A 57,487-nucleotide genomic window follows, 5' to 3' on the forward strand; every position below is an offset into this window, starting at 1 on the left:
TCCTTTACGGGTGCAAACCTTTTTAAAGTGGAGGAGGGTGAAAAATTATCTTCCCCCGCGAAATGCCGCCCTTTTACGATTTTGGTCAAAAAACAGACAGCTCGGTGTGCTATAGTGGTCAGGTTTTCACCACGAAAGAGGATGCTATGGAGACTGAATTAGACCCAACCCAACTGGCAATTGAATATCTGCGTCGCGACAAAACCACGCTGACACCGGCGGAATACTTAAAAAAACTCAAACAATTGCGCCTGGAGTTTGCGGATTTGCTGACGCTTTCGCATAGCGAGCTGAAAGAAGAGATTGATTTTGCCTGGCGTCTGGGTATTCACTAACTCAGCAACATCACTGCAATGCGCCCGTCAGACGGGCGCTTTTTTTTGCTTGTTATCATGCGGCCAGCACCCGGTTTCGCCCGTTATTTTTCGCCAGATATAAGGCTTCATCCACGCGTTTAAAAAGCGCATCCAGGCTCTCATCCGGCAGATGGTGTGCCACACCAATACTTACCGTAAAGCCCGGAAGATCGGCTATGTTGATACTGGCGACGGCCAGACGTACCCGTTCCGCTACGTTTAGCGCCATATCCGTGGTGGTATGCGGCAAGAGTAGCAGGAACTCTTCGCCACCCCAGCGGAAAACATAATCACCTGAGCGGCAGTTCGCCTCAAGCATTCGCGCCAGTTCAACCAGCACCTGATCCCCTTTCTGATGACCAAACTGATCATTGATACCTTTGAAATGATCGGCGTCGACTAACAGTAAACTGAAATCAAGCCCCGTTGGCAGAATGTGTTCCGTCAGATGATAAAACTGGCGGCGGTTGAGCAGGCCGGTGAGCGCATCGCGATGCGCGGCGTATTCCAGTTCCTGCTCAAGCCGTTTTTGTTCGGTGATGTCGTGAATAATGCACAACATTAAACGCTTGCCATAGATCTCAATCGGTCCGGCGTAAGTTTGTACATGGCGGGTGGAACCGTCAGCGAGTTGATGAATAAAATTTAATGGCTTATGCCCGCCAGGTAGATGAGATACCTCCTGCATTACCGGTAATACGCTGCGCCCAAGCGTATTGATCTCCCAGGTGTGTTTCTGGCGCATCTCTTCATGGTCATAACCATAAAAACGCAGCGCCGCGAGGTTGGCATCGACAATCAACCCATCACGAATAGGATCGATAAGCAGCATTGGCGCGGACGTTGTGTAAAAGAAGCGGGCGTAAAAACCTTGCTTATGCGGGCGATAAGTTGGCGAGTGGTGCGCTTTTAGCGCCGCCGCAGCGGCACCTGAAACGCCTTCAAACAGCAGCACTTCACCGGCGTTTTCTAACGTGCGCAACACGACACGGCAACTGATGGTGGTCTCTTCACCATCCGGGCAAACACTCCAGATTTCGACCACATCTTCATGATTTTGCAAGCTGGGCAGGTACATGGCCAGGCTGAGTTGCGCATAAGCAGAGTATTTTCCGTTTCGCATCTCATTGAGTGAGCGTCCCGCCGCGATTTTCAGCGCTTGCGCATTCGCGAACAGTAACGCTTCTGTGTCAGGAGCAACCACCCAAACCGGGGTGGAGAGCACATTCAACGCATCCAGGTGATGTTTAAGCATGGCGACTCCCCCTTAATCACGTCTGTTGCAACGCGGTCACAAATGACACATCAGCGGCAATTTAATGACTTTCTTGCAACATACCTGAAAATTAGGGGGTTATGCGGGCTTTTTTTGTGACGAATCTGAACATTCCAGCGATAAAGTGAATCTTTTTTGCTGAAGCAGCACAGCCACTTTCTCGGCGGGTAAAGGGCGGGCAAAAAGAAACCCTTGCAGATAAGCACAGCCCATATTGGTCAGCAATGCCTGCTGTTCGGCCGTTTCGATACCTTCCGCCACAACATGCATGTTCATCGAGTGTGCAATATCAATGATCGTTGAAACAATTTTAACGTTGCGGCTGTTATCGCGAATATCCTTCACAAAACTTCTGTCGATTTTAAGCTCTGTTGCCGGTAACCGTTTCAGCATCAGCATATTGGAGTAACCGGTGCCAAAGTCATCAATGGCGACCGTGATACCCATTTGGGCGAACTGGTTAAGCAGTTGCACGCTACGCTCAATGTTTTTCAGCGCGGTGTTCTCCGTGATTTCAAGCGTCAACTGCATGGGATCGATATGGTAGCGGTGCAGTGAATCGGTGATTTGGTCGTAAATATCGTGCTGCTCAAACTGGCTGGGGGAAAGGTTGATAGCAAGCGTCAGATGTTTAAACCCGTGGTTGTTCCAGTGATGCAGTTGTCTGCATGCGGCATCAATCACCCAGCGCCCGACGGAGATGATTAACCCTGTTTTTTCCAGCATCGGTAAAAACGTTGCGGGCAGCAAAACCCCTCGTGTCGGGTGACGCCAGCGCAGCAATGCTTCGAAACCTGCCAGGGCGTGCTCCGGTGCGTGGTACTGCGGTTGGTACCAGAGTTCAAACTGGTCGCGTGACAGCGCCTGCGATAAATCCTGCAAAAACAGCGGATCGTCGACGGTTTTCTGCGCCATACCAGCATGAAACACAGCCCAACTGTTACGGCCTTCCTGTTTTACGCTGTACATTGCCGTGTCGGCTTTCAGTTTCAGCTCATGGGCGGTATCGCCATGCTGCGGGTAGTAACTGATCCCGGCGCTGAGTGAAACATTAATGACATGGTTCAGCTCGCAAAAGGGCTGTTGAATGGTGGCGACAAGGTGTTTTACCAGCGCCACAACCTCGTCTTCGTGGGTATCCGGTACCAGCAGGGTAAACTCATCGCCGCCCAGGCGCGCCAGCGACATTTTTTCGCTGATACAGGCAGATAATCGCCCGGCAACCGCCACCAGCAGTTGGTCTCCAATGTGATGTCCCCAGGCATCATTAACCAGTTTAAAGCGATCTAAATCCATATAAATCAGTGCGAAAGTGCTGCGTGTCGCCGAGGCCTTGCCAAGGCAAGCATCAAGAAGATTGTCGAGCTGGGATCGGTTTGCCAGCCCCGTTAGCGGGTCATAATAGGCTTGTTTTTCAAGTTGCTGATTAAGCTGGCGCAGGCTGTCCGTCAAACGTGATGTCCGCAGTTGCGAATCAATCATCGAAATGAACAGCATGATGCCGAAAATCACCAGCGTCGTCGTGGCAACCCATAATGAAAGCCCCAATTCCCCGACGTCATGGCTCATCAGCGTCGTTGCATGGCCGCGGATCACAATGCCAGTGCCATCGCTACTGAACGTGGCGGCACTCATTGCAGTGTAATGCATAGCACTGATAGAACCGCCCATCACCAGTGCTGCAAAGACGCGGTTAATAAAGACACCGTGGGTATTTTGCCGCAGGCTAAAGGCCAGCCAAAGGGCAACCCAGGCACTGAGAAAGGCAATGGCTACCGAAAGTGCAATCAGCGCAGCGTTCCAGTAAATGGTGATGAACCCCATCATCGACGCCATACCAAGATAATGCATGGAGACCACGCCGGTACCGAGCAGTAAGGAAGCGAACAGCAGACGTTTTGTCGGCAGTGTTTTGCCCGCCACGGCAATATTGATAGCGAGTATTGACGTCAACATCGCGATAATAAATGAGAGCAGGGTCAGCTCTAAATCGTAATGCATCATCACTGGCATTTTCATCGCCAGCATGCCGACATAATGCATCGACCAGATACCGATGCCCAGGGTGGCGCCACCCGAAAAACGCCAGAATATTGCACTGCGCGGTTCAGACGTCGCAACTTTGCCTGCGCTATCCAGTGCGACAAATGAAGCAATGAAAGCGACCAGAAAAGAGATGCCGATCAAAATGGGGTCCCACGAAACGTAGAGCATCATGCAATCCACACAGGCAAAAAAGGTGATATGTAATCCTGGCACTAATTTTAGCCGCTAACCTAATGAATTTAATGGCTACGCTAATTTTATTAATGCAGGGGCGAATAAACTAATAATAACTTTTCTTTTATTTATCGGTTGGGATGGCAATAACTTAAATAAAGTGAATGATTTAACATATGATAAAATTATCTTAGTACTGGAGTATTATTTTCAGTAGTAAGGAATGCATTATTTCTTATATGATATATGTTGACGGGCGATTCTGCTTTTTCCGTTTGTTGTTATATCAGTATCTGCTGATTAGCATATAAACTTCGCATTTAAGTCAACTTAAGTGAAATTGAAATTATTTAAAGGTGAACATTATTTGGCGGCAATTTCGCCGTGTAAAAGTACATCCCGAATGCTATAAGGATCTTACCGTCCCAGGTGTTCAGGTGGGTTTTCCTATGTTAAGAAATATTAGTGTAAGAACATTTATTATTTTATATCTTCTGGTCTCTTTTATTATCCTCGATGTATTAGTGATCGTTGTCTCAAAAAATATCGCTTTATTTGCCATGGCAAGTGTTGTTTCTCTCACATCAATGACGCTGCTCTGGTTTTATATGACACAATATTTGGTGACGCCGATAAACACAGTTAAAAAAAGCATAGAAGAAGTCACATCGGGAAACCTTTCTATCGTTATTCCTGAGTTTGGTAATAATTGCGCGGGTCGGTTAATTCCGGGCATTAACAGCCTTTCTGCCAGTATCGCGAGCCTGGTGAAAGAAATTCGCGCCTCTTCTGATACCGCGCTGGAGCTGTCGGCGCAACTGGCCTTACGCAGCGCCGATCTGTCCGTTAAAACGGAAGAGCAATCTGCTGCGCTGGTGCAAACGGCGTCCAGCATGGAGCAGATGGCTTCCAGCACGAAAAACAATGCCGACAATACCCGCCTCGCAAGTACCCGGGCGAAAGACGCCACAACCTGCGCGCAAAAAGGGGGCGGTCTAATGGGGCAGGTGGCGAAAAATATGCAATCGATAACCGAGTGTGCCGGTCAGATGACCGAAATTATCTCCATCATTGATGGTATTGCTTTCCAGACAAATATTCTGGCACTGAATGCGGCAGTCGAAGCGGCGCGCGCCGGGGATCATGGCAAAGGTTTTTCTGTCGTGGCGGGTGAAGTGCGTAGTCTGGCGCATCGCAGTGCAGAGGCGGCGAAAAACATTAAATCGCTGATTGCTGTCACCACTGATAACGTCAATCAGGGCGCGACCGTCGTCGGCGAAGCCGAGCAAAATATGCACGAGATTGTTTCGGGTGCGAGTGTGGTGAGTAAATTAATGGATGAAATCGCCGTCACGACGCTGCAGCAGGAAAAGGGGATCTCGCAGATCACGCTTGCGCTAGCAGAGCTGGAAAAAGTGACGCAAAGCAACGTCACCATGGTGGATGAACTGGCAGGATCGTCGGATGTTTTACAACACCAGGTGGAAGGCTTGCTGCAACGGATTGGCAAATTCCGCCTGGCAGCCGTAAAAACGCAGGATGAGGCATTGCCAGCAAAAGTTTCCCCTGTGCGTGTCAATGCTCCGCTGCTGGGTAAGCAGGAAAATTACTGGCACTCGTTCTGATTCTGATAATTGACGCACAGGCCCGGAGATCCGGGCCTTATTTTTTGCATTGTTTGTTAATTTGTTAATAAATTCAGCGTGATGATTGCTTAACGTTGCCATATGGCTAGACTTGCCAAAACACCATGCGGATTGTGGAGGTCCTGTGGAAGCAATTAAAGGAACTGATGTGAACGTTCCGGATGCGGTATTTGCCTGGCTGTTAGACGGTAAAGGCGGTGTGAAACCGCTGGAAGATAACGACGTTATTACCGCAAGCACCCCGTGTTGGGTGCATCTGAATTATACCAACCCGGAGAGCGCCCAGTGGCTGGAAACCACGCCAGTGTTGCCGAACAGCGCGCGCACGGCGCTTTCCGGGGAGAGCACGCGCCCCCGGGTAAGCCGCATGGGCGAGGGGACGTTAATTACCTTGCGCTGCATTAATGGCAGCACGGACGAGCGGCCCGATCAACTGGTGGCGGTACGCGTTTATATGGACGAGCGCATGATTGTCTCAACACGCCAGCGCAAGGTGCTGGCGCTGGACGATGTGGTCAGCGATCTGGAGGAGGGAACCGGTCCGGCGGATTGTGGCGGCTGGCTGGTGGATGTGTGCGATGCGCTGACCGATCACGCCAGCGAGTTTATCGAATCGCTGCACGACCGGATTATCGACCTTGAAGATAACCTGCTCGATCAGCAAATTCCGCCGCGCGGCATCCTGGCGCTGCTGCGTAAACAGTTGATTGTGATGCGCCGTTATATGGCGCCGCAACGGGATGTTTTTGCCCGGCTGGCCAGCGAGCGCTTACCGTGGATGAGTGATGATCAGCGCCGACGTATGCAGGATATTGCCGATCGCCTTGGTCGTGGGCTCGATGAGATTGATGCCTGTATTGCCCGTACCGGAGTGATGACAGATGAAATCACCCAGGTGATGCAGGAGTCGCTGGCGCGGCGAACTTATACGATGTCTTTGATGGCAATGGTGTTTCTGCCGAGCACGTTTTTAACCGGGTTGTTCGGCGTCAACCTTGGCGGTATTCCCGGTGGCGGTTGGCATTTTGGCTTTGCACTGTTTTGCATGATGTTGGTTGTGCTGATCGGTGGTGTTACCTGGTGGTTGCATCGTAGTAACTGGCTGTAAAATTTCACTTTTTTAACAAAAATTGAACATAAAAACGCCGCATTAATTGAGCGAGGTCAATAAACGAAACACCTGTTCAGGGCAATATTCATCTCGCAGGTGAATGCAACGTCAAGCGATGGGCGTTGCGCTCCATATTGTCTTACTTCCTTTTTTGAATTACTGCATAGCACAATTGATTCGTACGACGCCGACTTAATAGTCGGCTTTTTTTTGCCTCTGCGTTCTAGCCGTCTACCCTTAACGGGAAGCCCACAAAAAGGAGGCAATGATGAACGCACTCTATTTTTTCTCCCCACAGTTGAGCGATCCGGTGCCTACGGACCCGGTTCCTGTTCCTGACCCGATTCCTCGCCCGCAACCGATGCCGGATCCGCCGCCGGATGAAGAACCGATTAAAATGTCGCGTTATAAAGGCAGATCTGAGAGGATACGCGCCTGCTAAACGTATGCCTTTTTATCGCGAGAAAACATTGTGACCGCTTTTTCAACCCTGAATACTTTGCCCGCAGCCCAGATCGAAAACCTCAACGAACTGGGCTATCTCACCATGACGCCCGTCCAGGCGGCGGCGCTGCCCGCTATTCTTGCTGGTAAAGATGTCCGGGTACAGGCGAAAACCGGCAGCGGTAAAACAGCGGCGTTTGGCTTAGGGCTGTTGCAGCACATCGATGCCAGCCGTTTTCAAACGCAATCCCTTATTTTATGTCCCACTCGCGAGCTGGCGGATCAGGTGGCAAACGAGCTGCGTCGCCTGGCGCGTTATATGCCGAACATTAAAATATTGACCCTGTGCGGCGGGCAGCCATTCGGTGCGCAGCGCGACTCGTTACAGCACGCGCCACATATTATTGTCGCCACGCCGGGCCGCCTGCTGGATCACCTGCAAAAAAGCACCGTTTCTCTCGATAGCCTGCAAACGCTGGTGATGGATGAAGCGGATCGCATGCTGGATATGGGTTTCAGCGACGCCATTAATGAAGTTATCGCTTTTGCCCCGGCTTCGCGCCAGACGCTGCTGTTTTCTGCGACCTGGCCGGAAGCCATTGCTGCGATTAGCGGTCGCGTGCAGCGCAATCCCGAAACGATTGAAATCGACACGGTTGACGCCCTGCCGGCAGTAGAACAGCAATTTTTCGAAGTTTCCCGCAATGGCAAAGCCAGCTTGCTGCAAAAGCTGCTCAGCGAACACCGCCCGGCATCCTGTGTGGTGTTCTGCAACACCAAAAAAGATTGCCAGGAAGTGTGCGATGCACTGAACGCCGCCGGGCAGGACGCGCTGGCGCTGCATGGCGATCTGGAGCAGCGCGATCGCGATCAGACGCTGGTGCGTTTCGCCAACGGCAGCGCCCGCGTACTGGTGGCTACCGATGTTGCTGCGCGTGGGCTGGATATCAAATCACTTGAACTGGTCGTTAACTACGAGCTGGCGTGGGACCCTGAGGTTCACGTACACCGTATCGGGCGCACCGCGCGTGCGGGTAACAGCGGTCTGGCCATCAGTTTCTGTGCGCCGGAAGAAGCGCAGCGCGCGAATATTCTGGCCGAAATGCTGCAACTGAAGCTGAACTGGCTGAATCCACCGGCTAACGTCAAGGTTGTACCGCTGGAAGCCGAAATGGCAACGTTGTGCATTGATGGTGGCAAGAAAGCCAAAATGCGTGCCGGGGATGTGCTCGGGGCGTTAACGGGAGAAATGGGGCTGGATGGCGCGGATATCGGCAAAATTACCCTCCACCCGGCGCACGTTTATGTGGCTGTGCGTCAAAGCGTGGCGCGTCAGGCGTGGAAGCAGTTGCAGAACGGGAAAATCAAGGGCAAGACCTGTCGTGTACGGTTGCTGAAATAAAGTAAAAAGCCTCTCTGGCGCACCAGAGAGGCACAACGTTATTTCACTTCAATCACATTCAGGCGCAGCTCATCCAGTTGCGCATCATCTTCTTCCGGCTGCCAGCCCGCCGGTTGCAGCGGGATCTCTTCCCGATCAAAGGCCAGATCGCCGCCGTTCACCACTTCTGAACCGTGGGTGATGCCTTTAAAGTCGAACAAATTAATATCGCTCAGGTGCGAAGGCACTACGTTTTGCATCGCGCTGAACATGGTTTCGATACGTCCAGGATAGCGTTTGTCCCAGTCACGCAGCATATCGGCAATAACCTGGCGTTGCAGGTTCGGCTGGGAGCCACACAGATTGCACGGAATGATAGGGAACCCTTTGGCTTCTGAAAAACGCTCAATATCTTTTTCGCGGCAGTAAGCCAGCGGGCGAATCACGATATGTTTACCATCATCGCTCATCAGTTTTGGCGGCATCCCTTTCATTTTCCCGCCGTAAAACATATTCAGAAACAGCGTTTGCAGGATGTCGTCGCGATGGTGACCAAGGGCGATTTTTGTCGCACCCAGCTCCGTCGCCGTGCGGTAAAGAATGCCACGACGCAAGCGTGAGCAGAGCGAGCAGGTGGTTTTGCCTTCCGGGATCTTCTCTTTAACGATACCGTACGTGTTTTCTTCCACGATTTTGTATTCCACACCCAGCGTATCCAGATACTGCGGCAGAATATGTTCCGGGAAACCCGGTTGTTTCTGGTCGAGGTTAACAGCCACCAGCGAAAAGTTTACCGGCGCGCTCTGTTGCAGGTTGCGCAAAATTTCCAGCATGGTGTAACTGTCTTTGCCGCCGGAAAGGCAAACCATAATGCGATCGCCTTCTTCAATCATGTTGAAGTCGGCAATAGCCTCGCCCACGTTACGACGCAGACGCTTTTGCAGCTTGTTAAGGTTGTACTGTTCTTTCTTTGTAATCTCTTGCTTTTCAATCATTATTTTGTCTCTGGAAGCGTCAGGGGCACCGCAGGGGCAAACCACATCATCAAGTGGCAGCTAGTGATTAGCACGCCTCTCTGATCCTGGTTCATTTCCGCTCACCATGCACCGTAAATGTCGTAAACCCTTTGCCGTTTTCACGCACATTACCTCGCGATGAAAACGGGCTTGTGCCGGTAATCAAAAACCAGCAGGCAAAAGTATGTCGCGTATGGTACGGATTCCGGCGGCGAATACCAGCACGTTTTATGGCGTTGCCAGGCGCAGGCAAGAAATGAAATGGTCATCGCTCACCTTTTTTCAGGTGCGGTATAAAACCTATTCATCAATACAGGAGTAAGATCATTCTCGCCAGGATGTGTAATCAGTTTGTAAAGAAACGAACTGTTATCTAATCATCGAAGGGAGGTAAACGTGATAAGAGCAATGATTGTTCGCTTAGGAGTGTTAATACTTTTCTTTTTTTCATTTCAATTACAGGCAAAAGCAGACATCGGAATGAAGCTGGAGCGCGTCGTGATCGTCAGCCGTCACGGCGTGCGCGCGCCAACCAAGTTCACGCCACAAATGCGCGAAGTGACACCTTTTCAGTGGCCCCAGTGGGATGTGCCGCTGGGGTGGCTCACGCCGCGAGGAGCGCAACTTATTACGGCTCTGGGACATTATCAGCGTCTGCGGCTGGCCGATACGGGGTTACTGACCAATAAAACGTGCCCGGATGAAGGTCGTGTGGCGGTGATTGCCGATACCGATCAGCGAACCCGCAAAACAGGCGAAGCATTCCTGGCGGGGCTGGCGCCTGCATGTCATATTCCTGTGCATTATCAACAAGAAAAGTCGAAGACCGACCCGCTTTTTAACCCGATAAAGACGGGTAAATGTTCGTTTAACACATCGGCGGTGAAAGAGGCGATTTTAACGAAAGCGGGAGGAAATATTGAGCAATACACCAGGACATATCAGCCTGCTTTTCAGACCCTGGAGCGAGTTTTAAATTTCCCTGACTCAGAGAAATGCAAAACCGCCGGGAAAAACGCTGTCTGTTCATTCACCAAAGATATCCCCACCAAACTCAACATCAAGCCTGACAATGTCTCCTTGCCTGGCGCGTGGGGGCTTTCTTCAACGCTCACTGAAATATTCCTCCTACAGCAAGCACAAGGGATGAAGGAGGTGGCATGGGGAAGGATCGCAGGAGACAAAGTGTGGCAATCGTTGTTAAGCCTGCATAATGCCCAGTTTGATCTTTTGCAAAGAACACCTGAAGTGGCGCGCAGCAGGGCGACGCCCTTACTTGATTTAATACGCACGGCATTAACCACCAACGGCGCTGATCCGAATCACTACGGCATCACATTTCCTGTTTCTGTATTGTTTATTGCCGGACACGATACCAATCTCGCCAATCTCAGCGGCGCGTTAGATCTTAACTGGTCACTGCCATCACAACCCGATAATACCCCGCCAGGCGGAGAGTTGGTTTTCGAACGCTGGACGCGGGTGAGCGACAATACGACCTGGGTTCAGGTCTCGTTCGTGTATCAAACCCTGCAGGAGATGAGAGAGATGCAGTCTTTCTCGCTGGATAACCCGCCGGGTCGGGTGGATCTTGCGCTTAAAGCCTGTAGCGAAAAGAATGCGCAGGGAATGTGCTCCTTAAGCAGTTTTGCCAGGCTGATGGAATCGGTACGCGTCGCGGATTGCGGCTTATGAAACATAGCTTTTCGCCAGCAAAGTGCCTCTTGCGAGCCGCTTCCAAATTCTGTGCCCCGAACATTGATAAAGAAACGGGGCACCGGCGATTGGCGCTTACTGTGCCATTGCATCGGTTTGTCTTTAGCGAAAAACGGAAGGCTCGGTGCCGTAGCGTTTACTGAACTGACGGCTGAAACTGGCGACCGACGCATAGCCAACACGCGCGGCGACCGATTTTATGGGGATGCGGGTGGTCATCAGTAACTGAAGAGCATCGGCAATCCTCGCATCGGTGATCACCGCGCTGAGCGTGGTGTTTTCTGCCGCAAGACGGCGACGCAGTGTGGCGCCGCTAATATTGAGCCGCTCCTCAATCTCACCGGTAGACCAGTGATGTGCCGGGTCATGGCTTACCATTTTGCGTATCGTCATGGCGATGCCCGGCGGCTGAAGACGCAACAAACCGTGATGTCCCATCTCAAATAACCTGAGCACAACCTCAAGCATCGCATGTATTGCGAGTGCCCGGTTCCCGGCCCGCAGCGCCGCAACCCAGCGGGTCATCGGGGCGATAAATTTTGCCAGCGGTTCAGCGGCGATGCTCCCCGGATTTGCCGGGGGTAAGACGCGCAGTAAGAGCCGCGCGGCCTCCAGTTGCTCCTCGGCCAGTAACACCGTCAGCGCGAGAAACTCGCCGCTGCCGGGGTCGGGCGTACACTCAATATCAATGCTTCGGGCGTTGGGGAATACCAGCATCTCGCCGGGTGCTACGCAGACCCATTTGTCCTGCTCGCGGTAACGAAACGTGCCGCGCAGGGGAAAAGAGAACGTTGCCCCTTCGACCTGAAACTTGTTCACCTGCCAGCTTTGCATGGCGCGCAGGCAACAGCAGGGAAAGGCTTGTCCGGAACAGACCAGATCCAGCAGCGCATTGAGCAGGGTTTCTGTTTCGTGCGCATCGGCATGTAAAACGGGGTTTATCATTCGATCTTCTCTGCAATACGGGTTCCGGCAGGAATACACGCGCGTGTGCCTGCCGGAGAAATTCACATAGCGTAATGCAACGCGTAGCTTTTACCGCTACGGCTGAGTTTGGCCGTGGTCGGCAGGTTGAAGTGCATACCGCAAACAGAAATATCATCTGTTGCAACGCGATCCAACAGCGTATTGCGCGTTTTTGCCGCCAGCGCCGGGTCGCGGTCAAAGGCAATCGAGACCTCAGGGCGGGCTATCTGGATATGTGGAAAATGGACAATATCCCCCCAGATAAGCAGAGAACCTTTCTCGTTGCCAAGCAGAAAACCACTGTGACCTGGGGTATGACCAAAAAGCGGCACCGCCTGAATACCGGGCAGAAGATCCTCGTGTGTAAAGGGCACCAGCCTGTCGTCGTAAGCGCTGAAGGCATTCTTCGCGATGTCAAAGGAACGCTTGAGTCCCTCCGGTGCGCTGGCATACAGCGTTTCATCACGCCAGAAGGCCAGCTCTTTCTCATGCACAAACAGACGTTGCACGTTACTGAATAGCGGGGTCTGCAGCGGGCCGGCAAGACCGCCAATATGATCGCGATGGCCGTGGGTCAACAGGATAGTGTCGATACTGAGTGGGTCAATGCCCGCTGCGGCAAGGGCGGCGGGTAACTCGCCGCTTGCACCGTCGGGCGTACCGGTTCCGCTATCGATAAGAATGGTGTGTCCGGTGGTTTCGACCACGCAGGCGTTAATGTTCATACGCGGCAGGGGCGAAACGCCGTTCGCGCGCAGTAACGCTTCGGCATGGTCGGTTTCAATGCCGTTCAACAGCGCAACAGTGCCTTCAAGGTAACCGTCACTGAGTATCGTGACAGTGATGTCCTGCAATTGCTGGCGTGTTATTCCGGGCGTTTGCTCAAGCATTCTGGACGTCATCATAATCCTCGCTTCCTTTTCATCACATTCCGTTGAATGTCGAATACAGCGTAATGAAAAAGCGTGCGCGTATTTGTTCAATGCAGTGCGTTTCGCGCTCATTGTGCATCACGCGCGCGTCGTTATTCGTCCAGTGTCTGAAAAGAATAGGCTTTTTCCACCCGGCAAATACGGGTTGTAAACGAGTGGTACCACTTTTCACGCCCGGTTTTCTGCGCAATGAGATGTTCGGCATTCATCTTCCAGCTCTTAATGGCCTCAAGCGAGGTCCAGTAAGAGACGGTAATGCCAACCTCTTCACGGGCGGAATCCACGCCCAGAAAACCAGGTTGGTTTACCGCCAGTGCCATCATGCGCTCGGACATTGCCCCGTAGCCATCATCAATAGCGGTGCGCACGGAGGTGAAAATCACTGCGTAATACGGGGTGGGGTGGCTAAATGCTGACATTGCGGCTCCTGACTCGGGTTGTCTGATCTCTATCCTGACAGGAATTTCACGCAGCGGTAGCTACCTGTTCAGGCGACTTTTTTTTCCGGATATTTGCCTTTTACCACGCCATCATAAAAACGGCCTTTGGAGACAACAGTAAGAAACAGGGAAAAGATACGTTCCGGCACGCCCTGATACTGGTAGACGCTTTTATCATGAAAACAGATTTCCAGCGTGCGGGTGCGTTCGTCATAACCGACAGAAGCGATGCGTGATGAGGTAACTGAGTGATGCTGCATAAATTCGCTCCTTGCCGTGCGGGCTGAAACCGTGATTATCAGCGAGCTTCCCGCGGGTGTCATGCAAAATCGGTGCATAAAAAAGCCACCGGCGCTAACCGGTGGCTTTTTCGACGACAGGCTTATTCCGCCGCGTTTTTCTCCGCTTTCCCTGCCAGTTGGGCGAGGAAGTCGTAGCGTTTTTGCAGGTCGGCTGCGGCATCTTTCCAGAGCTGTTCCGCTACCTCCGGCTGCTGCGCGTTCAGACGACGGAAGCGCTGCTCATTAAGCAGGGTTTCCGCCAGCGCATCTGACGGCGGCCGCGAGTCCAGCGCCAGTGGCACTTTCCCTTCCTCTTCGCGGCGCGGATCGTAGCGGTACAGCGGCCAGAAGCCGGTCGCGGTGAGCTGGCGCATCTGATCGTGGCTCAGCGCCAAATCATAGCCGTGCTCTTCACAGGGGCTGTAAGCAATTATAAGCGACGGGCCGGGGTAGGCTTCTGCTTCCTGAATGGCTTTTACCGTCTGGTTGAGCTGCGCGCCCAGCGAAATCTGCGCGACGTAAACGTGACCGTACATCATCATGCTGACGCCCAGATCTTTGCGTGCCTTGCGTTTGCCATGCTCGCCAAATTTGGTCACCGCACCGAGCGGTGTCGCTTTGGAGGCCTGGCCGCCCGTGTTGGAGTAACACTGGGTATCAAGCACCAGAATATTGACGTTCTCAGTCAGACTCAGCACATGATCGAGACCGCCAAAGCCGATATCGTACGCCCAGCCATCACCGCCAATCAGCCAAATCGATTTTTCGACCAGCGCATCGGCATCAGTTAACAGTTGTTGTGCGCCTTCGACCGATGCCAGCGCAGTACGCAGCTCAGCCACTTGCGCGCGGCGTTCTTCCGGCGTCGCTTGCGCATGCAATGCCGCGTTCAGTTCCGGCGGAATATGCTCAGCGAAGTGATCCACCAGCCGCAGTACACGCTGGCGGTGTTGATCCACGCTTAAGCGGAACCCAAGCCCGAACTCGGCGTTATCTTCAAACAGCGAGTTCGCCCACGCTGGCCCGCGCCCGTTTTCATCGGTGGTGTAGGGCGTCGAGGGCAGGTTACCGCCATAAATTGATGAACAACCGGTGGCATTGGCGATCATCATCCGGTCGCCATACAGTTGCGTCAGCAGTTTGATATACGGCGTTTCGCCACAGCCTGAGCACGCCCCGGAATACTCAAACAGCGGGGTAATTAGCTGCGAGGTACGAATGTCGATACGTTCCAGTTTGCTGCGGTCGATCTCCGGCAGGTCGAGGAAGAAGTCGTAATTCACTTTCTCTTCTTCAACGTGTTCAAGGCGCGACATCATATTGATGGCTTTGATGTCCGGGTTCTGGCGATCTTTTGCCGGGCAAACTTCCACGCACAGGTTACAGCCGGTGCAATCTTCCGGCGCGACTTGCAGCACATATTTCTGCCCGCGCATATCGCGGGATTTCACATCCAGTGAATGCAGGCTTGACGGGGCGTTTTCCATCGCCTGCGGTGAGACCACTTTGGCGCGGATCGCCGAGTGCGGGCAGGCGGCAACGCAGTGGTTACACTGGGTACAGAGCTCTTCTTTCCAGACAGGGATCGCTTCGGCGATATTGCGTTTCTCCCAGCGCGTGGTACCCACCGGCCAGGTACCGTCCGGCGGCAGCGCGGAGACGGGCAATGCATCGCCAAGACCGGCCAGCATGGCCGCCGTCACGGTTTTCACGAAATCTGGCGCTGAATCAGAGACCACCGGCGGGCGATGGGCGCTTTGCGGATTAATCGCTTGCAGCGGTACGCTGAACAGCGACTCGCGGGCCATTGCCAGCGCCTGCCAGTTTCGTTCCACCAGTTCCTGACCTTTACTGCTGTAACTTTTGGCAATCGCACCCTGCAATTCCATCAGCGCGCTGTCGCCAGGCAGAATATTGGTGAGATGGAAGAACGCCATCTGCATGACGGTGTTAATGCGGGCGGCAAGCCCGCATTCACGGGCGATTTTCGCGGCGTTAATCACATAGAGACGGGCTTTTTTCTGGTTTAGCACCGCCTGCACTTCCTGCGGCAAACGTGACCAGACTTCGTCGGCGCTATAGGGCGTGTTAAGCAGGAAAATACCGCCCGGTTTCAGGCGCTCGGCCATCTGGTATTTGTCGATAAACTGCAACTGGTGGCAACCGACGAAATCCGCCTGCGACACCAGATAAGCCGAGTTGATCGGCTTTTCACTGACGCGCAGGTGCGAGACCGTCAGGCCGCCTGCCTTTTTCGAATCATAAACAAAATAACCCTGCGCATACCACGGTGTGGAGTTACCGATAATTTTGATGTTGTTTTTCGTTGCCGAGACGCTACCGTCGCTGCCAAGCCCGTAGAACAGCGCTTCTAATTTGGCATGCGATGGCAGGGTGTTTTCCGGTAGCGGCAGAGAAAGGTGGGTCACATCGTCGTAAATGCCGACGGTAAAACGCGGTTTGGGTTTCGTCGCGCGCAGCTCGTTAAAAATGGCCAGCACGCATTCGGGGCCAAACTCTTTTGAGGAGAGACCGTAACGCCCGCCGATGACGCGCGGCAGGGTTTCCCGCTCGCCGTTATTAAATGCTTCAGCCAGCGCGGTTATCACATCGAGATAAAGCGGTTCGGCCTGGGCGCCGGGTTCTTTAGTGCGATCCAGCACGGCAACAGTTTTCGCGCTTTCCGGTAACACGGACAACAGATGCGCGGCGCTGAACGGGCGATAGAGACGCACTTTCAGCACGCCGACTTTTTCACCGCGCGTCAGCAGTTCATCGACCACTTCTTCGCAGGTACCGATCGCTGAGCCCATCAGCACGATCACGCGATCGGCCTGCGGGTGACCATAATACTCAAAAGGTTTGTACTGCCGCCCGGTGGCGGTGGCGAAATCGTCCATCGCCTGCTCAACGTGATCGTAGACCGCGTTGTACCATGGGTTGGTGGCTTCGCGAGACTGGAAATAGGTGTCCGGATTGGCAGAAGTACCACGGATCACCGGATGTTCAGGGTTGAGCGCGCGAGCACGATGCGCATCAATTTCCGGCTGAGGAAGCAGGTTGCGAAGGGTGTCATCCGCCAGCGGCACGATTTTATTGATTTCGTGCGAGGTGCGAAAACCATCAAAGAAATGAATGAATGGCACACGGCTTTTCAGGGTCGCTATCTGCGAAATAAGCGCGAAATCTTGTGCTTCCTGCACGCTGCTGGCAGCGAGCATCGCACAACCGGTCTGGCGAACCGCCATCACATCGGAGTGATCGCCAAAGATAGAGAGCGCGTGGGTGGCGACGGTGCGTGCGGCTACATGCAGAACAAACGGCGTTAATTGGCCCGCCAGTTTGTAAAGTGTGGGGATCATCAGCAGCAAACCCTGCGATGACGTAAATGAGGTTGAAAGCGCACCGGTTTGCAAAGCGCCGTGCACAGCGGCAATCGCGCCCGCTTCCGACTGCATTTCCACGACGCGCGGCGTGTCGCCCCAGATGTTTTTCAGACCGTTTCCGGCCCATGCATCCGCCTGTTCAGCCATCGTCGAGCTGGGGGTAATGGGGTATATGGCGATAACTTCACTGGTGCGGTAAGCGACTGAGGCGACCGCGCCATTACCGTCAATAGTAATCATATGGCACCCTTGCATTGCTCAATAGAAAGGGGCTTGTGAAACGGCGACAAGCCCTGTAGTTATCTTTTTATTTTAGCAAAGCACTGTGCGAGCAATTTTCGCTTTTGTGTCCTGAGGTATAACTGGAATCAATGAATTGCCATTTAAACCGCGCCAGGAAAGCGGCATTATTGCGCGGGGGCGAACGTTTCCTGTTACGCTGCTGAATGAAGCAGGCTCAGCAACCGAGACGATGGACATGAGCGGTCAGGCCGCTGCCCCTGTTGTGGATGTGCAACGCTTGCCAAAAAGGCCAGTGGGAGATTTGCCCCGTTTGCCACCGGGAAGATGATCCTGCTCAGGAGAATGATCCCGACTTACCGGCGGCGCGAACGTGCGCAATCTTAATGAGGCAACAAAAGCGTACCAAGGCAAAATTACCGAATAAGGGTGTGATGGGCCGCTCAATAATAGAGCCAGGGTGTTATCTGAATGGTATTTATACTCAACTCATGCTGCCTGAGCGGCTTCTGAACAGGTTATAAAACAAAAGACAGGTAGACGCCTGAACGTGGGTTTTTAACGGTTGGAATTTACCGCCGCAGCCGATCTGAAGGTGGAGTCGTTACGGGAAATATGTCATGAAAAAAGAGCGCCTTGCTGCGGCAATTTTTATCACTGTGGTTTTCTTTGCGATATCTATTACGCTAGTTGCTCAAATAATAAGTACAAGAACGCATACGCTTAACGATCTGAATACCAATATCTCCAACTTAAGCCATACCCTGGATACCTATTCCGAGGGGATTATTCGCCAAAGTGAGATGTTGATAAAAAACATTTCTGACATAACCGAAATTTACGGCATGGGCGCTGATCAAAAAAATAATCTTAAACGGATATTGTCAGAACAGGATCAGCTGCTTATACAGCTCAATAATATCGTCATTTATGATGCCAGAGGCGACAAAGTCATCTCCTTGCGGGATGGTAATTCTATCAACAGTAATGGGGCTGACCGATCTTTCTTTATCTATCATCGCAACAACCCATCAAGAAACGTTTTTATTGGCCCGCCGGTAGTGAGCAGGACCAATGGGCAATGGGTATTAACAGTGAGCCGCAGGCTGGAAGATAAAGAGGGAGTATTTAATGGCGTTGCGGTATTGACGCTCAATATTGCCAATTTCCTGCAAACCTACGGCAAGCTCGATACAGGAAAAGAGGGCACCATTGCGTTAACAAGCGGCACGGGCACCTTATTAATTCGCTACCCTTTTGATGCGAAATTTATTGGCCGCGAACTCTCAGATTCGCCGCTCTTTACGGTTTACCTGAAAAAGAGCAGCGCAGGGATTGCAACGTCCGTTTCGCGTTTTGATAAAATCGAACGCATCTATTCCTTTCAGAAAAATAAACGCTATGGATTGGTGACCACCGTGGCTGTCAGCATGGATGAAGCCATGGCTTCGTGGCGCCGTCAGGCGGAAATACTTGCCATTGTTATTCTCTTCCTTATGGGCTGCGTTGTGTTTTCCAGCTTTTTCATTATCAAAGAGGTTCGCCGCCGTATCCGTATCAGTAAAGAGATCTCGGAGGCGAAAGCGTCTCTGGCGTCCGAGAACGCAGAATTGCAAGTTATCGCCACGGAAGATGCGTTAACCGGTCTTGCGAATCGGCGTAAATTCGATGAGGCTTTAGTAGCCGAAGTAGCGAAAGGTGCCAGCAACAAACAGCAGATTGCACTGCTATTAATTGATGTCGATTACTTTAAAAAATATAACGACAATTACGGGCATATCGCCGGTGACGGCTGTTTACAAGCTGTCGCTGAAAATTTGAAAAAGACCATCAGCGAAACTCCTTATCTGGCCGCCAGATATGGCGGAGAGGAGTTTGTGGTTATTCTGCCTGAAACGGATGCGGACTCCGCTAAGCATATTGCCAGCAAGATAGGCCGTAATATTAAGCTTGCGAATATTCCCCACCAGCAAAGCCCGCTTGGCGTCGTGAGTGTGAGTATTGGTGTCGCCGCCGGGTCTGCCGCCTCATTGACGGGCAATGAGGCGATGCTTATCGAATTAGCGGATGAGGCGCTTTACGAGGCGAAATCTTCAGGACGCGACCGTGTTGTTATCTCACAACGTGAAATAACATAAGGTGAGACAATATTGCCGCACTTGCCAGTGTCGCCTGTTGAGCCCCCTGGGAATCCGCCACGGGTTCTGAGTTGGCATACCCGATGAATCCCCGTTTGCTATGAATTGTGTTCACCCGCCCAAAAAACCGCAAAAAAGTGTTTCGAATTCACATAAAGATGCTTTTCAGCTCTCGACGTATTGCGCCTGGCTGCCTATGATGCTTGGGTTTCGCTTTTTTAATTATCCTGAGGACACAGGGCAGGGGGAGAGATGCGCGCAGCGTTTTTAGTAGGATGTGCCGCTTTATTATTATCGGCATGCAGCAGTGAACCCGTTCAGCAAGCGACCGCAGCACACGTTGCGCCGGGGCTTAAAGCCGCGATGTCAAATGGTGGTCAGGCGAATTGCGCGATGATTGGCGGTTCGTTGTCAGTTGCCCGGCAACTCGATGGTTCAATGGTGGGAATGTGTGCGTTGCCAAATGGCAAGCGCTGCAGTGAACAGTCGCTTGCCACCGGAAGCTGCGGCAGTTACTGAGCGTTCGCCGCGCGTGTGTAGATCAGGGTTTGCGTCGCCGTCGCCAGCGTCAGCTGTTTGTCAGTAAGATCAACCTGCGCCCCTTCGCTGAGCATCGCATTAATGGTGTGATCCAGTTCGTTACGCTGCTGGTCAGGGCAGAGCATCATGGTCATGCCCATCTGTTTGACGGTCAATTTGCCTTCAGAGAGTTTTCCCTGGCCCATAAAGCCGTTGCACATTTTGCCGGACACGCGCAGGTCTTTATCAAAACGGATTTCCGGCGCCGGGCCATTACCCTGCACGGCCTGGCCGTTTACGGTGGTCAGCACAAAACGCTGATCTGCCAGTTGCTGCGGCTTCAATGTGTCGGTGCGGGAACTCACGCAGCCAGAAAGCACTACGCTCAACGCAACCAAAGTCATAATTTTCTTCATCTCGTCCTCTAAGGGGTTATCCATTACGTGGGGAATTCTAACAGGCTTAGCCTGGGCGTCATCGGGGTTTGTCCGAAAGGGTTCCCGAGCAGGCAGGGGAACCCCGGACAATCAGGCCAGCGCGTTCGGGCAGGCTTCGCCGTCGCGTAACTGGCGCAGGTTTTCCAGCGTCGTTTCGGAAATGCTAATCAACGCCTCGGCCGTCAGGAATGCCTGGTGACCGGTAAACAAAACATTATGGCAGGCAGATAAACGACGGAACACGTCGTCCTGAATAACATCGTTGGATTTATCTTCAAAGAACAGATCGCGTTCGTTTTCATAGACATCCATTCCCAGCGCGCCGATCTTTTGCGTTTTCAGCGCTTCTATCGCGGCTTGCGAATCCACCAATCCGCCGCGGCTGGTATTGATGATCATCACGCCATCTTTCATCTGAGCAAAGGCGTCGCGGTTAAGCAGGTGGAAGTTTTCTGGCGTGAGCGGGCAGTGCAGGGAGATAACATCCGCCTTTGAAAACAGCGTCGGTAGATCAACATACTCCACGCCAAGCTCCAGTGCTGCTGCGCTCGGGTAGGGGTCGAACGCCAGCAGACGCATACCGAATCCTTTCAGAATACGCAGGGCGGCAACACCAATTTTACCGGTGCCGATAACGCCCGCTGTTTTACCGTACATGGTGAAGCCGGTCAGCCCTTCCAGGGAAAAGTTAGCATCGCGGGTACGCTGATATGCGCGGTGAATGCGACGGTTCAGGGTCATCATCATGCCAATGGCATGCTCTGCCACCGCTTCCGGTGAGTAGGCCGGCACGCGCACCACCTGCAAACCCAGCTCTTTTGCCGCGTCGAGATCAACGTTGTTGAACCCGGCACAGCGCAGGGCGATAAATTTCACGCCGAGCTTTTTCAGCTCTTCCAGCACCGGGCGGCTGCCATCGTCGTTAACAAAAATACAGACCCCATCACAGCCGTTCGCGGTTTTGGCAGTCTTTTCGGTTAACAGAAAGTCGAAAAATTCAAGATCGTAGCCATATTTCTCGTTTACCTGCTGCAAATACTTTTTATCGTATTGCTTTGTGCTGTATATCGCGAGTTTCATAAGACTTTCTCCAATGGTTTTCTACCCACATTATCACGTTTTAAAATTATTATGTAAACGTTCAAATTTTATTGACAACCATGGGCACGGTGAATGTGTTCAGTTCAGTATATCCGCTGTGACACACCTGTTAGCGCAATTGTTTTAATGCGCTGCGCGTGCTCCAGCAGATAGCTGTCGCCGCAACAACCCCGATAAGCCATGGAATTTTGGAGTCGTGAAAGTAGTTAGCACTGAGATAATCGCTGAAGGTAAAGCAGGTGAAAACGGTGGTGCCGGTAAACCAGCCGCGAATTAAAGAGCCTTTCGTGAACATGCGCTGAATCCATAAATTAATGATATTAAAACACTATTCTCTGTAACTACTGAAAATGCAATCGCCAGACTATGATTAAAACGACCTGCGCCTTCAAAGGGGCGGCCAAACATGCCACAATAACCACCAGAATCGGCTTAATCACATGCAAAATCAGGATATTAGCTACCCATGAAGGGTAAATACAAAGCCGCCATCGCACTGGTGTTACTGGTCATTCCGCTGCCGCTTACGCTGCTGCTGACGCTTGCGCAATGGGTGCCGACGCTGGCCGGGCTCTGGTTGCCGGCGGGCACGCGTATCGCCATGGAAGAGAGCCCGCGCTTTTCCCGACACGCGTTAAAAATTCCCGATCTGCGCTATCTGGTCGCTGATTGTCAACTGGCGTCATTACAGAACGCCGAACTCACCCATCCCAGCCGCTGGCAGCTTCATATTGGCGCGCTGGATATTAACACCGCCTGCCTGAATAAACTGCCACAAAGTGAAACGGTTTCTGACGCGCCGCGCACGCTGGCCGAATGGCAAGCCATGCTCCCTTACAGCTGGCTGACGGTGGAGCGTTTTACCGTTTCGCCGTGGAAAACATGGGCAGGCAAATTATCCGTGTCGTTGACACCGGATGAGCAGCAACTCACCTATTCTGGCGAGCGCATCGATCTCAGCGCCCGTTTGCGCGGGCAGGCGCTGACAATTAGCCGCATGGCGCTGCGTCTTGTCGATGACCAGCCGCCGTTTACGCTCGGTGGCGAATTTACCCTGCCGGACGTTCCAGGCAGCGTTCCGGTTAACGGACATATGGAAAGCACCTTAACTCTGTCGCAGCAGCCGGGCGTGGTGGATGTGGATGTCGACTGGCGCGATAACGAGGGGCAACTGGTGGTCATGGCGCGCGATCAGGGCGATCCGCTGCTCGATCTGCCGTGGCAACTTACGCCCGACCAATTGACCATCAGCGATGGGCGCTGGAGCTGGCCCTATCAGGGCTTTCCACTTAGCGGTCGGGTCGGCTTAAAAGTGGATAACTGGCAACAGGGACTGGAAAAGGCGCAGTTCAGTGGCCGGTTAAACGTGCTGACGCAGGGCGACGCCGGGAAGGGCAATGCGGTGCTGACAATTGGCCCCGGCCGTCTTGGTATCGACAATAACGATATGCCGCTGCAGCTGACCGGAGAAGCAAAGCAGGGCGATCTGGTGTTTTATGCGGTGCTTCCCGCCCATCTGAGCGGTAGTGTTGACGATCCGCAACTGGCCTTCACGCCAGGTGCGCTGCTGCGCTCGCGCGGACGGGTGATTGATTCGTTAAATATTGATGAAGTGCGCTGGCCGCTGGCGGGCGTCAAGCTCACTCAGCATGGTATTGACGGGCGTTTGCAGGCCATCCTTCGCGCGCATGAAAATGCGATGGGGGATTTCCGTCTGCATCTTGATGGCCAGGCGCAGGATTTTCTGCTGGACAACGGCCTGTGGCGCTGGCGTTACTGGGGTGAGGGCAATTTCACGCCGATGAACGCGCGCTGGGATGTTGCCGGTCGCGGCGAATGGAATAACAACACGATTACGCTTAACGATCTCTCGACCGGCTTTGACCAGTTGCAATATGGCGCGATGCATATGGCTACGCCCCGGTTAGTGCTGGATGCGCCAGTAAAGTGGGTGCGTGATGCGGCAAATCCGCAGTTCACTGGCTCACTGACGCTGGATGCCGGGCAAACCCGCTTCAGCGCGGGAAGCGTCTTACCGCCATCGACATTGACATTCAGCGTGACCGGCGACGACCCAACCATGTTCCAGTTTAAGGGCGCGTTGCAGGCCGACACGATTGGCCCGGTGCAGGTTAATGGCCGCTGGGACGGTGAGCGTTTACGTGGGCAGGCATGGTGGCCGCGCCAGGCGCTCTCGGTATTCCAGCCGCTTATTCCGCCGGACTGGAAAATGAAGCTGCTGGATGGCGCACTGTATGCGCAGGTCGCATTTTCTGCCGCCGCGGATCAAGGTTTTGAAGCCGGTGGTCACGGCGTGCTAAAAAGCGGCAGTGTCTGGACGCCGGACAACCAAATTCGCGGCGTCGATTTTGTGCTGCCATTCCGTTACCGCGAAGGGGGCTGGCAGTTGGGCACCCGCAGGCCGGTTTCGCTGCGCATTGGTGAGATAACGAACCAGGTGACGGCGAAAAATATCACCGCCGATTTGCAGGGCGCGTGGCCATGGAGCGAGGAAAATCCGCTCATATTAAGCGATGTCAGCGTAGATGTGCTGGGCGGAAAAGTGACTATGCAGCAGCTACGTATGCCGCAGCACGACCCGGCGCTGTTGCGTCTGAAGCACATTTCCGCCAGTGAGTTAATCAGCGCGGTGAATCCGAAGCAGTTTGCGCTTTCCGGGCCATTTGACGGCGCGCTGCCGCTGTGGCTGGATAACCCGCAATGGATCATTAAAGATGGCTGGTTGCACAACCCCGGCCCGATGACGCTGCGGATCGATAAAGATACCGCCGATGCGGTGGTGAAAGACAACATGGCGGCGGGCGCGGCGATTAACTGGTTGCGCTATATGGAAATTTCCCGTTCATGGACGAAGATCAATCTGGATAATTTGGGGCTGTTGACGCTGCAGGCCACTCTGCGCGGCACCAGTTTTGTTGATGGCAAAAGCAGTACCGTGAATTTGAACTATACCCATGAGGAGAATGTATTCACCTTATGGCGCAGTTTACGTTTTGGCGACAATCTGCAGTCATGGCTTGAGCAACACGCGGCGCTACCGCAAGCCCGCTGCGCGAAGGGCGAAGAGTGTGAGGATAAAAAATGAGTACCCTGAAAGCCGTGCCCGTATTGATGGCGATAATGTTGCTGGCCGCTTGCACGCCGCGCATCGAGGTGGCGGCGCCGAAGGAGCCGATCACCATCAATATGAATGTGAAGATCGAGCATGAAATTCACATCAAAGTGGATAAGGACGTAGAAACCCTGCTGAAAACCCGTAGCGACTTGTTCTGAGGCGATGATGAAAAAACGTGTCATAAGCGCGCTGCTGGCCGTTGGCCTTTTCAGCGCAACCGCGCAGGCGCTGACGCTTGATGAGGCCCGCAGCCAGGGGCGCGTCGGTGAAACGCTCAGTGGCTATGTCGCGCCGATAAGCCAGGATAAAGAGACGCTGGCACTGGTGGAACGCATTAACAAAGCGCGCACAGAAAGCTACCAGCAACTGGCCGATCGCAACAACATCGCCGTTGATGACGTAGCCAGAATGGCCGGGCAGAAACTGGTGGAACGCGCGAAGCCCGGCGACTATGTACAGGGTATTAACGGTAAATGGCTGAAGAAACCGTAAGCGGCGCGTGACCTTTCAGAGCAGCCTGCCAGCGTTTTCGCGGCCCGGTGAATCCGTCGTAAGGTATCAAGCCTGTAAAGCTGTATTTGATAAAAAAGCGGGATTTGTCGCAACCACAAGGGGCTGCTAAGCATGCCGGGAGCGGCAAATAATGATGACATTGCGCAAGGGGTATAGCCGTACAAGCGGGGAAAGGCCCCTCCCACCGGGCGGTGAGAGGGGAGAAATCTCAGGCAGCCACCAGGCTGTCGATTGCGGCTTTTGCGTCAGTCTGCGCTTTGGTCGCCACTTCCGGACCGTAAGCAATGCCTTCAGCAAAGACAAAGTTCACATCGGTAATGCCGATAAAGCCGAGGAACAATTTCAGGTACGGCGCAACCAGATCGGACGGGGTATCTTTATGGATACCGCCACGGCTGGAAACCACGACGACGCGTTTCCCTTTCACCAGACCTTCCGGCCCTGCTTCGGTATAACGGAACGTCACGCCAGCACGCGCCACCAGGTCGAAGTAGTTTTTCAACTGCGTCGGGATGTTGAAGTTGTACATCGGGGCGTTAATGACAATCACGTCATGTGCTTGCAGCTCAGCGATCAGCTCGTCGGAGAGCGCCAGTGCTTCCTGCTGACGCGGTGTCAGCGGTGCATCGCTCGGGCGCAGCGCGCCAACCAGTTCGCCATCCAGCACCGGGATCGGGTTAGCGGCCAGGTCACGCACGGTAATTTGATCCGCCGCGTGTTTTTCACGCCACTGTTCAACGAAATAATCGGCCAACTGACCAGACTGTGAGTACCCTGCCAGAATACTGGATTTAAGAACTAAAACTTTGCTCATTGGGTGTTTCCTTTATTGTATTTGCAATGGGTTGCCCCGTGACGTCATGACACTCTATTCACAAACTCTCTACATGAATAGCGCAATATATCGAATCCTATGTTCGAATTTCTTGAACAAGAAAAGGATTACGGCGATGTGCTATCCTACTGCGATTGCGAACTTAAGATGTTTCCCGGCAGTGCTCTGCCCAATAACGCTATGACAGAACAACAGAAATTGACGATTACCGATCTTAGCGCGCAGCTCAGCACTCTGATGCTACGCGACCAGCAGCGCTTCGCCCGCCGCCTGCATGGCAGCAAGAAAGTTAAAAATCCTGAATCTCAGCAGGCACTGCTCCGGACGCTGGCGCAGGAGATTAGTGACGCCGCTCGAAAAGTGGCGCAGCGCGAAGCCGCGCGCCCGACTATTGATTACCCGGACAACCTGCCGGTCAGCCAGAAAAAACAGGCGATCCTCGAGGCCATCCGCGATAACCAGGTGGTGATTGTGGCCGGCGAAACTGGCTCCGGTAAAACCACGCAGTTACCGAAAATTTGCATGGAACTGGGGCGCGGCATTAAAGGGCTGATTGGCCATACTCAACCGCGTCGTCTGGCGGCGCGCACCGTTGCCAACCGTATTGCCGAAGAGCTGAAAACGGAGCCGGGCGGTTGCATCGGTTATAAAGTGCGTTTCAGCGATCATGTCAGCGATAACACCATGGTCAAACTAATGACCGACGGTATTCTGCTGGCGGAAATCCAGCAGGATCGCCTGCTGATGCAATACGACACCATCATTATCGATGAAGCGCACGAACGCAGCCTGAACATCGATTTCCTGCTGGGTTATCTGCGGGAATTACTGCCGCGCCGCCCGGATCTGAAAATCATCATCACCTCCGCCACCATCGATCCGCAACGTTTCTCACGCCATTTCAATAACGCGCCGATTATCGAAGTGTCCGGGCGCACCTACCCGGTGGAAGTGCGCTACCGGCCGATTGTCGAAGAAGCGGATGATACGGAACGCGACCAGTTACAGGCGATTTTCGATGCGGTGGATGAGCTCGGGCGTGAAAGCGCAGGCGATATTCTGATCTTTATGAGCGGCGAGCGGGAAATCCGCGATACCGCCGATGCCCTGAGCAAGCGCGATCTGCGCCACACGGAGATCCTGCCGCTGTATGCGCGGTTATCGAACAGTGAACAGAACCGCGTCTTTCAGCCACACAGCGGGCGGCGCATCGTGCTGGCGACCAACGTAGCGGAAACCTCGCTGACCGTACCGGGCATCAAATATGTCATTGATCCGGGTACGGCGCGCATCAGCCGCTACAGCTATCGCACCAAAGTGCAGCGCCTGCCGATTGAGCCGGTTTCTCAGGCCTCCGCTAACCAGCGTAAAGGGCGCTGCGGCCGCGTGTCGGAAGGGATCTGTATTCGTCTCTATTCAGAAGATGATTTCCTGTCACGCCCGGAATTTACCGATCCGGAAATTCTGCGCACCAACCTGGCGTCGGTCATTCTGCAAATGACGGCGTTGGGGCTCGGCGATATCGCCGCCTTCCCGTTTGTTGAAGCGCCGGATAAACGCAATATTCAGGACGGCGTGCGCCTGCTGGAAGAGTTGGGCGCCATTACCACCGATGAGCAACAAACCGCCTATAAACTGACGCCGCTGGGGCGCCAGCTGTCGCAACTGCCGGTCGATCCGCGCTTAGCGCGTATGGTGCTGGAAGCGCAAAAACATGGCTGTGTGCGCGAAGCAATGATCATTACCTCGGCGTTGTCGATTCAGGATCCGCGCGAACGGCCGCTGGATAAAAAGCAGGCTTCAGACGAGAAGCATCAGCGCTTTCATGATAAAGAGTCCGACTTCCTCGCGTTTGTGAACCTGTGGAATTACCTGGGCGAGCAGCAAAAAGCGCTCTCGTCAAACCAGTTCCGCCGTCAGTGCCGGGTCGATTACCTGAACTATCTGCGCGTGCGCGAATGGCAGGATATCTACACCCAACTGCGCCAGGTGGTGAAAGAGTTGGGGATCCCGGTCAACAGCGAGCCTGCGGAATATCGCGAAATTCATATTGCCCTGTTAACCGGTTTGCTGTCGCACATTGGTATGAAAGATGCCGACAAACAGGAGTTTACCGGCGCGCGTAACGCCCGTTTTGCCATCTTCCCCGGCTCGGGGTTATTCAAAAAACCGCCGAAGTGGACCATGGTTGCAGAACTGGTGGAGACCAGCCGGTTGTGGGGGCGTATCGCCGCACGCATTGATCCGGAGTGGGTTGAACCGGTCGCGCAGCACCTGATTAAACGTTCGTACAGTGAACCGCACTGGGAGCGAGCGCAGGGCGCGGTAATGGCAACGGAAAAAGTGACCGTTTATGGTCTGCCGATCGTGGCGGCGCGCAAAGTGAACTACAGCCAGATCGACCCGATGCTTTGTCGTGAACTCTTTATTCGCCACGCGCTGGTCGAGGGTGACTGGCAAACCCGGCATGCTTTCTTTCGCGACAACCTGAAACTGCGCGCGGAAGTGGAAGAACTGGAACATAAATCCCGCCGCCGCGACATCCTGGTGGACGACGAAACGCTGTTTGAGTTTTATGACCAGCGCATCAGCCACGAGGTGATTTCCGCCCGCCATTTCGACAGCTGGTGGAAAAAAGCCAGCCGTGAAACTCCTGATCTGCTCAACTTCGAAAAGAGCATGCTGATCAAAGAGGGCGCAGAAGGGGTGAGTAAACTCGATTACCCCAACTTCTGGCATCAGGGCAACCTGAAGCTGCGCCTGAGTTACCAGTTTGAACCGGGCGCGGATGCCGACGGCGTCACGGTACATATCCCGCTGCCGTTATTAAACCAGGTCGAAGAGAGCGGGTTTGAGTGGCAAATTCCCGGCCTGCGCCGTGAGCTGGTGATTGCGCTGATCAAATCGCTGCCGAAACCGACGCGGCGCAACTTTGTTCCCGCGCCGAACTACGCCGAAGCGTTTCTCGGCCGCGTCACGCCGCTGGAACTGCCGTTGCTGGATGCGCTGGAGCGTGAACTGCGCCGGATGACCGGCGTTACCGTTGACCGCGATGACTGGCACTGGGATCAGGTGCCCGATCATCTGAAAATCAGCTTCCGTGTAGTCGATGACAAGAACAAGAAACTGCTCGAAGGCCGTTCGCTGGCTGAACTGAAAGAGCGTCTGAAAGGCAAAGTGCAGGAAACCCTTTCGGCGGTGGCCGATGACGGTATTGAGCAGAGCGGTTTACATATCTGGAGTTTTGGTCAGCTTCCGGAAAGCTACGAGCAAAAACGCGGCAACTACAAGGTAAAAGCCTGGCCTGCGCTGGTTGATGAACGTGACAGTGTCGCGATCAAGCTGTTCGATAACCCGCTGGAGCAGCAACAGGCGATGTGGCGCGGTATCCGCCGTTTGTTACTGCTAAACATTCCGTCGCCAATTAAATACCTGCATGAAAAATTGCCGAACAAAGCGAAACTGGGTCTCTATTTCAACCCGTACGGCAAAGTGCTGGAGTTGATCGATGACTGCATCTCCTGCGGCGTGGATAAACTTATCGACGAGGCAGGCGGCCCGGTGTGGAGCGAAGAGGGCTTCGCGGCGCTGCATGAGAAAGTGCGTGCGGAGCTGAACGAAACGGTAGTGGAGATCGCCAAACAGGTCGAACAGATCCTGACGGCGGTGTTCAATATCAACAAGCGACTGAAAGGGCGCGTTGATATGACCATGGCGCTTGGGCTGTCGGACATCAAAGCGCAGATGAACGGTCTGGTGTATCGCGGGTTTGTTACCGGCAACGGTTTCCGCCGCCTGGGCGACACGCTGCGTTACCTGCAAGCGATTGAGAAGCGGCTGGAGAAACTGGCTGTCGATCCGCACCGCGATCGCGCGCAGATGCTGAAAGTGGAGCAGGTACAGCAAGCGTGGCAGCAGTGGTTAAATAAGCTGCCGCCGGCACGCCGGGAAGATGAGGATGTTAAAGCGATCCGCTGGATGATCGAAGAGCTGCGCGTCAGCTACTTTGCGCAGCAGCTGGGTACACCGTATCCCATCTCCGATAAGCGCATTTTGCAGGCGATGGAGCAGATTAGCGCCTGATGAGCGCTGCTTGCCCGGTGATGCGACGCTTACCGGGCAAACACTATCACTGCAATTCCTTGCCGGATAAGCGAGTTTGCCATCCGGCAAGAACCTGCACCAGCGACCTTACGCATTCACCCACGCCAGCGTAAAGCCATCCCAGCCTTTAACGCCGACCGTTTGCACGGCGGTGGCCGTCAGGCGCGGATCGGCACCTGTCATCTCAATAAATTTCCGCACACCCTGCACGCTGGCATCGGTGGTCGTCGGGTTCGTCACTTCACCCTCGCGCACCACATTATCGCCAATAATCAGTGTGCCAGGCCGGGCATAGTGCATTGCCCATTTCAGGTAGTTCGGGTTATTGGGTTTGTCGGCATCGATAAAAATCAGATCGAAGGGCGGGCGGTCGCCCAGGTTTTCCAGCGTCTGCAGCGCCGGGCCTTCGGCGACGGTGACCTGATGCGCCACCCCGGCAAATTGCAGATTTTCACGCGCTATCGCCGCGTGTAGCGGATCGGCTTCCAGCGTCAGCAGTTCGCCGCCGGTGGGCAGCTCGCGCGCCATCCACACCGTGCTGTAACCACCGAGCGTACCGATTTCAAGAATGCGCTTCGCCCGCACCATGCGCACAAACAGCGCTAGTAATTGACCCTGAGCGGGCGAAACATCTATGGCCGGAAGCCCCGCGCGCTGGTTATTTGCCAGCACCTGCGTCAGGATTTCATCTTCCGGAATCAGCTGTTTTACTAAGTATTCGTCAACCGCGGACCACTTCTGCTGCATAGCATTACTCCTGGTTTATCAGAAACTTAATCCAGCCCGTACCAGCCACCTCCCAGTGCGCGATAGAGATCCACCTGCGCCAGTAACAGATTGTTTTTGACCTGTACCGCGCTGAGCTGAGCGGAAAACAGCGTGCGCTGGGCGTCCAGCACGTCCAGATAAGAGGAATAACCGTTGTGATAACGGTTTTGCGCAATGCGTAACGTCTCCTGCGCCACATCGACTTGCCCGGCCAGTTCGGCGAGCTGCTCGCTCAGACGTGTGATGGCATCGAGGCTATCGTTCACCTCTTTGAACGCGTTGCGCACGGTTTTTTCATAGGTGTAAAGCGCCTGATTACGCTGCGACATGGAGACATCGACCTGCGCATTCAGTGCCTGACGGTTGAGCAACGGGGCGAGAATGCTGCCGCCAATGTTCCATAACCGCAGCGGATTATCCAGCAAGCCGGGCAGCGTATCGTCCTGCATGCTGCCGGTTGCCGTCAGGTTAATCGACGGCAGTAATTTCGCCTGTGATGCGGCGAGTGTCGCATCGGCGGCAACCAGCTGGCGCTGCGCCTGGACAATGTCCGGCCGCCGGTTAAGCAAACTCGACGGTAACTGCGAGGGCACTTTCAGCGGCGTTAACGTTGCAAATTCACCACGATTAACCGCGCCCGGATTATTACCCAGCAGCACACTCAACGCATTTTCCTGCTGGCTTATCTGATGTTGCAGCACCGGGATCTGCGCGCGCGTGCTGCGCAACTCGGAATCGGACTGCATCAACTCCAGTCGTGAAGTATAGCCGGTCTCATACTGGCGACGGGCAAGTTTGAGTGCATCTTCCCGCGCTGCCAGCGTGGATTGCGTGACCTGTAACTGTGCATCCAGCGACAGCAGCGTGAGATAACCGGAAGCGACATTCGTCGCCACCGTCAAATCGGCCGCCGCCGCTGCGGCTTTCTGCGCCTCCAGCGAGGCGTCCGCCGCGCGAGACGCGCTGCGGCTGGCGCCCCAGATATCGACGTTATAACTGGCTGTCAGATTGCCCTTGTACAAGGTGCTGTAAATGGGTAAACCCGTCGCGGCCGATTGGGAACGTGCGCGGGTGCCGGAAATCCCCGCGTCCAGCTCCGGGAACAGGGCGCTGTCGGCGGCGTAAACCCGCGCCTGATATTCATTGACTCTTTCGCGGGCAATCAGCACGTCGCTGTTGTGACGTAGCGCCTGATCAACATAGCGGTTTAACTGGCTGTCGTGAAAGTTGCGCCACCAGACGCTATCCGTTTTGCTGGCCGGACCCGCCTCGCTGCGCCAGGCCGCCGGGATCTGCAGCGACGGTTGGGCTTGCCGGACATCGGCGGACTGGCAGCCGGCGAGAAGAAGACTCACGGTGATAACCGCAGGGCGCAGCCTCATTGCTCCGCCTCCCGCGTATCAATATGTACCTGCACCGACATTCCGGGCCGCAGCCTTGCCAGCTCATCGGGTTTCGCCTCCACCTGGATGCGCACCGGAATGCGCTGGGCGATTTTGACAAAGTTACCGGTGGCATTATCCGGGCTGATGGCGCTAAATTCCACGCCAGTGGCTGGTGAGATACTCTCCACGCGCCCGTGGTAGCTGCGCCCGTCGAGTGCATCGACGGTAAAGCGCACTGGCTGTCCAACCACCACGTTTGCCAGTTGCGTCTCTTTCAGGTTGGCGATCACCCAACGTTGCGATGGCACCAGCGAGGTCAGGTGCGTTCCGGCGGTGACATACGCGCCAAGGCGTACGCTGATTTGCCCCAGTTGCCCGTCGCGAGGGGCGACGATACGCGTGTTTTGCAGATCAATTTGTGCCAGTTCAAGCGCGGCTTTGGCATTTTCCACATCCGCCTGTAACGACCCGCGATTAACGATGGTGGTTTGCAGATCCTGGCGTGACATCTCAAGCGTCGCTTGCGCCTGGGCAATACTGGCGGTGTTTTGCGCGGCGGTGGCAAGTGCGGCGTCGCGTTCACGAATGGAGAGCGAGCCGTCTGCGGTCAGCGCTTTAACGCGTTTTAAATCCGCCTGGGATTTCAGATCCTGCGCTTTCGCGCTGGCGAGCGCGGCTTCATTGCGGGCAATGACGGCCTGCGCGCTTTTTCGCTGCTGGAGGTTGTTATCCAGCGCTGCCAGCTTCATCGCCAGTGTGGCTTTCGCCTGATCGACGCGCTGTCGGTAGATTCGGTCATCGATCTGCATAATCAGATCGCCTTTTTTCACGACCGCGAAATCCTGTACCGGCACGTCAGTGATATAGCCATTCACCTGTGGGCTGATAAATGTTGTCTGCCCGCGCACATAGGCGTTATCGGTAAACTGGGTATGGCGCGTAAACGGCGGCAACTGCCAGGCGTAAAGGATCACCAGTACGCCCACCAGGCCAATCGCGGCGGCGGAAAAAAGAGAAACCACGCGTAAATTGCTGCGGGTATTGGCCCGCTCTTTGGCGGCATCCTGCTGGCTCATAGACACTCCAGTAACATTATTATTTGCTCCCAGTGGCCCGCTTCAACACAAGGCGGGCAGTAATGCGCAGGCGCAACAAGCGCCATAAAATCCAAATCAGCGTGGCGGCGGCAATGCTGGCCGTCAGCAGATAAGTATCGTTGTAAGCCAGAATAGTGGCTTCCAGCGTCGACACCGTTTGCAGCTGCGTTGCCGCTTGCGTACTGAGCAGCGCACTGTCGCCAATCATGCTTTGATACATCTGGCTGTAATACTGCAAACGCTCATTAACCAGCGGGTTTAAGGTGGTGAGCTGGTCCGCCAGCAGGCTGGAGTGGTATTTCTCCCGCCAGGTCTGAAACGTGCCAAGAATAGCTGAGCCGAGCAGCCCGCCAATATTCTGGCTCATGCCAAACAGCACCGAGAAACCGACCAGGTTGCGCGGCTCCGCCACCACGCCGCCAATTCCCGCCAGCATCGCCGGTGCGATAAAAAACGCACTGGCAAAACCGAGTAAAAACTGGCTTAACATCAATTGGTTGGGCCGCGTCAAACTGGTGGACTGGCTATCAAGCAGTGAGGCAATAATCATCAGTGCCAGCGAGGCGACTATCGGCCATGCCAGCCGCTGGGGTTTAATCGTCAGACAACTGGCGGTAATACCGCAGACAATGCCCGCCAGGATCGACCATGCCAGGCTGGTCATTTGCTCGTTTTGCAGGCCGACATATTGCAGCCAGCCAAACACCCCGGTGTTCTGCTCGGCGAGCACAATGCGGATCAGCAACATAATCAGCCCAAGACGCACAATGCTGCCACTGGAGAGCCAGCGGGTGTTGAGCAACGGGTTACTGCGGTTGTGTTCAAAGGCGATAGCCGAGACGATCAGCACCACGGCGCCTGCCAGCGACCAGCCGATCCACGGCGCTTCGAACCACCAGTCCAGCCGACCCAGCGACAGCACCGCGCACAGCAGCGCCATACCTGGCGCGAGCAGAAAGAAGGTGATGAAATCCTTCTTTTCAAAGACTTTTTTGCGATCGCCCGGCGGCAATTTTAAGGCGATCACGCAGCCAAGCGAGAGCAGCGCCAGCCCCAGCTCAAACAGATACAGGCCGCGCCACTCATCCAGTTGCAGCAGTTCGGTAGAAAAAAGGCGGGCAATGGGAATGGCCAGCGTCGAACCGGTAATACCAATGGTCAGCGCTTTTAAGCGATGTTTCGCCGGCCAGGCCTGGATTTGATAATAAATACCGAGCGAACTGAGTGCCGCCGCCACCATGCCGTGCGCGGCGCGGACAAACAGGGCAGAACTGAGATCGTTGATAAACAGATGGAAGAAGGTCACCAGTACATACAGCACCAGAAACCCTTCGGTAAACGCACGCAGACCATATTGCTGGCGAAACTTTACCAACAGCAGATTAATCGACACATTGGTCATCACATACACAGCGGGCAGCCAGGCGATTTCCGTCGACCAGGCGGCAAACGTGCCTTGCAGATTTTGCAGATTCGCTGTCACCATCGCGTTGCCGAGTGCGCCAGTCATGCAAACTAGCAGGCCAACGACACCATAGGCGATACGGCGCGGGGTACTGTGATAGGGGGTGGAAGGCGAACCCAGCAGCATCGGTTTTTCATGCGGCTGCCATTCGCGTGGGCTATAGGGGTCGCTTTTCGGCAAACGCATTACATTTTCCTGACCGGGGCTAATGGTGATTGTTCGCGACGGTATGTTGTGCGCGCATGAAGATGTCGGGAACAGCAGTTATCCATATAAAAACAAAGGTTGTTAATGTAAATGGTTAGCGGGCTAACGATTCTACTTGTGCCGTCAAAGGCAATGCAAGCGCATAAGAAAAATATAGGTTACTGAAGTTAAGTGATCTGCTTTATTGATAAAAATAACCAACTAAAGGTGACAATGTCACAATGTGTGCGATAACCATCACGCTTACCCCGGCAACCGATCCTGCGTGCCTGCAACTTCAGGACGCGCTTTCTGATTACCTGCAACAGCTAACAGGCAGCAGCGGCAGAGCGTCGTTTGCTGCTTCAACCTTAGGTGAGCGGGGCTTCTTTTTGCTGGCACGCGAAAACGCGCAGGCGGTGGGCTGTGTCGCGGTGCGTGAATTGTCCGCCGGGATCGGCGAGATCAAACGCATGTATGCATGCCCCGGCACGCGCGGCATAGGCGCTCAGTTGCTCTGCGCGCTGGAACAACATGCACGGGAGCGGGGTTTTCAGGCGCTGTGGCTGGAGACGCGCAAAATCAATCAGCGTGCTGTTGATTTCTATCAGCGCAACGGCTTCAAGATTCGTGAAAACTACGGCACCTATATAGGCAGGCCGGAAGCGGTATGTTTCGAGAAAGCGTTGTGACCTGCATGTGGTCAGGATGCGCAGTTTCGTTGGGGCTGCGACAATGAATGTGCGGCACATAAAACGTGTGCCGTTTTTGCCCACTCAATGCCACAGGCGCTGTTTTCAGTGAGTGCAGATACCGCGGCGACCTGTACAGCGCGGGTGATTGCGCGTATTTCAAAAAAAGTTACAGAAACATACCTGAACCGCTGTGAACAGGATTCGGAGTGATCCCCTGTTTTGCGGGCGCTGACGCGGTAGGCTGTAAGTTAAAGCGAAGGAGGTTCTATGCTGATGACGACTTTTCCCACCGTAGCGGAGCGCACGCTGGCGGCGGCAAATACGCTGGGTGCATGGCTGGCGCAAAATGATTTTGTCGGTAAACCCACGCCTGTGCGGGCTGATGTGGTCATTCTTGCGGGTAATGCTGTCATTCCAACCATTGATGCCGCCTGCGCGCTGGCGGCGGCACAGCAAACCCCGCTTCTGATAAGCGGAGGCGTCGGGCACTCCACCACGTTTCTTTATTCGGCTATCGCCCGGCATCCACGCTATAACGTGGTGCGTACCACCGGGCGCGGCGAAGCCGCGATTCTGGCCGATATTGCGCGCCAGTTCTGGCAGATAGAGGCGAAACAGATCCTTATTGAGGACAAATCCACCAACTGCGGCGAGAACGCCAGATTCAGCATTGATATGCTGATGTCGCAGGGAGTAAAACCGAAAACCGTGATGGTGGTGCAGGATCCCACCATGCAGCGCCGTACGATGGCGACGTTTGCCCGCATCAGCCAGCAGTGCCACGACGCGCCCCACTGGCTGAGCTGGCCCGGCTTTACGCCACAGTTAGCGAATACGGCTGAGGGGCTAGCCTTCCAGCCGCAGCAGCGCGGTTTATGGTCGGTTGAGCGTTATTTGTCATTGCTGCTGGGGGAAGTGCCGCGCCTGCGCGATGATGCTAATGGTTACGGGCCAAACGGCCGTGATTTTATTGTTCACGTTGATTTCCCACAGGAAGTCGAAGCCGCATGGCAGGTTTTGAGGGCTGATTCCACCCTTACTGCTGCGCTCGGTAGCCGCGCATTGTAATCTCAGTGCCCGTTTGCGCAGACATTGCCGCAAACGGGCATTTCCACCGCTGAACCTGTCATTGTTTTGTTGCTTTTTTGCTCCTCTTTTATGCGTTCTCTCACAAAAGCTGCCCGTGTCGATGGGAAAAATGCCGCGCACCGATAGATTTTTAACAATGAATTCACTTGTTAAAAACAATGTTATTACAGGAGCGAGACATGACAGCACCGGTACAGCACCCTATGTTTATCGATGGTCAATTCGTGAGCTGGCAAGGCGATTCGTGGCTGGATGTCATCAACCCGGCGACCGAAGCGATCCTGGCGCGTATTCCTGATGGCACAGCCGAAGATGCGCGAAAGGCCATTGACGCGGCCGAACGTGCGCAGCCTGGCTGGGAAGCACTTCCCGCCATCGAACGCGCTGGCTGGTTACGCAAAATCGCGGCGGGTATTCGTGAAAAAGCCCATGAGATTAGCGCGCTGATTGTCGCCGAAGGGGGAAAAATCCAGCAACTGGCGGAGGTAGAAGTCTCTTTTACCGCCGATTACATCGACTATATGGCCGAGTGGGCGCGGCGCTATGAGGGCGAAATTCTGCAAAGCGACCGGCCGGGCGAGAATATCTTCGTGTTTAAACGTGCGCTGGGGGTGACCACCGGCATTTTGCCGTGGAATTTCCCGTTCTTCCTGATAGCCCGCAAAATGGCGCCTGCGCTGATTACCGGCAATACCATTGTTATCAAACCGAGCGAATTCACGCCGAACAACGCGATTGCCTTCGCAAAAATTGTCCATGATATCGGCTTACCAAAAGGGGTCTTTAACCTCGTGCTCGGACGCGGGGAAACCGTCGGACAGGAACTGGCGGGGAATCCGAAAGTGGCGATGGTCAGCATGACCGGCAGCGTTGGCGCGGGTGAGAAAATCATGGCGGCAGCCGCGAAAAACATCACCAAAGTGTGCCTTGAACTGGGCGGTAAAGCGCCGGCAATTGTCTTTGATGATGCTGATCTTGAGCTGGCCGTGAAAGCGATTGTCGACTCCCGCGTTATCAACACCGGGCAGGTGTGTAACTGCGCCGAACGCGTGTATGTACAAAAAGGGATTTATGACCGGTTTGTCAATCGACTTGGTGAAGCCATGAAAGCGGTACAGTTTGGCGATCCGGCGCAGCGCAACGATATTGCGATGGGGCCGCTTATTAATGCCGCAGCACTGCAACGCGTTGAAGAGAAGGTCGAACGCGCCGTGTCAGAAGGCGCACGCGTGGTGCTGGGTGGCAAAGCGGTCACTGGCAGGGGCTATTTTTACCCGCCGACACTGCTGCTCGATGTGCGCCAGGAGATGGCCATCATGCATGAAGAGACGTTTGGTCCGGTGCTGCCGGTGGTTGCATTCGACACGCTGGAAGAGGCGCTGGCGATGGCGAACGACAGCGATTATGGCCTGACCTCGTCGGTATATACCCGCGATCTGGCGACAGCGTTTAAAGCCGTGCGGGGGCTGAAGTTTGGCGAAACCTATATTAACCGCGAGAACTTCGAAGCGATGCAGGGGTTTCATGCGGGCTGGCGTAAATCGGGTATCGGTGGGGCGGATGGACGCCACGGCCTGAACGAGTACCTGCAAACGCAAATGGTCTATCTGCAGTCCTGATATGTGGCCCCCGCGTTTGGCGGGGGCTCGTTTCAGACTTTGGTTGCTATCCACGCCATCATCAGCTCCGGCCAGATTGCCGCCGGTAAGCCCAGCGCATCGCGAATGCCAAAACCGTGTTTCCCCTGTTCAAACAGATGCATCTCAACCGGCACGCCAAGGCGTCGCAGGGCGTTGAACATGACCACGCTGTTTTCCACTTTCACTGCCGGGTCATCGACCGCATGCAACAGAAAAGTCGGCGGCGTGTTTTCATCGGCCATCTGTTCTGCGGAGTAGCGGCGGATCTGTTCGTCACCTGGCGTATCGCCAATCAGCTGCTGGCGCGACATCGGGTGGTCAATCTCCTGGTGCATGGTAATCACCGGATAGACCAGCGCCATAAACGCTGGGCGAGCGCTTTGGTTATCCATCTCATCAACAGGGCGATAAACGTTTTCGTTGTAGCGCGTGCCAAGGCTGGCCGCGGCGTGACCACCAGCGGAAAACCCCATAATGCCAATACGTTCTGGATCGAGGCGCCACTCCTGCGCTCGGGCGCGAATCACGCGGATCGCACGTTGCACATCGGCCAGCGGCGCGTCCGCACCTTCCTCATGCCCATCGCCCGGCAGGCGGTAGGTCATGACAAACAGCGTGTAACCTTTGGCGTTAAAGCAGGGCGCCAGCGCGCTGCCTTCTTTATCCAGCACGACACGGCGGTAAGAGCCGCCAGGCGTGACCAGAATGCCGACACCGTTCGGGTTTTGTGGCGCGTAAACGGTAATGTGCGGGGCACGCACACCGGTGACGGATCGGTCAAAGCGCGAGGGGCCGGTATGGTGCTCTTCAAGCTGAAACTGCGCCGGGCTTACCGCAGCGCCAGGGGCTTCGCCGGTTGGCCAGACGGAGAACGTAGTGGCGTGTTGCACCGCCACGTTCATCAGGGTGAGTAAATCTTCCGGGCTGATATTTCTCATGGGTTGCCTGGTTTGAATACGCCGGGTCATTCCCCGGCGTGGATGGTGAGATTACAGTGCGCGATATTTTTCGAGCACGCGAACCAGCTGCGTAACAAAACCGTATTCGTTGTCGTACCACGAGACGGTTTTGACCAGTTGCAGATCGCCGGCTTCGGTGATCTCGGTTTGGGTGGCGTCAAAAACGGAACCGAAATGGCTGCCGATAACATCAGAAGAGACGATCTCTTCATCGGTATAACCGAAAGATTCGTTGTTCTCCGTGGCTTTTTTCAGCGCCTGATGGATCTCATCGACCGTCACTCTCTTCTCTAATATGGATACCAGTTCAGTAACGGAGCCGGTTTTCACCGGTACGCGCTGCGCGTGGCCTTTCAGCTTACCGCTCAATGCCGGGATCACCAGACCAATGGCTTTCGCCGCACCCGTGGTGTGCGGAATGATGTTTTCCGCAGCGGCACGGGAGGCGCGCAGATCTTTACCGCGCGGGCCGTCGACCAGCGCCTGGGTACCGGTGTAGGCGTGGATGGTGGTCATGGTGCCGACTTTGATGCCGAAATTATCCTGCAAGGCTTTGGCCATCGGCGCGAGGCAGTTAGTGGTGCAGGACGCCACCGAAATAATGGTGTCCTGCGCGTTAATCGTGTCGTCGTTAACGTTGTAGACGATGGTTTTCATCTCGCCTGCCGGGGCGGAAATAAGCACTTTTTTGGCCCCGGCATCGATGTGCGCCTGCGATTTTTCGCTCGAGGTATAAAAACCGGTACACTCAACAATGATCTCCGCACCGGCGCTGCGCCACGGAATATTTTTTGCCTCTTTTTCCGCATATACCGTAATGGTTTTGCCGTTAACGATCAGCGCGTCTTCGGTAAAATCCACGCTCCAGCCAAACGGGCCGTAGTTGGAATCATGCTTTAACAAATAGGCCAGCACTTTGGGTGAGGTCAGATCGTTAATAGCCACCACCTCCGCGCTGCTGTTGGTTTCCAGCAGGCGACGTAATACCAGGCGCCCAATGCGCCCAAATCCATTAATGCCAATTTTGCTCATGATCATCTCCATCAGAATGTAATGAATCACCGTTTTGTACTTATTTAGTGATAACCTGGCCGGCGTTATTGGGCAAATGAATCACCGTCAGGCTGTGGTAAGTAACTGAAAAGTGATAAGGAAAAGTTAATGAATTTTTAAGGAAAGCCAGGTATGTTGAACGCCGGTTCGTTCGTTTTGGGGGTTCCTTATGCGTAGCAAATATTCGGGATTACAGATCGCCATTCACTGGCTGGTGTTCCTGCTGGTTGTTGGCGCTTATTGCGCCATGGAACTACGCGGATTCTTCCCGCGCAGCTATCGTCCTTATTTCAATCTCGTACACGTTTCATGCGGCATTTCGATTCTGGTGCTGATGCTGGCGCGTCTGCTGGTGCGGCTGAAAAGCCCAACGCCGCCGATTGTGCCGAAACCGTCAGCGATGATGACCGGGCTGGCGCACCTTGGGCATCTGGTCATTTACCTGCTGTTTATTGCCTTGCCAATTCTTGGCTTGCTGATGATGTATAACCGCGGTGGTCCATGGATTGCTTTTGGTATTTCGATGCCGTACGCCGCAGAGGCGAATTATGATTTAGTGGATACGCTCAAAGAGTTCCACGAGCTGTTGGCAAACGCCGGCTATTTTGTCATTGCGTTGCATGCCGGTGCGGCGCTGGCGCATCATTACTATTTTAAAGACAACACGCTGCTGCGTATGATTCCGAAAAAACGCGGCTAATTGCTCTTCGTTGCCTGGCCCCGCATCCTGCGGGGCTTTTTCATTTCTGCGCGTCTAAAATGTGATCCTGTCGGGTTTTCCACATTGAAAAGCAGGGCGGAAATCACATTTTACGCCATCCGTGCTGTGCGCAATTCGTACAAGCAGTGTAGATAGTATATCTATTATAGAAACACTATCGGGCGGAGGGGATATGACACAGCCAGTACAGGAGTCTCTTGATCGGATGGCAACACAAGAAGACACTGCCGGATCGCGCAAATTACGCAAAGTGCTGCTCGCCACCGGCATCGGTCACTTTGTCGAATGGTTTGACTTTGGCCTGTATGGCACGCTCGCTGCCATTATCGGCCTGCAGTTTTTTCAGGCGGGTGATCCCAGTGTCGCACTGCTTTCGTCGTTCGCGGTCTTTGGCGCGGGTTTTATTATGCGCCCCCTTGGTGGGCTGTTTTTCGGTTCGCTGGGCGACAGAAAAGGGCGACAGAAAGTGCTGGCAACGGTGATCCTGCTCACCTCCGGCGCCACCTTCGTGATGGGACTGCTGCCGACTTATCATCAGATTGGTATTACCGCGACGGTGCTGCTGGTGATAACGCGCCTGATTCAGGGTTTTGCCGCTGGGGGCGAAAGCTCTGGCGCGACAACCTATCTGGCGGAATATGCCCCCACAGAGCGCCGTGGCTACTTCACCTGCTGGATCGATAACTTTGGTTTTATGGCTTTTGTCGTGGGTTCCGGGCTGGTGTTTCTGCTGACAGCAACGCTCGGTGAAAGCACCATGAGCGACTGGGGCTGGCGCATTCCCTTTTTGATTGCCGGGCCATTGGGCTGGGTTGGGTTGTACTTACGAAAACATCTGGAAGATTCGCCAGAATTTCTCGACGCCATGAAGAACGGGCAAACCGAATCCGCGCCGCTGCGTAAAGCGGTTACCACGGCGTGGGGCGCGTTGCTGTTCTGTGTCGGTTTTGTGGTGATCAAAGCGGTCGGGCACTGGACGCTGCAAACCTTTATGCCGAGCTATCTCTCCACCGAGTTGCACTTCTCAAAACTTAACGCGTACGCCATCACCACGATTGGTCTCTTTTCCGTGGCGGTGCTGGTACCGTTTATGGGCTATCTGTCGGATAAATATGGCCGTAAGCCGTTAATGCTGACCGGGTGCGCCGGGTTTATTCTGCTGAGTTACCCGGCCATGATGGTGATGGCGAACGGCGATGTGCTCTCTGCGGTGCTGGCAATGGTGATGCTGGGGGCGTTTATCGCCGCGTTTGATGGCGCGTGTACCGCCGCAATGGCGGAACTTTTCCCTACCAGTGTGCGCTATGGCGGGTTGTCTATCGCCTATAACTTTGCCGTCGCCTTCTTTGGCGGCATCACACCTTGGTTCTCTGCCTGGCTTATTACCAGCACCGGCGATAAATTCTCGCCTGCCTTCTATGTGATGGGCGCGGCGCTAATTACCTTCCTGACAGTGCTGCGCGCCCGCGAAACCGCAGGGCAGCCGCTAAAACGCTGACGTTTTGCCCGGAGGAACCCTCCGGGCTATTAGGTAAATCTGAAACAGGATATTGCGCGTATCCGTTACGGTACAAGGCCCGCCTGCGGTGCGCAATTGCGGATAACTTTTCTTTCAGTGTTCACCTGCGAAGGGATTAATTATCTGCCCGACCAGGAAATAAATATCAACGTGATATTAACCTAGGAAATCATTTTTATTCCATAGGGACAAAGTTCGAATAAACAAGTCTGCTGCTTTTCACAATTCCGCAATGAAACGTTATCATTACCAGGGCAATGACAACTATTTTTTAAAGTCTGCCAGATAGCAGGGAAAAAAGGCATGGTATGAATAACGCGAAAATCCTGAGGTTTTCCATCAATGAATACACGTGCGCCATCAGTGCGTAAGTAATTGTTTGGCCGCAAAAAATAGTTGCCGCGATACCAGATAATGACCGATCGTTTTTCACTATTCCTGGCGACGGCAAATGCTGTGCCGGTCGTTGGGGAAAGTAACATGTCCGTAATATCCCAGCGCATAAGTTCTCCTTGCTAATAGCACAATGCTCTACTAAGAAAAATCTTATCAAATAATTAGCGCCAGGCCTAAGTTAAATTTTATATTTAATATTACGCTGATTAACTTACGATATATTTAATTAATTTTACTTAAGATTTTGATGTGAAACAAAAATGGTGAGGTTTTGTACAATATATTTTAACGATATTTATCCTTTTCGACAGAATACATTATGTTTTCACTCTGCTAGAGTCATCACGTTACGTCATTCTCGCCTTGCCAGGAGGTTTCCCGTGCTGTTGTCCAGTCTGATTGCGATTGCCGCCGTGCTAATGATGGGGGGAATGAGCCCAGGTCCGAGTTTTATTTACGTTGCGCGTAATTCACTGGCGCACTCACGTGTGCATGGTTTAGTCACTTCGCTGGGAATGGGGGTAGGAGCGGCGACGTTTGCGCTGATGGCCACGCTGGGATTGCAAAGGGTGCTAAATGCGGTGCCTGAATTCTATATGGCGCTAAAGATAGCAGGGGGCGCGTATCTTATCTGGATGGCAGTGAAGATTTTTCGCAGTGCATCGCAGCCATTGACGCTCGCTTTGAGCCATAACGACGCCCCCAAAGGGCTGTGGAAGACGTTTCGCGATGGATTGTTTATTCAGTTAAGCAACCCGAAAACGGCCATCGTATTCGCGTCTATTTTCACCGCGCTGCTGCCAGCGAATATTCCGACCATCTTCTATTATGTGATCCCGCTGATGAGCTTTGTGATTGATGCGGGCTGGTATTCGCTGGTGGCGCTGCTGCTCTCAGCCGAGAAACCGCGCCGCGTCTATTTGCGCATCAAGACGGCGGTGGACAGAACATCGGCCACGGTGCTGAGTATTTTGGGGATCAAGCTGGTATATTCATCGCTGATGGAGTAATACCGATGCTGAGCACAAAAGACTCACTTTAGACAGTTCGCAGCAATCATTGTTTAAGCTCGTTTAGATGATGCGTGAAATGTGAGTTGGTTGTGGTTAATACGTAATAAAAAAGTAGATCGTTCTACTGAATACTAATAACCAAACGCCGTCGGTTTCCAGCCGCGCACCCTGCGCATTGCCGACGGCGTTTTATTAAGCTTAAAAATGAGAGAGAAATTGGTAAATATGCTAAATGTTTGAGGTTGAAAATTGTTACTCTGAGATAGAAATAAGATTCATCGAAAATAAGGTGGAAAAAAGGTTGTTAAAGAAAATCTCATAGCTTGAATCATTCCCAATAAAGCCAGAGAACTTTTGCTCGCCATTAGAAATGATATCTTTATTTAAGTAATTTTTTACCTTAACCCCACCATTCCCATATATGTGGAAGGATAAGATAATTTCTGATGATTTTGTATATTCATCGATATTTAAAATATCAATTGCGCGAATAGGTCCTCGATCAGTGAAAATAAATTTTTCTTTAATGTAAACAATAAGTCCGACAGGAGTTAAATCCAAGTTAAAAACACCGTCTTTATAAAAAACGTTATAAAGTAACGGTTTTTTGTCTTTGTAAGCTGTTTCGTGTGAATCAATTATTTCCTTCATGAATAAATGTCTTTGACCCATAACGGTCGGGCCAAATTGATCTGCGGCGAAACGTAAGAATTCAAATTTTTTTTGATTCATTATTTACTCCGTGTGTTTTATTTGTTTGGAAAAATAACAAATTACTACTTATCTAATGATTTGTCTAAAATACATAATTATTCGTCATGAATATATATTATAAAAATTGTATTCGTGTCTATTATTGGTTTTTCCAACGTGAGAATTGGGACTTCATGCGCGTAGAAATCGATGGCGTTACTTATGTGTCTACATGCAACCCAGCACCAGCTCGTACTGGTATTGCCATTTCCACATATAAACGATCTGGCGCATTGAGTCAGGCAGAGCAAATAACAGAGTAAATAATTGACCTGCCCCCAGGATTAGATACCACGTTCAGTTAGTAATGCCGGTTGTGTGACCATGACCCCGAATATGCATATAACAGCAGTGTCTTATTTTTTGAGTACTGATATTTATTCGGTTCCAAATGCAGACTTGAAAGCTTTAATTTTGGGGGCAAAAAAGCTGTTGGGGGCATGTTTGGGGCGCTGAAAAGTCTCTATATGGCTTGTAGTGTCTTTATGATGAATCTGATAACCATATGATATCCATATAAAACTTAATGTTTACAGCATTATAAAATAAAAGTTACCATACCCCCCTATAGTATCAAGGAGGTTACATGCCCCATTCACCAGAAGATAAAAAACGCGTGCTTACGCGGGTACGTCGCATTCGTGGCCAGGTTGACGCATTGGAGCGTGCACTGGAAAGCGGCGAGCCCTGTATCGCCATTTTGCAGCAAATCGCCGCCGTGCGCGGCGCGGCCAATGGCTTGATGGGCGAAATGGTTGAAATCCACCTCAAAGATGAGCTGGTCACCGGCGAAACCACTGCTGACCAACGCGCGGTGCGCATGGCGGAAGTCGGTCATCTTCTGCGCTCTTATCTAAAATAAGCATAAAGCCATACACAAAAAGGAAGCGACTTATGAAATCACGTGCAGCTGTAGCCTTTGGGCCGGGTCAACCGCTCAAAATCGTCGAAATAGACGTAGCGCCGCCAAAAAAGGGTGAGGTCCTGGTGCGTATCACGCACACCGGCGTTTGTCACACCGATGCCTTTACGCTTTCGGGTGACGATCCGGAGGGCGTGTTTCCGGCGGTGCTCGGTCATGAAGGCGGCGGCATCGTTGTAGAAGTTGGCGAAGGCGTTACCAGCCTGAAGCCAGGCGACCACGTTATTCCGCTCTACACGGCAGAGTGTGGCGAGTGTAAGTTCTGTAAATCGGGGAAAACCAACCTCTGTCAGGCCGTTCGCGCTACGCAGGGCAAGGGGCTGATGCCGGACGGCACCACCCGTTTCTCCTACAACGGCGAACCGATTTATCACTACATGGGCACCAGCACGTTCAGCGAATACACCGTTTGCGCGGAAATCTCACTGGCGAAAGTTAACGAACAGGCACCGCTGGATAAAGTCTGCTTGCTGGGCTGCGGTGTGACTACCGGCATTGGCGCGGTACATAACACGGCGAAAGTCAAAGAGGGTGATACGGTCGCGATCTTTGGCCTCGGTGGTATCGGTCTGGCGGCAATCCAGGGTGCCGTTCAGGCGAAGGCGGGACGCATTCTGGCGATCGATACCAATCCGGACAAATTCCCCCTCGCCAAAGAGATGGGCGCAACCGATTTTATCAACCCGAACGATCACGACCGCCCGATCCAGGATGTGATTGTCGAAATGACAGATGGCGGCGTGGACTTCAGTTTTGAGTGCATCGGCAATGTGAACGTCATGCGCGCCGCGCTTGAGTGCTGCCACAAAGGCTGGGGCGAGAGCGTCATCATCGGCGTGGCGGGCGCGGGGCAGGAGATCAGCACCCGTCCTTTCCAGCTGGTGACCGGTCGTGTATGGCGCGGTTCCGCCTTCGGCGGTGTTAAAGGTCGTACACAGCTGCCAGGCATGGTAGAAGACGCGATGGCGGGCAAGATTCGCCTCGATCCCTTCATTACCCATCGTATGCCACTGGAGCAGATCAACGACGCATTTGAACTGATGCATCAGGGCAAATCCATCCGTACCGTTATCCATTTCGGCGAAAAGTAAGCCTTCCTCACGCCAGCGGTGTCACCGCTGGCGCAACCAAACTCCAAATCTGTGACCGTTGACGCGCTTTTCGCCATAAGAATAATCCAATTATTGCCGATGCCTATATATCATTCCTGTTGTACGTATCAGACAAATATGAGAGTCGATAGCCATGGATAAAAAAGCAGCGATGCAAAGAACACAAGGCATTGGATTTATGCACAATATTCGATTGGTTCCCCTGTTTTCTTCCATTCTCGGCGGCATCTTAGTGCTATTTGCATTAAGTTCCGGTCTGGCGGGTTACTTCCTGATGCAAGCGGATCGCGATCAGCAGGATGTCACACAGGAAATCCAGGTGCGCATGGGATTATCCAACAGTTCAAACAACTTACGCATAGCACGTATCAGCCTGATCCACGCCGGCGCGGCCAGTCGCATCGCCGAAATGGAAGATATGAAAAACAACGTGGCTGAAGCAGAAAAACGCATGAAGCAGTCACAGGACGGTTTTAACCAATATATGGAACGCCCGGTGAAAACCCCGGCGGATCTTGCCCTGGATGCCGATCTCACCACCCGCTTTAATGCCTACATCGCGGGCATGCAACCGATGCTGAAATATGCCAAAAACGGCATGTTTGAAGCGATCATTAACCACGAAAGTGAGCAGGCGCGCCAGCTTGATGCGTCTTATAACGAAATTCTGTTAAAAGCCATTGAGATCCGTACCGCACGTGCGCAGCACCTGACCGAAGAGGCACACAGCCGTACCCAGCTTGGGCTGATGTTTATGGCTGCCGCCTTTGCTTTGGCGCTGGTGCTGACGGTTATCACCTTTACCGTATTGCGCAGCGTAGTGATTAACCCACTGCAACGTGCGGCCCAGCGTATTTCTCGCATCGCGACCGGGGATCTAACGGTAGCCGATGAGCCTGCCGGGCGTAGCGAAATTGGTCGTCTGAGTAGCGATCTGCAAGCAATGCAACATTCGCTGGTCACGACGGTGGCGACCGTTCGCCAGGGCGCGGAAGAGATCTATCGCGGTACCAGCGAAATCTCCGCCGGTAATACCGACCTCTCTTCCCGCACGGAACAACAGGCGGCTGCCATTGAACAAACGGCTGCCAGCATGGAGCAATTAACCGCGACCGTGAAGCAGAACGCCGACAACGCGCACCACGCCAGCGGGCTGGCACGCGATGCCTCCGGCAAAGCGACCAAAGGTGGACAGATTGTTTCTGGCGTCGTGCAAACGATGGGCAATATCACCACCAGTTCGCGCAAAATTTCCGAAATCACCGCGGTTATCAACAGCATCGCGTTCCAGACCAATATCCTGGCGCTTAACGCGGCGGTAGAAGCGGCGCGCGCTGGCGAACAGGGGCGTGGTTTTGCGGTGGTGGCAAGCGAAGTGCGTACGCTGGCAAGTCGCAGTGCGCAGGCGGCAAAAGAGATTGAGGCACTAATCAGCGAATCCGTGAGCTTAATTGAGCAAGGTTCCGGAGAAGTCGTTTCCGCCGGGGAAACCATGGGCGAGATCGTTACAGCCGTTAAACGCGTGACCGATATTATGCTGGAGATTGCCGCCGCGTCTGATGAGCAGAGCAAAGGCATCACCCAGGTGAGCCAGGCGATCACGGAAATGGATAACGTCACACAGCAGAACGCCTCGCTGGTAGAAGAAGCCTCTGCGGCAGCCGCCTCGCTGGAAGAGCAGGCGGCACGCCTGACCGAAGCCGTGGGCGCGTTTCGTTTAACTGGCGCGGCACCGCAGCGTCAGAATAATGCGGCATCGCCAACCAGCAAAACCTTCAAGCCACAGCGCCCGGCGCTGGCGCAGGGGGATAACTGGGAAACGTTCTGAGTTATCAGAAAACAAAAAAGAGGCCGCAAGGCCTCTTTTTTTATGGGTACGATGTTAACACTGGTTGGTGTTTAAGGCGCTGACCATATTGTTGTAGTTTTGCAGCAGGGATTGGGCGTCCTGCGTCTGCTGGGGTTGCATCAGCTGAAACTGTTTTGGCTGTTTGGCCTCTTTTTCGTACTCGCCATTTTCAGTGCGCTCAATAATGTCACGGCCGGTAGAGAGATAGTCGTTAGCTTTAGACAGGAGACTCGAACAGCCCGTTTTATTGTTTTCGCGTACTTTGGCATCGTAAGCGGTAGCCATGCTGTTGAACTGATCGAGCGCATCCTTAAATGCCGCCTTCTTATCGCCCAGCCCTTTGCCATCCAGCACGCCACCGGCGGCATCCAGGCTCTCTTTCAGGTAGTAGACCATTCCCATTTGCGCGTGCTCAAGCGTGCCTTTTTGCGTACGTTCAAACTCTGCTTTGATGCGCGCACGATCTTTTGCCTCGATACCCTCAAAGAAATTCGCCTGCGCAACCACCAGCATTTGCATATTGCTCAACAACGCGGGCTGGATCTCGCGACCGTGAGCGCCATTATCGCTTTTGTACGTTTTCGCGCTGATGTAGTTGTACATGTCGCGACTTACCGGTTCGGCTTTTGCCAGCGCTTCGCTGTAAAGACGCGCCGGTTCGTCCAGTTCCGGCATATCCGGCTTCATGCTGTGCGCTTTATCCAGATGCTCTTTAATACGCCCCATGGAAAGCGGTTCAGTAAAAAACAGATCATCCATTTTCTTTTTGCCATCGAAAGCGGGCTGCGTGTACTTCTGGTATTCAGCGAGTTGCTTACCGAAGTTGGCCGAGGTCATGTTGGCCGCGGCAATATATTCGTTGTACTTCAGCACTTCGGCCTGCTCGGCTGACGGCTGCGCTGCTTGCGTTTTGGTGGTTTTGTCGTCACAGGCTGACAGTGCCAGCAGGCAGGCGGCAACCGCCAGCGTACGTGCGACAGGTTTGGCGATGAACATCCCATTCTCCTTGTCCGAAAAAAGAAAAAACGACTCATTATTGCTGAGCGCCGCACAGGTTAGCATCAATGCCCGACGGGCAAGGGGCATGCCACCTGAATTGGTAGGTTTTGAAAAAAGGAGAAATTGCCCGGCAGACAGCGCCACCGGGCCGGGTTCAGGAGAGCGCAGCGTTAAATAAAGCTGTCGTCATCGTTGCTGTAATCAGTGTCATCGAAATCATCGTTCTGGTAAGTATCATTACCGAACGAATCGTTCTGATCGAGAAAACGGGTGTCGGAGGCATCAGTAAAGTTGTCGTTCTGCGCGTTTTCAAATGACGAATTACCCGCCGCCGGTTCTTCAATAATATTGACGATCTCTTCCGGGCGAGACTGATGGAACATGTTGGTCAGCATTTCGGCCAATACCACACCACCTGCAACGCCTGCCGCAGTTTGCAAGGCACCGGCCATAAAACCGCTCCCGCGTGGCGCAGGTGCCGCCGCACGCGAATAGTCCTGCTGTGGCTGCTGGGTAGCGTTCCAGTTATTTTCCGCTTGCGGACTCTGGCTTCTCCCGCCGCCAAACAGGCCACCGAGGAAACTGCCCCCGCCAGTTTGTGGTTTGCTTTTTTGCGCGGCCAGTTCACTTTCCAGTTGCTGAACTTTGCTCTGGAGCTGTTTTAACGCCGCTTCCTGAATCAGGATCGATTGCGCCATATAGTACGGCGCGGCCGGTTGCTGGCGCACAAATTCCGCTATCTGACGCTCAGCCTCGGCGTCGCGCTGGCCATTCTGTTGCTCGGTCTGTTTCAGGCGCTGGAAAAGGCCGTTGATAAGCTGCTGTTCTTCATATTGCATGGCAATAACCTTCCGATCGCTGTGATAGATACTGTTGAGTTTATCAGTGCCATGAATACGTGTCCGATGAGTGAAATGTTTGTTTAACATTGGTTGCAGCTGGGCAAAAAATTGCTGTGAAGGAGGGATGTTCTGGCAATTCTCGTTGCCTCTTCAAAAGGTAACATATATGAATTACCATATTTGTTGTTTGACATCATTAAGGTAAGCGCATGCTGCAACCCGTTCAGCTTTTTAAAATCCTCTCCGATGAAACGCGGTTAACCATCGTGCTGTTGCTCAGAGAAGCCGGTGAACTTTGCGTGTGTGATATATGCGCAGCAGCGGGGGAGTCACAACCCAAAATTTCGCGGCATATTGCGATGTTACGTGAATATGGTCTGGTTATTGATCGGCGCGCGGGGAAGTGGATCCATTATCGTCTGTCACCTCATATGCCCGCCTGGGCAGCGGCAACCATCGACACAGCATGGGATTGCTTGCGTGAAGAGACGCGAGCCAAACTGAAATCGGTGCCTTTGGGTTCGTGTTGATAACAAAACATATTCATCAATTCGTATGTCATGGAGTCTGAAATGTTACTGGCTGGAAGCATCTTTATTTTTACTCTCGTGCTGGTTATCTGGCAGCCCAAAGGGTTGAGTATTGGCTGGAGCGCAACGCTTGGCGCGGTGCTGGCGCTGGTCTGCGGTGTGATTCATATGAACGATATTCCGGCGGTGTGGAATATCGTCTGGAACGCGACGGCGACTTTTATTGCCGTCATTATCATCAGCTTGCTGCTGGATGAGTCGGGTTTTTTCGAATGGGCGGCGCTGCATGTTGCACGCTGGGGCAACGGGCGCGGGCGTTTGTTGTTCACGTATATTGTGTTGTTGGGGGCGGCAGTCGCCGCCCTGTTTGCCAACGACGGGGCAGCACTGATCCTGACACCAATTGTCATTGCCATGCTGCTGGCGCTCGGTTTCAGCCCGCGAGCCACACTGGCGTTCGTGATGGCCGCAGGCTTTATTGCTGATACCGCCAGTCTGCCGCTGATTGTCTCGAATCTGGTGAATATTGTATCGGCCGACTTTTTCCATCTCGGATTTACCACCTACGCCTCGATCATGGTGCCGGTGGACATCGCGGCAATCGCGGCGACGCTTACCATGCTGCACCTCTTTTTCCGCCGTGAAATTCCGCAAACTTATGCCGTGGATCAACTGGCAGCGCCTGGCCGCGCAATTAAAGATCCGGCGACATTTCGCACCGGCTGGGTCGTGCTGATCCTGCTGCTGGCGGGCTTTTTTGTGCTCGAACCGTTGGGTATTCCGGTGAGTGCCATTGCGGCTGTTGGTGCGCTGATCCTCTTTGCCGTCGCCAAAAAAGGGGCGGCGATTGATACAGGTAAAGTGCTGCGTGGCGCGCCGTGGCAAATCGTTATCTTTTCGCTGGGCATGTACCTTGTCGTGTATGGGCTGCGAAACGCGGGGCTCACCGAATACCTTTCCCAGCTTCTGAATCTGCTGGCCAATAAGGGCTTGTGGGCGACCACCATCGGCACCGGTTTTATTACCGCCTTCCTCTCGTCGGTCATGAATAATATGCCAACGGTGCTGATTGGCGCGTTGTCGATTGAGGGCAGCGGCGCAACGGGCGTGATTAAAGAAGCGATGATTTTTGCCAATGTGATTGGCTGCGATCTGGGGCCGAAAATAACGCCGATTGGCAGCCTGGCGACACTGCTCTGGTTGCATGTGCTGGCGCAGAAGAAGATTGCGGTGAGCTGGGGATACTACTTCCGAACCGGTATCGTGATGACGCTGCCGGTTCTTTTTGTCACGCTGGTGGCGCTGGCACTGCGCCTCTCTTTTCCTTTGTCCTGAGAGTATTTATGAGCAACGTTACGATTTATCACAATCCGGACTGCGGCACGTCACGCAACACGCTGGCGCTGATTCGCAACAGCGGAGTAGAACCGCAGGTGATTCTGTATCTGGAAAACCCGCCTTCGCGCGAGGAATTAACGACACTGATTGGCGCAATGGGCATCAGCGTGCGCGAATTATTGCGTAAAAACGTGGAGCCTTACGAACAACTGGGGCTGGCGGAAGCGCGATTCAGCGATGAACAACTCATTACGTTTATGCTGGAACACCCTATTTTGATTAACCGCCCGATTGTGGTGACGCCGCGCGGCACCCGTCTGTGCCGCCCTTCGGAAGTGGTGCTGGATATTCTGCCGGACGCCCAACAAGGCGCTTTCAGCAAAGAGGATGGCGAACAGGTCATCGATGAAAACGGGCAACGGGTGAAACCGTAATCGGTTTACCACGCCACGAAAAGGCCCGCATCTGCGGGCCTTGTGTTATCTCAACCAGGGCGCGGCTTATCCTGGCAGGCAAATCATCCCATTATTTGCGCGTGCTCGCAGAACGCGGGCGTGGTGATCAAGCGATACGCTGGTTTTCGCGAACGTGTGCCGCAGTAATCATCACTGGGATCGATTTGGACGTTGGCGTACCGGTGCCGTCGCCAAAGCGCGTCAGCGGAACCAATGGGTTGGTTTCCGGATAATAGGCCGCCAGGTTGCCGCGCGGGATGTCATAAGCGACAAGGCGAAAAGCCTCAACGCGGCGCTGCACACCATCTGTTGACTGGGTTTCAATATCCACCCGGTCGCCATCATTTAAACCAAGAGCGCGAATATCTTCCGGGTGCATAAACAGCACGTCGCGCTGCCCATAAACCCCACGGTAACGATCATCAAGCCCGTAAATGGTGGTGTTGTACTGGTCATGTGAGCGTAATGTCTGCAACACAAACGGCGCTTGCGTTTCCGGACAGACCGACAGCGGCAGGGCGGCGGCGCAGAATTCCGCTTTGCCGGAAGGTGTATTAAACCGTAAATCTGCGGCGGCATTCCCCAGCCAGAACCCACCCGGTTCTTCGCAGCGGACATTAAAGTTCTGGAATCCAGGAATAGTGGCGGCGATATGATCGCGGATCAGGTTGTAATCGCCCGCCAGCGCCAGCCAGTCGACCTTTTCACTGCCCAGCGTGGCATGCGCGATGCCAGCCACAATCGCCGTTTCCGAACGCTGCGTGGCGGCCAGCGGTTTACCGATACCTTCAGAGGCATGCACCATGCTGAAAGAGTCTTCCACGGTGATGAACTGGCGCCCGCTTGCCTGCATATCTTCTTCGGTACGGCCAAGCGTCGGCAGGATCAGCGACTGTTTACCCGGCATCAAATGGCTGCGGTTCAGTTTGGTGCTGATGTAGACCGTCAGCCCGCAACGGCGCAGCGCTTCGCAAGTGCGTGGCGTATCCGGCGCGGCGGCGGCCAGATTGCCTCCGAGGGCAAGCAGCACTTTCACTTCGTCACGCAGCATTGCCGAAATGGCTTCCACCGTATGATGCCCGTGCTCGCGCGGTGGTTCGAAGTTGAAATGACGGGCAAGGCTGTCGAGCAGGGCGACCGGCGGTTTTTCATCGATCCCCATCGTGCGGTTGCCCTGCACATTGCTGTGTCCGCGCACCGGGCACAGCCCCGCGCCCGGTTTGCCCAGGTGGCCGCCAAGCAGTTGCAGGTTAGTGATTTCCCGTACCGTGTTCAGCGAGTGTTTGTGCTGGGTAATGCCCATTGCCCAGGTACAAATCACACGTTTTGCGTTCTGCCAGATGGCTGCCGCCTCGCGTAATTGCTGCTGTTTCAGGCCGGATTGCTGTTCAATGGTCTGCCAGTCGGTGGCATCGATTTGCGCAAACCAGTCCTCAATGCCGTGGGTGTGCTGCGCAATAAAGGCATCGTCAAAAATACTCGCCTCGCCGTTAGCCAGCCGCTGGCGCTGTGTTTCCAGCAGCGCTTTCGCCATCCCGCGCACCGCCGCCATATCACCGCCAAGATTGGGCTGATAATAAGCGGAGCTAATTGTGCCCGCCATCGGCGTGACCACCTCCAGCGGTTTTTGCGGATCGGCAAACCGCTCAAGGCCGCGTTCGCGCAGGGTATTAAATGTGACAATACGCGCCCCGCGATCGGCGGCGTGACGCAGGCTGTGCAGCATACGCGGGTGGTTGGTGCCGGGGTTTTGCCCGAAGACAAAAATGGCGTCTGCTTTCTCAAAATCGGCCAGGTGAATAGTGCCTTTTCCCACGCCGATGCTGCGTTTCAGCCCGGCACCGCTCGCTTCGTGGCACATGTTGGAACAATCCGGGAAGTTATTGGTGCCGACCATGCGGCCAAACAGCTGAAAAAGCCACGACGACTCATTGCTTGCCCGGCCGGACGTGTACAGTTCAAGCTGATTGGGGTTATCCATCGCCTTAATATGCTCGCCAATCATCGCCAGCGCATCGTCCCAGGAAACCGGTTCGTAGTGATCGGTTTGCGGGTTGTAGCGCAGCGGTTCAGTCAGCCGGCCCTGGTATTCGAGAAAATAGTCGCTCTGGCGGTTAAGCGCCGTCACGCTGTGTTGCGCAAAAAAGGTGGCGTCAATCTGGCGGCGTGTGGCTTCCCAGGTCACGGCTTTTGCGCCGTTTTCACAGAAACTGAAGGTGCTTTTGTTGTCGTCACCCCATGCGCAACCGGGGCAGTCGAAGCCGCGCGCTTTGTTCATGCGCAACAGGTTGCGCATATTTTTCAGCGCGTTTTTACTGTCAATAACGAAGCGCGTGGTCGCTTCCAGCGAGCCCAGACCACCGGCAGCAGCGTGGTAGGGTTTGATAGCGGTTTTGAATTTCATCTCTTCTTCCGGCTGCGGATTGTTACAACGCCAGTGTAAATTGCGCAACAACAACCCTTATTCAACAACCTATTTTTATCACACAATTAACGTGTTGTTTACCTGTTGCGCAACCGGAAGAGAAGATAAGCGCGCCGGGATCAGCCCGGCATCGTTTTGCGGATCGCCGCAATCAGGGAGTGAGCGGCAGGGGGCAGGTGACTATCCACGCGGGTGATAATGCCAATCGGATCGCCGATACCGGGCGGCGCAATGGGCAGCGCGACCAGAGAGCCCAGCCGCAAATCATCTTTTACCGCGCCGGAAGGCACAAACCACACGTAGTCATATTCAACAGTGAGCTGGCGCGACAGCGAGGCGGAAAGCGTCTCCAGGCAACCAGACGGCAGCGTGCAGTTCTGGCTGGCGAGCAGATCCTCGGTATTTTGCCGTGGCACGGTGCCCTCCGGCAAGACCACCACCGGCCATTCCAGCACTTTGCTTAGCGTGACGGTGGTTTGCAGTAACGGATGTCGCGGGCGTACCACCAGTTTTAGCGACTCGAGAAACAGCAGTTCATAACTCAGGCCGCTCATCAAATCCGGGTCGGACATGCGACCAATGCCCAGATCCAGTTCACCGGATTTCAGCCCGGCGAGGATCATCGGGTTATTGGCGGTAGCAACCTGAATGGTGATGTCTGGCTGCTGTTTGTGCAACTGACCAATGACCGCCGGTAAGATGCCGAGCGCAGCGGTGGGCAGCGCGCCGATGCGGATCAGGTCGTTTTTGAGTTCGGTTTTGTGGCTCAGCGACTGCCCGGCAATGTTGACCGCATCCAGAACGCGAACCGCATGAGTCAGAAATTGTTCGCCAACCAGCGTCAGTTGCGCGCCCATTCGGCCACGTTCAAACAGGCGCTTACCGGTAAGTTGTTCGAGTTCGTTGAGGGTTTTTGACAGCGCAGGCTGACTTAAGTTAAGGGTTTCAGCCGCGCGCCCCAAAGTTCCTTGTTGAGCGACGGCAACGAATGTATGCAAATGGCGCAGACGAATGCGCTGTGAAAACAGACCGTTTTTTTCCATAAGATGATGTTAAAAACCGTGCAGAACCGCTGGCAAGTTAAGTTGTTTAATTTTGATAACCAGATAGCAAAATATTATTAACATTTAATCTCTTTGAGTTACAAACGGATTCTGCCCGCAATGTGACGTAACCTGCATGTCACCAGGGGTTTTCTGCGTTGCTGTTCCATAATCTTTCGTTATGTTCGTTACCGCGCTGTGCACGCGCGTTTTCTGCCACGATCACACTTTGTAAATTTCCCATCACGCACGCAAAGAGGCTTCTCTACACTCCAGAGAGAACACACTGGAGGGATTACACTATGGCGTACAGCATCACGGCTGATGAGATTCGGGAACACTTTTCACAGGCGATGTCGGCCATGTACCAGCAGGAAGTTCCGCAATACGGCACGCTGCTGGAGCTGGTCGCGGATGTGAATCTGGCGGTACTGGAAAACAACCCGCGTCTGCATGAACAACTGGCCAACGCCGATGAATTAGCGCGGCTTAATGTCGAGCGCCATGGCGCCATCAGGGTAGGGACGGCTGAGGAGCTTTCTACTTTGCGGCGCATGTTTGCCATTATGGGGATGTTCCCGGTTAGCTATTACGATCTCTCGCAGGCGGGCGTTCCGGTGCACTCCACCGCCTTTCGCCCGATCGAAGACGCGGCGCTGGCGCGTAACCCGTTTCGTATTTTTACCTCGCTGTTGCGTCTGGAACTTATCGAAAACGAAACCCTGCGCAACAAAGCCGCCGCCATCCTGGCGAAGCGCGACATTTTCACTCCAGCTTGCCGCCAGCTGATTGAGCTGCATGAACTGAATGGCGGTTTCACCCCGCAGCAGGCCAGCGCCTTTGTTGAGGAAGCGCTGGAAACCTTCCGCTGGCATCGCCATGCCACGGTGGATGCGCAAACCTATCAGGCGTTGCATGATGAGCACCGCCTGATTGCCGATGTGGTCTGTTTCCCTGGCTGCCATATCAATCACTTAACGCCACGCACGCTGGATATTGACCGCGCTCAGGCGCTGATGCCGGAGTACGGCATTGAACC

General features: G+C 53.9%; 51 protein-coding genes and 1 pseudogene (1 of these 52 running past the window's edge). 27 read left to right on the forward strand and 25 right to left on the reverse strand.

The genetic code is table 11. From position 1 onward, the window contains the following. Positions 1 to 146: 146 nt before the first annotated feature. A complete protein-coding gene (locus BN2591_RS02600) occupies positions 147 to 335 on the forward strand; it encodes a YdiH family protein (RefSeq protein ID WP_044489640.1) in 189 nt (62 codons plus the stop codon). Positions 336 to 390: 55 nt separating this feature from the next. On the opposite strand, the gene BN2591_RS02605 is transcribed toward BN2591_RS02600, so the two are convergent. Further along, the gene (locus BN2591_RS02605) at positions 391 to 1,611 is read right to left on the reverse strand and encodes a sensor domain-containing diguanylate cyclase (RefSeq protein WP_086868741.1); all 1,221 of its coding nucleotides are present in this window, start codon (positions 1,609 to 1,611) and stop codon (positions 391 to 393) included. Positions 1,612 to 1,710: 99 nt separating this feature from the next. Continuing rightward, on the reverse strand, positions 1,711 to 3,846 hold the full coding sequence (locus tag BN2591_RS02610; protein WP_208616132.1) for a putative bifunctional diguanylate cyclase/phosphodiesterase: 2,136 nt from the start codon (positions 3,844 to 3,846) through the stop codon (positions 1,711 to 1,713). A 455-nt stretch (positions 3,847 to 4,301) separates the two neighbouring features. On the opposite strand from BN2591_RS02610, the gene BN2591_RS02615 reads away from it, so the two are divergent. The 4 genes from BN2591_RS02615 to dbpA all read left to right on the forward strand — a co-directional run bounded on the left by BN2591_RS02615 (position 4,302) and on the right by dbpA (position 8,455). Beyond that, positions 4,302 to 5,477, forward strand: a complete 1,176-nt coding sequence (locus BN2591_RS02615; RefSeq protein ID WP_086868746.1) for a methyl-accepting chemotaxis protein — start codon at positions 4,302 to 4,304, stop codon at positions 5,475 to 5,477. A 145-nt stretch (positions 5,478 to 5,622) separates the two neighbouring features. Beyond that, positions 5,623 to 6,606 carry a zinc transporter ZntB gene (gene zntB / locus BN2591_RS02620; protein WP_086868748.1) on the forward strand — a complete coding sequence of 328 codons (984 nt, stop codon included), beginning with the start codon at positions 5,623 to 5,625 and terminating at the stop codon, positions 6,604 to 6,606. 271 nt (positions 6,607 to 6,877) lie between these two features. Then, complete coding sequence (ynaL, locus tag BN2591_RS24560) at positions 6,878 to 7,051, forward strand: proline-rich small protein YnaL (RefSeq protein ID WP_017457224.1); 174 nt, start codon at positions 6,878 to 6,880, stop codon at positions 7,049 to 7,051. A gap of 30 nt (positions 7,052 to 7,081) precedes the next feature. Further along, positions 7,082 to 8,455: an ATP-dependent RNA helicase DbpA gene (gene dbpA / locus BN2591_RS02630; protein WP_086868750.1), complete on the forward strand. Its 1,374-nt coding sequence runs from the start codon at positions 7,082 to 7,084 to the stop codon at positions 8,453 to 8,455. A gap of 38 nt (positions 8,456 to 8,493) precedes the next feature. On the opposite strand, the gene ttcA is transcribed toward dbpA, so the two are convergent. Together ttcA and BN2591_RS24960 are read right to left on the reverse strand one after the other, a co-directional pair. Continuing rightward, positions 8,494 to 9,429 carry a tRNA 2-thiocytidine(32) synthetase TtcA gene (ttcA, locus tag BN2591_RS02635; RefSeq protein ID WP_086868752.1) on the reverse strand — a complete coding sequence of 312 codons (936 nt, stop codon included), beginning with the start codon at positions 9,427 to 9,429 and terminating at the stop codon, positions 8,494 to 8,496. 101 nt (positions 9,430 to 9,530) lie between these two features. Next, a pseudogene (locus BN2591_RS24960) lies at positions 9,531 to 9,685 on the reverse strand (site-specific integrase); the annotation flags it as partial. 173 nt (positions 9,686 to 9,858) lie between these two features. Between BN2591_RS24960 and BN2591_RS02640 the strand changes: the two are divergent. Further along, positions 9,859 to 11,145: an AppA family phytase/histidine-type acid phosphatase gene (locus tag BN2591_RS02640; protein WP_086868754.1), complete on the forward strand. Its 1,287-nt coding sequence runs from the start codon at positions 9,859 to 9,861 to the stop codon at positions 11,143 to 11,145. A gap of 123 nt (positions 11,146 to 11,268) precedes the next feature. On the opposite strand, the gene BN2591_RS02645 is transcribed toward BN2591_RS02640, so the two are convergent. The 5 genes from BN2591_RS02645 to nifJ all read right to left on the reverse strand — a co-directional run bounded on the left by BN2591_RS02645 (position 11,269) and on the right by nifJ (position 17,411). Continuing rightward, positions 11,269 to 12,111, reverse strand: a complete 843-nt coding sequence (locus BN2591_RS02645; RefSeq protein WP_086868756.1) for a helix-turn-helix transcriptional regulator — start codon at positions 12,109 to 12,111, stop codon at positions 11,269 to 11,271. Positions 12,112 to 12,173: 62 nt separating this feature from the next. Beyond that, positions 12,174 to 13,037: an MBL fold metallo-hydrolase gene (locus BN2591_RS02650; RefSeq protein ID WP_244172969.1), complete on the reverse strand. Its 864-nt coding sequence runs from the start codon at positions 13,035 to 13,037 to the stop codon at positions 12,174 to 12,176. A gap of 119 nt (positions 13,038 to 13,156) precedes the next feature. Further along, positions 13,157 to 13,483, reverse strand: a complete 327-nt coding sequence (locus BN2591_RS02655; RefSeq protein WP_086868758.1) for an antibiotic biosynthesis monooxygenase family protein — start codon at positions 13,481 to 13,483, stop codon at positions 13,157 to 13,159. 68 nt (positions 13,484 to 13,551) lie between these two features. After that, complete coding sequence (locus tag BN2591_RS02660; protein WP_086868761.1) at positions 13,552 to 13,764, reverse strand: KTSC domain-containing protein; 213 nt, start codon at positions 13,762 to 13,764, stop codon at positions 13,552 to 13,554. A gap of 122 nt (positions 13,765 to 13,886) precedes the next feature. Continuing rightward, positions 13,887 to 17,411, reverse strand: a complete 3,525-nt coding sequence (gene nifJ, locus BN2591_RS02665) for a pyruvate:ferredoxin (flavodoxin) oxidoreductase (RefSeq protein ID WP_086868764.1) — start codon at positions 17,409 to 17,411, stop codon at positions 13,887 to 13,889. Between the two features lie 269 nt (positions 17,412 to 17,680). Between nifJ and BN2591_RS25045 the strand changes: the two genes are divergently transcribed. The 3 genes from BN2591_RS25045 (at position 17,681) to BN2591_RS02675 (ending at position 20,068) form a co-directional block, all read left to right on the forward strand. Then, positions 17,681 to 17,935: a CPCC family cysteine-rich protein gene (locus BN2591_RS25045; protein WP_482793315.1), complete on the forward strand. Its 255-nt coding sequence runs from the start codon at positions 17,681 to 17,683 to the stop codon at positions 17,933 to 17,935. A 96-nt stretch (positions 17,936 to 18,031) separates the two neighbouring features. Next, positions 18,032 to 19,549, forward strand: coding sequence for a sensor domain-containing diguanylate cyclase (locus BN2591_RS02670; RefSeq protein ID WP_086868766.1), 1,518 nt, complete (start codon positions 18,032 to 18,034; stop codon positions 19,547 to 19,549). A gap of 252 nt (positions 19,550 to 19,801) precedes the next feature. Beyond that, a complete protein-coding gene (locus BN2591_RS02675) occupies positions 19,802 to 20,068 on the forward strand; it encodes a putative hemolysin (protein WP_071925194.1) in 267 nt (88 codons plus the stop codon). Here BN2591_RS02675 and hslJ read toward each other — a convergent pair. The 3 genes from hslJ to BN2591_RS02690 form a co-directional block, all read right to left on the reverse strand. Continuing rightward, positions 20,062 to 20,484, reverse strand: coding sequence for a heat shock protein HslJ (gene hslJ, locus BN2591_RS02680; protein ID WP_086869917.1), 423 nt, complete (start codon positions 20,482 to 20,484; stop codon positions 20,062 to 20,064). The genes BN2591_RS02675 and hslJ overlap by 7 nt on opposite strands. A gap of 111 nt (positions 20,485 to 20,595) precedes the next feature. After that, positions 20,596 to 21,585 (reverse strand): 2-hydroxyacid dehydrogenase, encoded by a 990-nt coding sequence (locus BN2591_RS02685; RefSeq protein WP_086868768.1) that lies wholly within the window; start codon positions 21,583 to 21,585, stop codon positions 20,596 to 20,598. Between the two features lie 130 nt (positions 21,586 to 21,715). Further along, complete coding sequence (locus tag BN2591_RS02690; RefSeq protein ID WP_086868770.1) at positions 21,716 to 21,901, reverse strand: hypothetical protein; 186 nt, start codon at positions 21,899 to 21,901, stop codon at positions 21,716 to 21,718. Between the two features lie 171 nt (positions 21,902 to 22,072). Between BN2591_RS02690 and BN2591_RS02695 the strand changes: the two genes are divergently transcribed. From BN2591_RS02695 to BN2591_RS02705, 3 genes are read left to right on the forward strand one after another with little or no spacing between them, the layout of a single operon-like run. Continuing rightward, positions 22,073 to 24,712, forward strand: a complete 2,640-nt coding sequence (locus tag BN2591_RS02695; RefSeq protein WP_086868771.1) for a YdbH family protein — start codon at positions 22,073 to 22,075, stop codon at positions 24,710 to 24,712. Beyond that, positions 24,709 to 24,900 carry a YnbE family lipoprotein gene (locus tag BN2591_RS02700; RefSeq protein ID WP_086868774.1) on the forward strand — a complete coding sequence of 64 codons (192 nt, stop codon included), beginning with the start codon at positions 24,709 to 24,711 and terminating at the stop codon, positions 24,898 to 24,900. The genes BN2591_RS02695 and BN2591_RS02700 overlap by 4 nt, the downstream gene beginning before the upstream one ends. 7 nt (positions 24,901 to 24,907) lie before the next feature. After that, positions 24,908 to 25,234, forward strand: coding sequence for a YdbL family probable chaperone protein (locus tag BN2591_RS02705; RefSeq protein ID WP_086868778.1), 327 nt, complete (start codon positions 24,908 to 24,910; stop codon positions 25,232 to 25,234). A 229-nt stretch (positions 25,235 to 25,463) separates the two neighbouring features. Here BN2591_RS02705 and azoR read toward each other — a convergent pair whose 3' ends face one another. Beyond that, on the reverse strand, positions 25,464 to 26,069 hold the full coding sequence (azoR, locus tag BN2591_RS02710) for an FMN-dependent NADH-azoreductase (RefSeq protein WP_086868780.1): 606 nt from the start codon (positions 26,067 to 26,069) through the stop codon (positions 25,464 to 25,466). 201 nt (positions 26,070 to 26,270) lie between these two features. Here azoR and hrpA point away from each other — a divergent pair, with 201 nt between their 5' ends. Then, the gene (gene hrpA, locus BN2591_RS02715; protein ID WP_086869920.1) at positions 26,271 to 30,173 is read left to right on the forward strand and encodes an ATP-dependent RNA helicase HrpA; all 3,903 of its coding nucleotides are present in this window, start codon (positions 26,271 to 26,273) and stop codon (positions 30,171 to 30,173) included. 108 nt (positions 30,174 to 30,281) lie between these two features. On the opposite strand, the gene BN2591_RS02720 is transcribed toward hrpA, so the two are convergent. Genes BN2591_RS02720 through BN2591_RS02735 form a run of 4 tightly spaced genes read right to left on the reverse strand, consistent with a single transcriptional unit; the run spans position 30,282 to position 35,095 of the window. Continuing rightward, positions 30,282 to 30,941, reverse strand: coding sequence for an O-methyltransferase (locus BN2591_RS02720; RefSeq protein ID WP_086868782.1), 660 nt, complete (start codon positions 30,939 to 30,941; stop codon positions 30,282 to 30,284). 26 nt (positions 30,942 to 30,967) lie between these two features. Beyond that, positions 30,968 to 32,344, reverse strand: coding sequence for an efflux transporter outer membrane subunit (locus BN2591_RS02725; protein ID WP_086868784.1), 1,377 nt, complete (start codon positions 32,342 to 32,344; stop codon positions 30,968 to 30,970). Continuing rightward, complete coding sequence (locus BN2591_RS02730; RefSeq protein ID WP_016495933.1) at positions 32,341 to 33,423, reverse strand: HlyD family secretion protein; 1,083 nt, start codon at positions 33,421 to 33,423, stop codon at positions 32,341 to 32,343. The genes BN2591_RS02725 and BN2591_RS02730 overlap by 4 nt, the downstream gene beginning before the upstream one ends. A gap of 19 nt (positions 33,424 to 33,442) precedes the next feature. Further along, positions 33,443 to 35,095, reverse strand: coding sequence for an MFS transporter (locus BN2591_RS02735; protein WP_086868786.1), 1,653 nt, complete (start codon positions 35,093 to 35,095; stop codon positions 33,443 to 33,445). A 242-nt stretch (positions 35,096 to 35,337) separates the two neighbouring features. On the opposite strand from BN2591_RS02735, the gene BN2591_RS02740 reads away from it, so the two are divergent. From BN2591_RS02740 to aldA, 3 genes are all read left to right on the forward strand, one after another. Then, positions 35,338 to 35,787, forward strand: coding sequence for a GNAT family N-acetyltransferase (locus tag BN2591_RS02740; protein ID WP_086868788.1), 450 nt, complete (start codon positions 35,338 to 35,340; stop codon positions 35,785 to 35,787). Between the two features lie 270 nt (positions 35,788 to 36,057). Next, complete coding sequence (locus BN2591_RS02745; protein ID WP_086868791.1) at positions 36,058 to 36,858, forward strand: YdcF family protein; 801 nt, start codon at positions 36,058 to 36,060, stop codon at positions 36,856 to 36,858. 200 nt (positions 36,859 to 37,058) lie between these two features. After that, on the forward strand, positions 37,059 to 38,498 hold the full coding sequence (aldA, locus tag BN2591_RS02750) for an aldehyde dehydrogenase (protein ID WP_086868793.1): 1,440 nt from the start codon (positions 37,059 to 37,061) through the stop codon (positions 38,496 to 38,498). A 32-nt stretch (positions 38,499 to 38,530) separates the two neighbouring features. Here aldA and BN2591_RS02755 read toward each other — a convergent pair whose 3' ends face one another. Then, positions 38,531 to 39,457 carry an alpha/beta hydrolase gene (locus tag BN2591_RS02755; protein ID WP_086868795.1) on the reverse strand — a complete coding sequence of 309 codons (927 nt, stop codon included), beginning with the start codon at positions 39,455 to 39,457 and terminating at the stop codon, positions 38,531 to 38,533. A 51-nt stretch (positions 39,458 to 39,508) separates the two neighbouring features. Continuing rightward, positions 39,509 to 40,510 (reverse strand): type I glyceraldehyde-3-phosphate dehydrogenase, encoded by a 1,002-nt coding sequence (gene gap, locus BN2591_RS02760; protein WP_086868797.1) that lies wholly within the window; start codon positions 40,508 to 40,510, stop codon positions 39,509 to 39,511. A 190-nt stretch (positions 40,511 to 40,700) separates the two neighbouring features. On the opposite strand from gap, the gene cybB reads away from it, so the two are divergent. Further along, positions 40,701 to 41,231, forward strand: a complete 531-nt coding sequence (gene cybB / locus BN2591_RS02765; RefSeq protein WP_086868799.1) for a cytochrome b561 — start codon at positions 40,701 to 40,703, stop codon at positions 41,229 to 41,231. 193 nt (positions 41,232 to 41,424) lie between these two features. After that, entirely contained in the window at positions 41,425 to 42,750 is a 1,326-nt protein-coding gene (locus BN2591_RS02770) for an MFS transporter (RefSeq protein ID WP_425268939.1), read from the forward strand. A gap of 182 nt (positions 42,751 to 42,932) precedes the next feature. On the opposite strand, the gene BN2591_RS24205 is transcribed toward BN2591_RS02770, so the two are convergent. Next, on the reverse strand, positions 42,933 to 43,274 hold the full coding sequence (locus tag BN2591_RS24205; RefSeq protein ID WP_143468233.1) for an anti-adapter protein iraM: 342 nt from the start codon (positions 43,272 to 43,274) through the stop codon (positions 42,933 to 42,935). Positions 43,275 to 43,547: 273 nt separating this feature from the next. Between BN2591_RS24205 and BN2591_RS02775 the strand changes: the two genes are divergently transcribed. After that, entirely contained in the window at positions 43,548 to 44,177 is a 630-nt protein-coding gene (locus BN2591_RS02775) for a LysE family translocator (RefSeq protein ID WP_086868803.1), read from the forward strand. 255 nt (positions 44,178 to 44,432) lie between these two features. Here the strand turns inward: BN2591_RS02775 and BN2591_RS02780 are convergent, their stop codons facing one another. Next, on the reverse strand, positions 44,433 to 44,912 hold the full coding sequence (locus tag BN2591_RS02780; protein WP_086868805.1) for a hypothetical protein: 480 nt from the start codon (positions 44,910 to 44,912) through the stop codon (positions 44,433 to 44,435). 607 nt (positions 44,913 to 45,519) lie between these two features. On the opposite strand from BN2591_RS02780, the gene BN2591_RS02785 reads away from it, so the two are divergent. The 3 genes from BN2591_RS02785 (at position 45,520) to BN2591_RS02795 (ending at position 48,795) form a co-directional block, all read left to right on the forward strand. After that, the gene (locus BN2591_RS02785; RefSeq protein WP_016495945.1) at positions 45,520 to 45,795 is read left to right on the forward strand and encodes a metal/formaldehyde-sensitive transcriptional repressor; all 276 of its coding nucleotides are present in this window, start codon (positions 45,520 to 45,522) and stop codon (positions 45,793 to 45,795) included. 32 nt (positions 45,796 to 45,827) lie between these two features. Next, on the forward strand, positions 45,828 to 46,946 hold the full coding sequence (locus BN2591_RS02790) for an S-(hydroxymethyl)glutathione dehydrogenase/class III alcohol dehydrogenase (protein ID WP_086868807.1): 1,119 nt from the start codon (positions 45,828 to 45,830) through the stop codon (positions 46,944 to 46,946). Positions 46,947 to 47,100: 154 nt separating this feature from the next. Beyond that, complete coding sequence (locus tag BN2591_RS02795) at positions 47,101 to 48,795, forward strand: methyl-accepting chemotaxis protein (protein WP_086868808.1); 1,695 nt, start codon at positions 47,101 to 47,103, stop codon at positions 48,793 to 48,795. 54 nt (positions 48,796 to 48,849) lie between these two features. On the opposite strand, the gene BN2591_RS02800 is transcribed toward BN2591_RS02795, so the two are convergent. Further along, a complete protein-coding gene (locus BN2591_RS02800) occupies positions 48,850 to 49,812 on the reverse strand; it encodes a DUF3829 domain-containing protein (RefSeq protein ID WP_086868810.1) in 963 nt (320 codons plus the stop codon). Here BN2591_RS02800 and BN2591_RS24460 point away from each other — a divergent pair. After that, on the forward strand, positions 49,805 to 49,993 hold the full coding sequence (locus tag BN2591_RS24460; RefSeq protein WP_159457490.1) for a hypothetical protein: 189 nt from the start codon (positions 49,805 to 49,807) through the stop codon (positions 49,991 to 49,993). The two genes, BN2591_RS02800 and BN2591_RS24460, sit on opposite strands and share 8 nt — an antisense overlap. Here BN2591_RS24460 and BN2591_RS02805 read toward each other — a convergent pair. Continuing rightward, complete coding sequence (locus BN2591_RS02805; RefSeq protein ID WP_086869922.1) at positions 49,986 to 50,654, reverse strand: DUF2076 domain-containing protein; 669 nt, start codon at positions 50,652 to 50,654, stop codon at positions 49,986 to 49,988. The two genes, BN2591_RS24460 and BN2591_RS02805, sit on opposite strands and share 8 nt — an antisense overlap. Before the next feature lie 212 nt (positions 50,655 to 50,866). On the opposite strand from BN2591_RS02805, the gene BN2591_RS02810 reads away from it, so the two are divergent. From BN2591_RS02810 to arsC, 3 genes are read left to right on the forward strand one after another with little or no spacing between them, the layout of a single operon-like run. After that, entirely contained in the window at positions 50,867 to 51,187 is a 321-nt protein-coding gene (locus BN2591_RS02810; protein WP_086868812.1) for a metalloregulator ArsR/SmtB family transcription factor, read from the forward strand. A gap of 42 nt (positions 51,188 to 51,229) precedes the next feature. Continuing rightward, complete coding sequence (locus tag BN2591_RS02815) at positions 51,230 to 52,522, forward strand: arsenic transporter (protein ID WP_086868814.1); 1,293 nt, start codon at positions 51,230 to 51,232, stop codon at positions 52,520 to 52,522. 8 nt (positions 52,523 to 52,530) lie between these two features. Further along, a complete protein-coding gene (gene arsC, locus BN2591_RS02820) occupies positions 52,531 to 52,959 on the forward strand; it encodes a glutaredoxin-dependent arsenate reductase (RefSeq protein ID WP_086868816.1) in 429 nt (142 codons plus the stop codon). Between the two features lie 127 nt (positions 52,960 to 53,086). Here arsC and BN2591_RS02825 read toward each other — a convergent pair whose 3' ends face one another. Continuing rightward, positions 53,087 to 55,384, reverse strand: a complete 2,298-nt coding sequence (locus tag BN2591_RS02825; protein ID WP_086868818.1) for an FdhF/YdeP family oxidoreductase — start codon at positions 55,382 to 55,384, stop codon at positions 53,087 to 53,089. Between the two features lie 140 nt (positions 55,385 to 55,524). After that, the gene (locus tag BN2591_RS02830) at positions 55,525 to 56,448 is read right to left on the reverse strand and encodes a LysR substrate-binding domain-containing protein (protein WP_086868820.1); all 924 of its coding nucleotides are present in this window, start codon (positions 56,446 to 56,448) and stop codon (positions 55,525 to 55,527) included. 302 nt (positions 56,449 to 56,750) lie between these two features. On the opposite strand from BN2591_RS02830, the gene hglS reads away from it, so the two are divergent. Continuing rightward, positions 56,751 to 57,487 carry the 5' portion of a 2-oxoadipate dioxygenase/decarboxylase HglS gene (gene hglS, locus BN2591_RS02835; protein ID WP_086868822.1) on the forward strand. 607 nt of this gene lie beyond the right edge of the window, so 737 of the gene's 1,344 nt are visible here — the first part of the coding sequence; its start codon is at positions 56,751 to 56,753; the stop codon falls past the right edge of the window.

It is taken from the genome of Kosakonia pseudosacchari (assembly GCF_900184035.1).
Taxonomy (GTDB): Bacteria; Pseudomonadota; Gammaproteobacteria; order Enterobacterales; family Enterobacteriaceae; genus Kosakonia; species Kosakonia pseudosacchari.

Coding starts and splice junctions, on each gene's coding strand:
- BN2591_RS02600 (WP_044489640.1), top strand. CDS start 147: ATGGAGACTGAATTAGACCCAACCCAACTGGCAATTGAATATCTGCGT.
- BN2591_RS02605 (WP_086868741.1), bottom strand. CDS start 1,611: ATGCTTAAACATCACCTGGATGCGTTGAATGTGCTCTCCACCCCGGTT.
- BN2591_RS02610 (WP_208616132.1), bottom strand. CDS start 3,846: ATGCTCTACGTTTCGTGGGACCCCATTTTGATCGGCATCTCTTTTCTG.
- BN2591_RS02615 (WP_086868746.1), top strand. CDS start 4,302: ATGTTAAGAAATATTAGTGTAAGAACATTTATTATTTTATATCTTCTG.
- ynaL (WP_017457224.1), top strand. CDS start 6,878: ATGAACGCACTCTATTTTTTCTCCCCACAGTTGAGCGATCCGGTGCCT.
- ttcA (WP_086868752.1), bottom strand. CDS start 9,429: ATGATTGAAAAGCAAGAGATTACAAAGAAAGAACAGTACAACCTTAAC.
- BN2591_RS02640 (WP_086868754.1), top strand. CDS start 9,859: ATGATTGTTCGCTTAGGAGTGTTAATACTTTTCTTTTTTTCATTTCAA.
- BN2591_RS02645 (WP_086868756.1), bottom strand. CDS start 12,111: ATGATAAACCCCGTTTTACATGCCGATGCGCACGAAACAGAAACCCTG.
- BN2591_RS02650 (WP_244172969.1), bottom strand. CDS start 13,037: ATGATGACGTCCAGAATGCTTGAGCAAACGCCCGGAATAACACGCCAG.
- BN2591_RS02655 (WP_086868758.1), bottom strand. CDS start 13,483: ATGTCAGCATTTAGCCACCCCACCCCGTATTACGCAGTGATTTTCACC.
- BN2591_RS02660 (WP_086868761.1), bottom strand. CDS start 13,764: ATGCAGCATCACTCAGTTACCTCATCACGCATCGCTTCTGTCGGTTAT.
- nifJ (WP_086868764.1), bottom strand. CDS start 17,411: ATGATTACTATTGACGGTAATGGCGCGGTCGCCTCAGTCGCTTACCGC.
- BN2591_RS25045 (WP_482793315.1), top strand. CDS start 17,681: ATGTGCAACGCTTGCCAAAAAGGCCAGTGGGAGATTTGCCCCGTTTGC.
- BN2591_RS02670 (WP_086868766.1), top strand. CDS start 18,032: ATGAAAAAAGAGCGCCTTGCTGCGGCAATTTTTATCACTGTGGTTTTC.
- BN2591_RS02675 (WP_071925194.1), top strand. CDS start 19,802: ATGCGCGCAGCGTTTTTAGTAGGATGTGCCGCTTTATTATTATCGGCA.
- hslJ (WP_086869917.1), bottom strand. CDS start 20,484: ATGAAGAAAATTATGACTTTGGTTGCGTTGAGCGTAGTGCTTTCTGGC.
- BN2591_RS02685 (WP_086868768.1), bottom strand. CDS start 21,585: ATGAAACTCGCGATATACAGCACAAAGCAATACGATAAAAAGTATTTG.
- BN2591_RS02690 (WP_086868770.1), bottom strand. CDS start 21,901: ATGTTCACGAAAGGCTCTTTAATTCGCGGCTGGTTTACCGGCACCACC.
- BN2591_RS02695 (WP_086868771.1), top strand. CDS start 22,073: ATGAAGGGTAAATACAAAGCCGCCATCGCACTGGTGTTACTGGTCATT.
- BN2591_RS02700 (WP_086868774.1), top strand. CDS start 24,709: ATGAGTACCCTGAAAGCCGTGCCCGTATTGATGGCGATAATGTTGCTG.
- BN2591_RS02705 (WP_086868778.1), top strand. CDS start 24,908: ATGAAAAAACGTGTCATAAGCGCGCTGCTGGCCGTTGGCCTTTTCAGC.
- azoR (WP_086868780.1), bottom strand. CDS start 26,069: ATGAGCAAAGTTTTAGTTCTTAAATCCAGTATTCTGGCAGGGTACTCA.
- hrpA (WP_086869920.1), top strand. CDS start 26,271: ATGACAGAACAACAGAAATTGACGATTACCGATCTTAGCGCGCAGCTC.
- BN2591_RS02720 (WP_086868782.1), bottom strand. CDS start 30,941: ATGCAGCAGAAGTGGTCCGCGGTTGACGAATACTTAGTAAAACAGCTG.
- BN2591_RS02725 (WP_086868784.1), bottom strand. CDS start 32,344: ATGAGGCTGCGCCCTGCGGTTATCACCGTGAGTCTTCTTCTCGCCGGC.
- BN2591_RS02730 (WP_016495933.1), bottom strand. CDS start 33,423: ATGAGCCAGCAGGATGCCGCCAAAGAGCGGGCCAATACCCGCAGCAAT.
- BN2591_RS02735 (WP_086868786.1), bottom strand. CDS start 35,095: ATGCGTTTGCCGAAAAGCGACCCCTATAGCCCACGCGAATGGCAGCCG.
- BN2591_RS02740 (WP_086868788.1), top strand. CDS start 35,338: ATGTGTGCGATAACCATCACGCTTACCCCGGCAACCGATCCTGCGTGC.
- BN2591_RS02745 (WP_086868791.1), top strand. CDS start 36,058: ATGCTGATGACGACTTTTCCCACCGTAGCGGAGCGCACGCTGGCGGCG.
- aldA (WP_086868793.1), top strand. CDS start 37,059: ATGACAGCACCGGTACAGCACCCTATGTTTATCGATGGTCAATTCGTG.
- BN2591_RS02755 (WP_086868795.1), bottom strand. CDS start 39,457: ATGAGAAATATCAGCCCGGAAGATTTACTCACCCTGATGAACGTGGCG.
- gap (WP_086868797.1), bottom strand. CDS start 40,510: ATGAGCAAAATTGGCATTAATGGATTTGGGCGCATTGGGCGCCTGGTA.
- cybB (WP_086868799.1), top strand. CDS start 40,701: ATGCGTAGCAAATATTCGGGATTACAGATCGCCATTCACTGGCTGGTG.
- BN2591_RS02770 (WP_425268939.1), top strand. CDS start 41,425: ATGACACAGCCAGTACAGGAGTCTCTTGATCGGATGGCAACACAAGAA.
- BN2591_RS24205 (WP_143468233.1), bottom strand. CDS start 43,274: ATGCGCTGGGATATTACGGACATGTTACTTTCCCCAACGACCGGCACA.
- BN2591_RS02780 (WP_086868805.1), bottom strand. CDS start 44,912: ATGAATCAAAAAAAATTTGAATTCTTACGTTTCGCCGCAGATCAATTT.
- BN2591_RS02785 (WP_016495945.1), top strand. CDS start 45,520: ATGCCCCATTCACCAGAAGATAAAAAACGCGTGCTTACGCGGGTACGT.
- BN2591_RS02790 (WP_086868807.1), top strand. CDS start 45,828: ATGAAATCACGTGCAGCTGTAGCCTTTGGGCCGGGTCAACCGCTCAAA.
- BN2591_RS02795 (WP_086868808.1), top strand. CDS start 47,101: ATGGATAAAAAAGCAGCGATGCAAAGAACACAAGGCATTGGATTTATG.
- BN2591_RS24460 (WP_159457490.1), top strand. CDS start 49,805: ATGAACATCCCATTCTCCTTGTCCGAAAAAAGAAAAAACGACTCATTA.
- BN2591_RS02800 (WP_086868810.1), bottom strand. CDS start 49,812: ATGTTCATCGCCAAACCTGTCGCACGTACGCTGGCGGTTGCCGCCTGC.
- BN2591_RS02805 (WP_086869922.1), bottom strand. CDS start 50,654: ATGCAATATGAAGAACAGCAGCTTATCAACGGCCTTTTCCAGCGCCTG.
- BN2591_RS02810 (WP_086868812.1), top strand. CDS start 50,867: ATGCTGCAACCCGTTCAGCTTTTTAAAATCCTCTCCGATGAAACGCGG.
- BN2591_RS02815 (WP_086868814.1), top strand. CDS start 51,230: ATGTTACTGGCTGGAAGCATCTTTATTTTTACTCTCGTGCTGGTTATC.
- arsC (WP_086868816.1), top strand. CDS start 52,531: ATGAGCAACGTTACGATTTATCACAATCCGGACTGCGGCACGTCACGC.
- BN2591_RS02825 (WP_086868818.1), bottom strand. CDS start 55,384: ATGAAATTCAAAACCGCTATCAAACCCTACCACGCTGCTGCCGGTGGT.
- BN2591_RS02830 (WP_086868820.1), bottom strand. CDS start 56,448: ATGGAAAAAAACGGTCTGTTTTCACAGCGCATTCGTCTGCGCCATTTG.